The organism is Micromonospora sp. NBC_01638 (assembly GCF_045209745.1).
GTDB lineage: Bacteria > Actinomycetota > Actinomycetes > Mycobacteriales > Micromonosporaceae > Micromonospora.
This window is the reverse complement of the sequence record NZ_CP109273.1, coordinates 2571474-2628177: the sequence shown is the minus strand read 5'-3', so window position 1 is coordinate 2628177 and position 56704 is coordinate 2571474. Positions and strand designations below refer to the sequence as shown.

54 protein-coding genes and 1 riboswitch (2 of these 55 only partly in view) are annotated in these 56704 nt (G+C 71.4%); of the genes, 21 read left to right on the top strand and 33 right to left on the bottom strand.

Translation table 11 applies throughout. The features are described 5' to 3' along the window. A protein-coding gene (locus tag OG811_RS12460) for a DUF222 domain-containing protein (RefSeq protein WP_406074306.1) crosses the window boundary here: on the top strand, positions 1-366 show its 3' portion. It extends 885 nt beyond the left edge of the window; 366 of the gene's 1251 nt are visible here — the last part of the coding sequence; its start codon lies beyond the left edge, outside the window; it ends in the stop codon at positions 364-366. 646 nt (positions 367-1012) lie between these two features. Next, positions 1013-3400 carry a HelD family protein gene (locus OG811_RS12455; RefSeq protein WP_406074304.1) on the top strand — a complete coding sequence of 796 codons (2388 nt, stop codon included), beginning with the start codon at positions 1013-1015 and terminating at the stop codon, positions 3398-3400. 63 nt (positions 3401-3463) lie between these two features. Here OG811_RS12455 and OG811_RS12450 read toward each other — a convergent pair whose 3' ends face one another. Genes OG811_RS12450 through OG811_RS12435 form a run of 4 tightly spaced genes read right to left on the bottom strand, consistent with a single transcriptional unit; the run spans position 3464 to position 5787 of the window. Continuing rightward, positions 3464-4087, bottom strand: a complete 624-nt coding sequence (locus tag OG811_RS12450; protein WP_406074302.1) for a hypothetical protein — start codon at positions 4085-4087, stop codon at positions 3464-3466. Between the two features lie 4 nt (positions 4088-4091). Next, positions 4092-4457: a YbaB/EbfC family nucleoid-associated protein gene (locus OG811_RS12445; RefSeq protein WP_406074301.1), complete on the bottom strand. Its 366-nt coding sequence runs from the start codon at positions 4455-4457 to the stop codon at positions 4092-4094. 11 nt (positions 4458-4468) lie between these two features. Next, positions 4469-5395: a WXG100 family type VII secretion target gene (locus OG811_RS12440; RefSeq protein ID WP_406074299.1), complete on the bottom strand. Its 927-nt coding sequence runs from the start codon at positions 5393-5395 to the stop codon at positions 4469-4471. Next, positions 5392-5787, bottom strand: a complete 396-nt coding sequence (locus tag OG811_RS12435) for a type VII secretion target (RefSeq protein ID WP_406074297.1) — start codon at positions 5785-5787, stop codon at positions 5392-5394. The genes OG811_RS12440 and OG811_RS12435 overlap by 4 nt, the downstream gene beginning before the upstream one ends. 112 nt (positions 5788-5899) lie before the next feature. On the opposite strand from OG811_RS12435, the gene OG811_RS12430 reads away from it, so the two are divergent. The 5 genes from OG811_RS12430 (at position 5900) to OG811_RS12410 (ending at position 9392) form a co-directional block, all read left to right on the top strand. Further along, on the top strand, positions 5900-6538 hold the full coding sequence (locus OG811_RS12430) for a transporter (protein ID WP_406074296.1): 639 nt from the start codon (positions 5900-5902) through the stop codon (positions 6536-6538). Then, positions 6535-6846, top strand: coding sequence for a transcriptional regulator (locus OG811_RS12425; protein WP_406074294.1), 312 nt, complete (start codon positions 6535-6537; stop codon positions 6844-6846). The genes OG811_RS12430 and OG811_RS12425 overlap by 4 nt, the downstream gene beginning before the upstream one ends. Further along, on the top strand, positions 6843-7784 hold the full coding sequence (locus tag OG811_RS12420) for an ABC transporter ATP-binding protein (RefSeq protein WP_406074293.1): 942 nt from the start codon (positions 6843-6845) through the stop codon (positions 7782-7784). The genes OG811_RS12425 and OG811_RS12420 overlap by 4 nt, the downstream gene beginning before the upstream one ends. 10 nt (positions 7785-7794) lie before the next feature. After that, positions 7795-8532 (top strand): ABC transporter permease, encoded by a 738-nt coding sequence (locus OG811_RS12415; RefSeq protein ID WP_406074291.1) that lies wholly within the window; start codon positions 7795-7797, stop codon positions 8530-8532. A gap of 95 nt (positions 8533-8627) precedes the next feature. Continuing rightward, a complete protein-coding gene (locus tag OG811_RS12410; RefSeq protein WP_406074289.1) occupies positions 8628-9392 on the top strand; it encodes a VOC family protein in 765 nt (254 codons plus the stop codon). A 20-nt stretch (positions 9393-9412) separates the two neighbouring features. On the opposite strand, the gene OG811_RS12405 is transcribed toward OG811_RS12410, so the two are convergent. From OG811_RS12405 to OG811_RS12390, 4 genes are all read right to left on the bottom strand, one after another. Continuing rightward, a complete protein-coding gene (locus OG811_RS12405) occupies positions 9413-10195 on the bottom strand; it encodes an ABC transporter ATP-binding protein (protein ID WP_406075686.1) in 783 nt (260 codons plus the stop codon). A 53-nt stretch (positions 10196-10248) separates the two neighbouring features. Continuing rightward, positions 10249-11346, bottom strand: a complete 1098-nt coding sequence (locus OG811_RS12400) for a FecCD family ABC transporter permease (RefSeq protein WP_406074287.1) — start codon at positions 11344-11346, stop codon at positions 10249-10251. Between the two features lie 13 nt (positions 11347-11359). Then, entirely contained in the window at positions 11360-12289 is a 930-nt protein-coding gene (locus OG811_RS12395; protein ID WP_406074285.1) for an ABC transporter substrate-binding protein, read from the bottom strand. An 85-nt stretch (positions 12290-12374) separates the two neighbouring features. Further along, positions 12375-12510, bottom strand: a riboswitch (cobalamin riboswitch). Between the two features lie 141 nt (positions 12511-12651). Next, positions 12652-14529: a M14 family zinc carboxypeptidase gene (locus tag OG811_RS12390; protein ID WP_406074283.1), complete on the bottom strand. Its 1878-nt coding sequence runs from the start codon at positions 14527-14529 to the stop codon at positions 12652-12654. Positions 14530-14740: 211 nt separating this feature from the next. Here OG811_RS12390 and OG811_RS12385 point away from each other — a divergent pair, with 211 nt between their 5' ends. Then, positions 14741-16078, top strand: coding sequence for a C39 family peptidase (locus OG811_RS12385; protein WP_406074281.1), 1338 nt, complete (start codon positions 14741-14743; stop codon positions 16076-16078). A gap of 85 nt (positions 16079-16163) precedes the next feature. On the opposite strand, the gene OG811_RS12380 is transcribed toward OG811_RS12385, so the two are convergent. From OG811_RS12380 to mqnE, 3 genes are all read right to left on the bottom strand, one after another. Continuing rightward, positions 16164-16472, bottom strand: a complete 309-nt coding sequence (locus OG811_RS12380) for a DUF4229 domain-containing protein (protein ID WP_406075684.1) — start codon at positions 16470-16472, stop codon at positions 16164-16166. A 72-nt stretch (positions 16473-16544) separates the two neighbouring features. Then, positions 16545-16982 (bottom strand): hypothetical protein, encoded by a 438-nt coding sequence (locus tag OG811_RS12375; protein WP_406074279.1) that lies wholly within the window; start codon positions 16980-16982, stop codon positions 16545-16547. Between the two features lie 23 nt (positions 16983-17005). Continuing rightward, on the bottom strand, positions 17006-18175 hold the full coding sequence (mqnE, locus tag OG811_RS12370; RefSeq protein ID WP_406074278.1) for an aminofutalosine synthase MqnE: 1170 nt from the start codon (positions 18173-18175) through the stop codon (positions 17006-17008). A 236-nt stretch (positions 18176-18411) separates the two neighbouring features. On the opposite strand from mqnE, the gene OG811_RS12365 reads away from it, so the two are divergent. Continuing rightward, positions 18412-19992: a C40 family peptidase gene (locus OG811_RS12365; RefSeq protein WP_406074276.1), complete on the top strand. Its 1581-nt coding sequence runs from the start codon at positions 18412-18414 to the stop codon at positions 19990-19992. A 596-nt stretch (positions 19993-20588) separates the two neighbouring features. Here the strand turns inward: OG811_RS12365 and OG811_RS12360 are convergent. Both OG811_RS12360 and OG811_RS12355 read right to left on the bottom strand, forming a co-directional pair. Next, positions 20589-20714, bottom strand: a complete 126-nt coding sequence (locus tag OG811_RS12360; protein ID WP_406074274.1) for a hypothetical protein — start codon at positions 20712-20714, stop codon at positions 20589-20591. A 36-nt stretch (positions 20715-20750) separates the two neighbouring features. Then, positions 20751-21326 (bottom strand): hypothetical protein, encoded by a 576-nt coding sequence (locus tag OG811_RS12355; RefSeq protein WP_406074273.1) that lies wholly within the window; start codon positions 21324-21326, stop codon positions 20751-20753. Positions 21327-21333: 7 nt separating this feature from the next. On the opposite strand from OG811_RS12355, the gene OG811_RS12350 reads away from it, so the two are divergent. From OG811_RS12350 to OG811_RS12340, 3 genes are all read left to right on the top strand, one after another. Then, positions 21334-21687 (top strand): hypothetical protein, encoded by a 354-nt coding sequence (locus OG811_RS12350; RefSeq protein WP_406074272.1) that lies wholly within the window; start codon positions 21334-21336, stop codon positions 21685-21687. Positions 21688-21883: 196 nt separating this feature from the next. Next, complete coding sequence (locus OG811_RS12345) at positions 21884-23929, top strand: DEAD/DEAH box helicase (RefSeq protein WP_406074270.1); 2046 nt, start codon at positions 21884-21886, stop codon at positions 23927-23929. A gap of 113 nt (positions 23930-24042) precedes the next feature. Further along, positions 24043-24663, top strand: coding sequence for a putative glycolipid-binding domain-containing protein (locus tag OG811_RS12340; protein ID WP_406075682.1), 621 nt, complete (start codon positions 24043-24045; stop codon positions 24661-24663). A gap of 17 nt (positions 24664-24680) precedes the next feature. Here OG811_RS12340 and OG811_RS12335 read toward each other — a convergent pair whose 3' ends face one another. Genes OG811_RS12335 through OG811_RS12325 form a run of 3 tightly spaced genes read right to left on the bottom strand, consistent with a single transcriptional unit; the run spans position 24681 to position 27143 of the window. Continuing rightward, the gene (locus OG811_RS12335) at positions 24681-25772 is read right to left on the bottom strand and encodes a PLP-dependent cysteine synthase family protein (RefSeq protein WP_406074269.1); all 1092 of its coding nucleotides are present in this window, start codon (positions 25770-25772) and stop codon (positions 24681-24683) included. A gap of 31 nt (positions 25773-25803) precedes the next feature. Next, on the bottom strand, positions 25804-26634 hold the full coding sequence (locus tag OG811_RS12330; RefSeq protein WP_406074267.1) for an SDR family NAD(P)-dependent oxidoreductase: 831 nt from the start codon (positions 26632-26634) through the stop codon (positions 25804-25806). Between the two features lie 50 nt (positions 26635-26684). After that, positions 26685-27143 (bottom strand): Lrp/AsnC family transcriptional regulator, encoded by a 459-nt coding sequence (locus OG811_RS12325; RefSeq protein ID WP_406074265.1) that lies wholly within the window; start codon positions 27141-27143, stop codon positions 26685-26687. Between the two features lie 270 nt (positions 27144-27413). On the opposite strand from OG811_RS12325, the gene OG811_RS12320 reads away from it, so the two are divergent. Beyond that, positions 27414-27680 (top strand): BldC family transcriptional regulator, encoded by a 267-nt coding sequence (locus tag OG811_RS12320; protein WP_406075681.1) that lies wholly within the window; start codon positions 27414-27416, stop codon positions 27678-27680. 124 nt (positions 27681-27804) lie between these two features. On the opposite strand, the gene OG811_RS12315 is transcribed toward OG811_RS12320, so the two are convergent. After that, positions 27805-28434, bottom strand: a complete 630-nt coding sequence (locus OG811_RS12315; protein WP_272614809.1) for a UbiX family flavin prenyltransferase — start codon at positions 28432-28434, stop codon at positions 27805-27807. Between the two features lie 150 nt (positions 28435-28584). Here OG811_RS12315 and OG811_RS12310 point away from each other — a divergent pair, with 150 nt between their 5' ends. Then, on the top strand, positions 28585-29568 hold the full coding sequence (locus OG811_RS12310) for a terpene synthase (protein WP_406074262.1): 984 nt from the start codon (positions 28585-28587) through the stop codon (positions 29566-29568). Here the strand turns inward: OG811_RS12310 and mqnP are convergent. The 4 genes from mqnP to OG811_RS12290 form a co-directional block, all read right to left on the bottom strand. After that, on the bottom strand, positions 29557-30531 hold the full coding sequence (mqnP, locus tag OG811_RS12305) for a menaquinone biosynthesis prenyltransferase MqnP (RefSeq protein ID WP_406074260.1): 975 nt from the start codon (positions 30529-30531) through the stop codon (positions 29557-29559). The genes OG811_RS12310 and mqnP overlap by 12 nt on opposite strands. Next, on the bottom strand, positions 30531-31991 hold the full coding sequence (locus OG811_RS12300) for a menaquinone biosynthesis decarboxylase (RefSeq protein WP_406074258.1): 1461 nt from the start codon (positions 31989-31991) through the stop codon (positions 30531-30533). Before OG811_RS12300 ends, mqnP begins: the two co-directional genes overlap by 1 nt. A 156-nt stretch (positions 31992-32147) precedes the next feature. After that, positions 32148-32330 carry a DUF397 domain-containing protein gene (locus tag OG811_RS12295; protein WP_406074256.1) on the bottom strand — a complete coding sequence of 61 codons (183 nt, stop codon included), beginning with the start codon at positions 32328-32330 and terminating at the stop codon, positions 32148-32150. After that, positions 32321-33109, bottom strand: coding sequence for a helix-turn-helix transcriptional regulator (locus tag OG811_RS12290; protein WP_406074254.1), 789 nt, complete (start codon positions 33107-33109; stop codon positions 32321-32323). Before OG811_RS12290 ends, OG811_RS12295 begins: the two co-directional genes overlap by 10 nt. A 1204-nt stretch (positions 33110-34313) precedes the next feature. Between OG811_RS12290 and OG811_RS12285 the strand changes: the two genes are divergently transcribed. After that, on the top strand, positions 34314-35189 hold the full coding sequence (locus tag OG811_RS12285; protein WP_406074252.1) for an alpha/beta fold hydrolase: 876 nt from the start codon (positions 34314-34316) through the stop codon (positions 35187-35189). 18 nt (positions 35190-35207) lie between these two features. On the opposite strand, the gene OG811_RS12280 is transcribed toward OG811_RS12285, so the two are convergent. After that, complete coding sequence (locus OG811_RS12280) at positions 35208-35762, bottom strand: carboxymuconolactone decarboxylase family protein (RefSeq protein WP_406074250.1); 555 nt, start codon at positions 35760-35762, stop codon at positions 35208-35210. Positions 35763-35857: 95 nt separating this feature from the next. Here OG811_RS12280 and OG811_RS12275 point away from each other — a divergent pair, with 95 nt between their 5' ends. Both OG811_RS12275 and OG811_RS12270 read left to right on the top strand, forming a co-directional pair. Then, complete coding sequence (locus OG811_RS12275; RefSeq protein ID WP_406074249.1) at positions 35858-36334, top strand: MarR family winged helix-turn-helix transcriptional regulator; 477 nt, start codon at positions 35858-35860, stop codon at positions 36332-36334. A gap of 394 nt (positions 36335-36728) precedes the next feature. Continuing rightward, positions 36729-36929: a hypothetical protein gene (locus OG811_RS12270; protein WP_406074247.1), complete on the top strand. Its 201-nt coding sequence runs from the start codon at positions 36729-36731 to the stop codon at positions 36927-36929. A gap of 163 nt (positions 36930-37092) precedes the next feature. Here OG811_RS12270 and ccsB read toward each other — a convergent pair whose 3' ends face one another. From ccsB to hemL, 6 genes are read right to left on the bottom strand one after another with little or no spacing between them, the layout of a single operon-like run. Beyond that, a complete protein-coding gene (gene ccsB / locus OG811_RS12265; RefSeq protein WP_406074245.1) occupies positions 37093-38067 on the bottom strand; it encodes a c-type cytochrome biogenesis protein CcsB in 975 nt (324 codons plus the stop codon). After that, the gene (locus OG811_RS12260) at positions 38067-39710 is read right to left on the bottom strand and encodes a cytochrome c biogenesis protein ResB (protein ID WP_406074243.1); all 1644 of its coding nucleotides are present in this window, start codon (positions 39708-39710) and stop codon (positions 38067-38069) included. Before OG811_RS12260 ends, ccsB begins: the two co-directional genes overlap by 1 nt. Continuing rightward, positions 39710-40525 (bottom strand): cytochrome c biogenesis CcdA family protein, encoded by an 816-nt coding sequence (locus tag OG811_RS12255; RefSeq protein WP_406074241.1) that lies wholly within the window; start codon positions 40523-40525, stop codon positions 39710-39712. The genes OG811_RS12260 and OG811_RS12255 overlap by 1 nt, the downstream gene beginning before the upstream one ends. Further along, entirely contained in the window at positions 40525-41091 is a 567-nt protein-coding gene (locus OG811_RS12250) for a TlpA family protein disulfide reductase (protein WP_406074239.1), read from the bottom strand. The genes OG811_RS12255 and OG811_RS12250 overlap by 1 nt, the downstream gene beginning before the upstream one ends. Continuing rightward, the gene (locus tag OG811_RS12245; protein ID WP_406074237.1) at positions 41091-41738 is read right to left on the bottom strand and encodes a histidine phosphatase family protein; all 648 of its coding nucleotides are present in this window, start codon (positions 41736-41738) and stop codon (positions 41091-41093) included. The genes OG811_RS12250 and OG811_RS12245 overlap by 1 nt, the downstream gene beginning before the upstream one ends. A 5-nt stretch (positions 41739-41743) precedes the next feature. Further along, positions 41744-43081: a glutamate-1-semialdehyde 2,1-aminomutase gene (hemL, locus tag OG811_RS12240; RefSeq protein WP_406074235.1), complete on the bottom strand. Its 1338-nt coding sequence runs from the start codon at positions 43079-43081 to the stop codon at positions 41744-41746. A gap of 145 nt (positions 43082-43226) precedes the next feature. On the opposite strand from hemL, the gene OG811_RS12235 reads away from it, so the two are divergent. Next, positions 43227-43562 (top strand): STAS domain-containing protein, encoded by a 336-nt coding sequence (locus OG811_RS12235; RefSeq protein ID WP_272614785.1) that lies wholly within the window; start codon positions 43227-43229, stop codon positions 43560-43562. A gap of 248 nt (positions 43563-43810) precedes the next feature. Here the strand turns inward: OG811_RS12235 and OG811_RS12230 are convergent, their stop codons facing one another. Both OG811_RS12230 and OG811_RS12225 read right to left on the bottom strand, forming a co-directional pair. After that, positions 43811-45424, bottom strand: a complete 1614-nt coding sequence (locus OG811_RS12230) for an ABC transporter permease (protein WP_406074233.1) — start codon at positions 45422-45424, stop codon at positions 43811-43813. Then, positions 45421-46317, bottom strand: coding sequence for an ATP-binding cassette domain-containing protein (locus tag OG811_RS12225; protein ID WP_406074232.1), 897 nt, complete (start codon positions 46315-46317; stop codon positions 45421-45423). The genes OG811_RS12230 and OG811_RS12225 overlap by 4 nt, the downstream gene beginning before the upstream one ends. A gap of 93 nt (positions 46318-46410) precedes the next feature. Here OG811_RS12225 and OG811_RS12220 point away from each other — a divergent pair, with 93 nt between their 5' ends. Further along, positions 46411-46908, top strand: coding sequence for a GbsR/MarR family transcriptional regulator (locus OG811_RS12220; RefSeq protein WP_406074231.1), 498 nt, complete (start codon positions 46411-46413; stop codon positions 46906-46908). Between the two features lie 3 nt (positions 46909-46911). Here the strand turns inward: OG811_RS12220 and OG811_RS12215 are convergent, their stop codons facing one another. Then, positions 46912-47466 (bottom strand): two-component system response regulator, encoded by a 555-nt coding sequence (locus tag OG811_RS12215; protein ID WP_406074230.1) that lies wholly within the window; start codon positions 47464-47466, stop codon positions 46912-46914. Then, positions 47463-51830, bottom strand: a complete 4368-nt coding sequence (locus OG811_RS12210; RefSeq protein ID WP_406074228.1) for a HAMP domain-containing protein — start codon at positions 51828-51830, stop codon at positions 47463-47465. The genes OG811_RS12215 and OG811_RS12210 overlap by 4 nt, the downstream gene beginning before the upstream one ends. 293 nt (positions 51831-52123) lie before the next feature. Here OG811_RS12210 and OG811_RS12205 point away from each other — a divergent pair, with 293 nt between their 5' ends. Next, the gene (locus OG811_RS12205; RefSeq protein ID WP_406074227.1) at positions 52124-54202 is read left to right on the top strand and encodes a SpoIIE family protein phosphatase; all 2079 of its coding nucleotides are present in this window, start codon (positions 52124-52126) and stop codon (positions 54200-54202) included. A gap of 117 nt (positions 54203-54319) precedes the next feature. Here the strand turns inward: OG811_RS12205 and OG811_RS12200 are convergent, their stop codons facing one another. Beyond that, on the bottom strand, positions 54320-55678 hold the full coding sequence (locus OG811_RS12200; RefSeq protein WP_406074226.1) for an FAD-binding oxidoreductase: 1359 nt from the start codon (positions 55676-55678) through the stop codon (positions 54320-54322). A 96-nt stretch (positions 55679-55774) separates the two neighbouring features. Between OG811_RS12200 and OG811_RS12195 the strand changes: the two genes are divergently transcribed. Then, on the top strand, positions 55775-56704 hold the 5' portion of the coding sequence (locus OG811_RS12195; RefSeq protein WP_406074224.1) for a S9 family peptidase. 1167 nt of this gene lie beyond the right edge of the window; 930 of the gene's 2097 nt are visible here — the first part of the coding sequence; the start codon lies at positions 55775-55777; the stop codon falls past the right edge of the window.

Sequence of the window (56704 nt, the reverse complement as noted above, 5' to 3'; positions counted from 1 at the left end):
TGCGATGCGGGCGTGCTGCCTGCCGTGCTGGGCGGCAACAGTCAGGTCCTGGACGTCGGGCGTCAGCGCCGGCTCTTCACGGGCCCGCTGCGCCGCGCGCTGGTGCTGCGCGACGGTGGCTGCGCCTTTCCTGGCTGTGATCGGCCATCGCGGTGGTGCGACGGTCACCACGTCCGACACTGGGCCGAGGGTGGAGCCACGGCGCTGGGCAACGCCGTGCTGCTCTGCGGCTACCACCACCGGCTCATCCATCGCGGTGACTGGATGGTCCGCATTGCTCCGGATGGCCGGCCCGACTTCCTCCCGCCCCGCTGGCTCGACCCGCTGCGCACGCCGCAACGCAACCTCTACCACCGGCGCTGCTGATGCCGGCAAGCAGCCTCCGCCAACGAGACCGGGACCAGACACACGGGCCGCCCCCGGACGCCCACCAGCCCACTGGGGCCGCGCCCAGCGGCCGCCCAATCAGGCGGGCCGACCCACCGGCACCATGCCGTCTCGGCACCGCCCCACTCGGCACCGCCCCACTCGGTGCCGCCCCACTCGGTGCCGTCCCACCCGGCACCGCGCCGAACTCGGCACCGCGCCAACCTCGGCACCGCCCCACCTGACACCACGCCGAACTCGGCGCCGCCCCACCCGGCGCCACGCCCACCTCGACACGGCCCCACCCGGCGCCACACCCACCTCGGCACCGCCCCACCCTCGGCACCGCCCCACCCTCGGCACCGCCCCACCCTCGGCACCGCCCCACCCGGTGCCACGCCCACCTCGGCGCCGCCCTACCCGGCACAGGCGCCGCTCTCGGCGCCGTCCACACCCGGCAACACGCCATCTCGGACGGGTGGTTGCGTGGGTAATTCGGTGGAAAGGGTGGGCTTGAGAGCGTAGGGTTGCAGCCCGCTTGACGGCCGAGGTGAGCTGCACCGGAACGGACGTCTTCGCGCCGGCGGCCGGCCATCCGCCCTCGGACACGCGAGCGCGCAGCAGATGTGAACGATGGGACGTCAGCATGCCCGCACTTGACCTCGACACCCACCTCGAAACGGATCTGGCCGCCGAGCGCGCGCACCTGGCCACCTCCCGGGCGGCGCTACGGCGGATGCGGGAGCGGGCCGAAGCCCTCTTCGCTACTGGCGACCAGGTGGCTGGCGACGCTTACGCGGCGGAGACGCTCGGCCGCACCCTGGCCCGTCGGGTGGCTGAGCTGGCTGACGATCCGACCACGCCGCTCTTCTTCGGCCGCCTCGACTTCGCCGAGACCGCAAGCCACAACACCACAGACCGCAACAATCCAGACCGCACCACCACTGACCAAAACACCCCACCGCGCACCACCACGGACCGCAACACCACGGACCGCAACACCACGGACCGCAACGCCACGGACCACGCCACCCAGGACCGCGACACCCGAGCGCGCAACGCCACGGACCACGCCACCCAGGACCGCGACACCCCAGCGCGCAACACCACGGACCACGCCACCACGGTGGGCGCGACCAGCGGCGAGGGCCCGGGCGCGAGCAGCACGGATCATGACGGTCGGCGGTATCACGTGGGGCGGCGGCACGTCTCCGACGAGCGCGGCGAGCCGCTGGTGTTGGACTGGCGGGCACCGGTCTCCCGGTCGTTCTACCGGGCCAGCGCGCGGGATCCGCAGGGGGTGGCGGTCCGGCGGCGGTTCGGGTTCAGCAACGGGGTGCTGACCAGCTTCGAGGATGAGCGACTGGACCGGGGCGAGGAGCTGGGCACGACCAGTCGGATCCTCACCGCCGAGATCGAGCGGCCGCGCGTCGGGCCGATGCGGGACATCGTGGCCACCATCCAGCCGGAGCAGGACGAACTGGTTCGGGCTGACCTCGCCGACTCGATCTGCGTGCAGGGGGCTCCGGGTACCGGGAAGACGGCGGTCGGCCTGCACCGGGCCGCGTACCTGCTCTATCTGCACCGGGAGCGGTTGCGGCGGGCGGGCGTGCTGATCGTGGGGCCGAACAGGGCGTTCCTGTCGTACATCGCGGCGGTGCTGCCGGCGCTCGGCGAGGTTGAGGTCGAGCAGGCCACGGTGGAGGAGTTGATCTCCCGGGTGCTGGTCCGGGCGGTCGAGGCGCCGGCAATCGCCGCGCTCAAGCACGACGTACGGATGGCGAGCGTGCTGCGGCGCGCGGTGCAGGCACAGATCGGTACGCCGACCGACTCGATCACCGTGTCGGACGGGTCGTTCCGGTGGCGGATCGGCGTGGAGCCGTTGCACCGGATCGTCGAGGAGACCCGCCGGGAAGGGCTGCCGTACGGCACGGGCCGGGAACGGGTTCGGGCGCGGGTGGTGAGCCTGCTGCAACGGCAGGCCGAGGCGCGGCGGGCGGAGTCGCCCAGCGATGCCTGGCTCCGTCGGATGGGCCGCTGCCGGCCGGTGCTGGACTTCCTGGACGCGGTCTGGCCGGCGCTCACCCCCGAAGGGCTGGTACACGGCCTGCTCTCCGATCCGGGCCGGCTCGCCGCCGCGGCCGACGGGCTGCTCAGCGACACCGAGCAGGCGCTGCTGATCTGGACGAAGCCGGCTCGTACCCCGAAGGCGACCCGCTGGACCAGCGCCGACGCCGTGTTGATCGACGAGGCGACCGGGCTGCTGGAACGGCCCTCCGGGTTCGGGCACGTGGTGGTGGACGAGGCGCAGGATCTCTCCCCGATGCAGTGTCGGGCCATCGCCCGGCGCAGCGAGCACGGTTCGGTCACCCTCCTCGGTGACCTCGCCCAGGGCACCGCGCCGTGGGCGGCGACGGACTGGCGCGAGTCCCTTGCTCATCTGGGCAAGCCGGACGCGGTGGTGGTCCCGTTGACGATCGGTTTCCGGGTGCCCGCCGCGGTGGTCGCGTTCGCGAACCGGCTGCTGCCGGCGCTGGCGGTGGACGTACCCCCGGCCGAGTCGCTGCGTCACGACGGCGGCTTGGACGTGCGTACCGTGACCGACCTGACCTTGGCGACGGTCGCCGAGGTGCGCGCGGCGCTCGCGCACGACGGCTCGGTCGGTGTGATCGCCGCGGACGACGCGGTCGACGGGCTGCGCGCGGCGCTGGCCGCCGTCGGAGTCGCGACCGCGACCGCCGACGACGTGGCGACCGCGGAGCGGGTCACCGTGGTGCCCGCGACGCTGGTCAAGGGCCTGGAGTACGACCATGTGGTGGTGGTCGAGCCGGCCGCGATCGTCGCGGCCGAGCCGCGCGGGCTGCATCGGCTGTACGTGGTGCTCACTCGCGCGGTGTCCCGGCTGGCGGTGCTGCACCACGAGCCGCTGCCCGCCCCGCTGCTGACCGCGCCGCTGTTGACCGCCCCGCTGCTGACCGCGCCGCTGCTGACGAGGCCAGCCACCGCCGAGAACTCAGCCACCACCGCGGTCTAGCGGCTGGCGGGACTAGCGACCGCTGAGGGCTAGCGGCCCGTGAGGGCTAGCGGCCCGTGAGGGCTAGCGGCCTGTGAGGGCTGAGGCGATCTCGCGTAGCGGCTTGCCGGGCTCGGCGATCGGCACCGTGAACGACAACCAGGAGCCGTCGGTGAACTCGATCCGGAGCCGCTTCGGGTTGAGCCGGTGCCAGCCCACCCGGGCATCCGCCACGGCGGCCCGGGGCGCCGACCAGACCACCCTCGTTTCGGCTACCGCCCGTTCGTCGTCAGCCTTGCTCGACCAGAGCTTCACCGGCCCGGACGCGCAGACGAGCAACCGCCGGTCGGTGACGGCGAGGATGGTGTCGTCGAGCGTGGTCGCCGGGGGCACCGGGCGTCGGGAGTGTTGCAGGGTGGACGCCGCCGAGCCCGGAGCTCCCCGACCGGCGATCCCGTGGGTGACGCGGTCGACGATCCGGTCGCCCGCCGAAAAGGAGACCAGCGGTGAGAGCAGGTTGAGCAACGCTCCGGAGACACCGCCGCCACGACCACCGCCCCGACCGCTGCCGGACGGCTCCGGGCTCCCCGTGGCCGGGGGATCCGGCGGCAGGACGCCCTGGGCGATCTCCGTCTTCGCGACGGCGCGCACTCGTTCACCCTGCTCGACGAGTTGGGTGAGTCGTTCCAGGTAGCTGCTGTCCGTCATGGGCTCAGTACCAATCCGGGCGGTCGTCAGCCGTACGGCTGTCGCCGGTCGGTCGACTGCCGCCTGGTGCGTCGGCGATCACCTCGCCCACCAGCTCGCGGACCCGGGCGGCGGCTGCCTCCTGCGCACGCTTGGCCGCGGCGGTGAACTCCTCGGCCAGGGTGTACGAGTCGAAGCGCATCGCTCGTGCGTTGACGTCGGTCGAGACGATCGTGCCGTCCGCCGCGGCGGTGACTCGGACCAGGCCAGAGTCGCTAACGCCCTCGGCGCTGCTGTCTTCCAACTCGGCCATCTTGCCGGCCAGCTCGCGCTGCCAGCCGTCCAGGTTGCGGGCCAGCGCCTCGATGCGGTCCAGGCCGGGAAAGGTCATGTCGGCCCCTGTCAGGTCAGGATGGAGTCGAAGACATTCTGCACGCCCCTGGTGTAGGGGCCCAGATCCTCGCGGTACGTGCCGTCCACAAGGTAGTTGCGGTCCTTGGTGCCGTCGGAAATGTCGTTCAGCCCGACGCCGGTGTCGAGTAGAGCCCCACCGAGGCCGGGGATGTTCACCGGGGACGCCTGATTGATCAGGAACTTGCCCGGGAAGAGCGTCTTGAACTTCTCGATCTGGAACGCCCTGGCCTCGGCCGACCACCCGGACTTGTTCCACGCCCGGTAAGCCTTCTTGGCCTTGCGGATCTCCAGGACCGCCCGACGGTACTTCATCAGCAGCTCGGCGACCTTCTGCATCTTGGTGGCCAGCTTCGTCAGGATCTCGGCGAACCGCGCGACGATCTTGACCATCCGGCCGACGGTGGTGGCGAGCCGCGCCAACACCCGGACCACCGTCGCCGCGAGCGAGATGCCGGCACTGAGCGCCGCCGCCACTGCGGCGATGATCACCTCGGTAAGGAACCAGAGCAGGAACTCGAGGATCAGCTCGACCAGCAGGTTGAAGGCGTCGACCGCCGCGTTGGCCGCGTCGACCAGCACCTCCTTGGTGCCGTCCAACCCGCGGGCCAACTCCTCGATCGCCTCCTCCACCGACTCCATTGAGGCGTGGAAACTCTCGGCGGCGTCGCCCTTCCAGGCCCCCCGCAGGCGGGCCCGGTCCTGAAACTGCTCACCGGCGATCTCGCGGACGGCCGCACCGGTGGTCAGGCAGAGCTGGGCAGCCTGCATCAGGTCGTCCGGCTCGCCGGCGACGAGTTCAAGCAGCTGCTCGAAGGGCCAGAGCACCGCGTTGGACAGCGGCTTGAACGGGTCGGGAGTACCCGACACGATCTGCTCGAAGTAGGTCTTGTTGCGCTGCAACGCCTCGGTGCTCACGCCTGCACCTGCCCACTCGGGCCGGCTCCGCCCGACGACCAGGGGCCGGGAGCGATGACGTCGGGAGCGGACGGACGGCCGGGCACGAACATGTCGGTGTTGGCCACGTCGGTGCCGGTGTAGGTGCCGGCGGTGTCGTCGATCCCTTCGGCGATGTCCGCCATCACCTCAGCACCGTCGGCCAGCCCCTGCAGGCACGCCTCGAACTGCTCGGCGTACGCCGCCGCGAGGCTGAACGACGCCGGCATCACGCCGAACGCGTGCCGGGGCACGTGCCCGTCACCGAATGAACGGTGCAGCTCGCGAAAGCGGGCCGCCCGGTCGGTGGACGCCTTGGCGAACACCGTCAGGGCCTCCGGTTGGACCTCCAGCTCACCGCTCGGGCTCGACACGGACCCTCCCCTGTGTCCTGTGCGACGGATCAGCCGCCACGACTCCCCACCATAGGCACAGCCCGCCGCAACCGGTGACCCAGCATCGGCTTTGTGCCGTTAAGTAGTTTGCGTGGACCCCGACGACGATCTACCACCCACCGACGCCGCGGCGGCGCTCCGCCTGATCCAGGACCAGCGAGCGGCGACGGTCCGTCGATTCGATCCCGATGCCCGCCTGCTCTACTGGCCGTGGGGAGTCGCCTGGCTGGTCGGCTTCGGGCTGCTCTTCCTGCGGTTCTCCCCCGGCGAGCGGGAGCTGCTCCGGCTGCCCGGCTGGCTGCCGCTGACCGTTCTCTTCACGCTGCTGCTGGCCGCCGCGGCGGTCCAGGCGGTGGTCAGCGCGCGGGCCCACGGCCAGGTGACCGGTGACTCCGCCCGGCGGGGGCGCTGGTACGGGTGCGCCTGGGGCCTGGGTTCCGTGAGCATCTACGCGGGGCTCGGCCGGATCACCGAGCACCTGCCGCACGACCTGGCGGTGCTGCTCTGGTCGGCGACCGCCGTCGGGCTGACCGGCGCGCTACACATGGCCGGTGGAGCGATCTGGCTGGACCGGGACCTGTTCCGGCTCGGCGTCTGGATCAGCGTGATCAACCTGGCCGGCGCGTTCGCCGGGCCGGGCTGGCCCGCGCTGGTCGTGGCGGTGACCGGTGGCGGCGGTATCCTGGTCACTGGCGCACTCGCCGGACGGCGACAGCGACAACGGCCGTGACCGAGCTGGCCCCGGTCATCCACGCGCAGGCCCGGCTGCGGGTGGTCGCCAGCCTTTCCACGCTCGGCGACGGCGACAAGATCGCGTTCCCCCGGTTGCAGGAGCTGCTCGTGATGACCGCCGGCAACCTCACCGTGCACCTGCGCAAGCTCGAGGACGCCGGGTACGTGGAGATCAGAAAGACCCACCGTGGACGCGTCCCGGCAACCCTGGTCCGGCTCAGCCGGCGGGGCCGGCTGGCGTTCGAGGAGTACACCGAAACGATCCGCACCCTGCTCGATCCCACCTCGCCGAAGGAACAGCCATGACCCTCGCCCGCGCCGACCAGGCCAGCCGCCGGTACGGCGACGTTCTCGCCCTCGACCGCGTCGACCTCGAAGTCCGGGCCGGCGAGCTGGTCGGCCTGCTCGGGCCGAACGGCGCCGGCAAGAGCACCCTGATGAATCTGCTGGTCGGCCTGCGCCGCCCCAGCTCCGGGCGGGTCGAGCTGTTCGGCGGCGACCCCCGCGACCCGGCGACCCGGCGGCAGATCGGGGTCACCCCGCAGGAGACCGGCCTGCCGGGGACGCTGCGCGTCGGAGAGGTCGTGGACTTCGTCTCCGCGCACTACCCGGACCCGGTGCCCCGCGGTGAACTGCTCGACCAGTTCGGCCTGGGCGACCTCGCCCGACGGCAGACCGGAGGCCTCTCCGGTGGGCAGCGCCGACGGCTGGCGGTGGCGCTGGCGTTCGTCGGGCGACCCCGGTTGGTGCTGCTCGACGAGCCGACCACCGGCCTGGACGTGGCCGCCCGGCACACCCTGTGGGAGGCGATCCGCGCGTTCCACAACGACGGCGGCACCGTGCTGTTGAGCAGCCACTACCTGGAGGAGGTGGAGGCGCTGGCCCACCGGGTGGTGGTGATCGGGCAGGGCCGGGTGCTCGCCGACGACACGGTGGAGGCGGTGCGCGGCATCGTCGGCGTACGCCGGGTCAGCCTGGCCGCCGACCAGCTGCCCGACCTGCCCGGGGTCGTTCGCAGCGAACGAATCGACGGTCGCCTGCACCTGCTCACCACCGACGCCGACGAGCTGGTCCGGGCGCTGGTCACTGCCGGGACCGCCTTCACCGACCTGGAGGTCCGGCCGACCTCGCTGGAGGAGGCGTTCCTCGCCATCACCAGCGGGGACCACCCCGTCGGGGACCAGCCCGACGCCGGGGACCAGCCCGCCACCGCCGGTGCCGGCGGCCGACCCACCACCGTCTGAGGAGGCCACCGTGCAGCTCGCCCTGGTCCACGCCCGCTATCAACTCCTGGAGATCATCCGGATCCCGGTGGCCGTCTTCGGCAGCGCCTTCTTCCCGGCCGCCGCAATGATCTTCTTCGTGGTGCCGTTCGCCGGTGACGATCCGGCCGGTGCCACCTTCGCCACCGCGTCGATGGTCACCTTCTCGGTGATGAGCGCCAACATCTTCCAGTACGGCATCGGTGTCGCCGAGGACCGCGCCCAGCCGTGGAACCCGTACACCCGGACCTTGCCGGCCGGGCCGGCACCCCGGTTCGCGGGCCGCGTGCTGGCCGGCCTGGCGCTGACGTACCTCTCGCTGATCCCGGTCGTGGTGATCGGCGCGACCCTGACCGCGGCCCGGATCACCCCGGCGGCTTTCCTGCTGACCGTCGGCACCGTGGCCGTCATCTCGGTGCCGTTCACACTGATGGGGCTCGCCATCGGCTACTCCATGCCGAGCAAGGCGGCGATCGTGATCGCGCAGGTGGTCTTCCTGCCGCTCGCGTTCGGCGGCGGCCTGCTCTCCGCGCCTGGTGCGGCACCCGGGTTCATCGAGACGATCGCGCCGTTCCTGCCCACCCGGGGCGCGGCGGAGCTGATGTGGGCGGCAGTCGGCGACTACGCCGTCCAACCGCTGGCGCTGATCATGCTCGGCGTCTGGGTGGTGCTGCTCGCCGCGCTCGCCAGCTGGGCGTACCGACGGGACGAGGGTCGCCGGTTCAGCTGACGATTCGTTCGTTTCCACCCCGAGCCGCAGCGGGACGGTGCCAGGATTCCGGCAGGGGGGCCGCCGTGGCCACCCGGGCCGAGAGGGGTCTTGACGTGAGCACCGTCCCGCCGGGTACCCCCTGCTGGGCCGACCTGGCCACCCCGGACCTGACCGACGCGCGGCGCTTCTACCCGGAGCTGTTCGGTTGGACCGGCCGGGTGACACCCGAGCCCGAGGCGGGCGGTTACACCGTCTTTCTGCTCGGCGGCAAGCCAGTGGCCGGGGCCGGGCCGCCAGCAATCCCCGACCAGGTGCCGATCTGGTCGACCTACCTCGCCACCGACGACGCGCAACTTGTCGCCGGCCGGGTCGAACGGGCCGGCGGGCAGGTCGTCGTGCCGCCGTTCGAGGTGTTCGACCGGGGCTGGATGGCGGTCTTCGCCGACCCGGCCGGCGCCACGTTCAGCGTCTGGCAGCCGCTGGCGATGACCGGCGCCGAAGTGTTCAACGTGCCGGGCGCGATGAGCTGGAACGAGCTGGTCACCCCCGACCCCGAGGGCGCGAAGGTCTTCTACGAGCTGGTGTTCGGCTGGCAGCCGGACGACCAGCCGGTCGGCGGGATGACCTACACCGGGTGGCGGCTCGGGACGCAGATCGTCGCCGGCATGATGCCGCCGCTGGCCGACGACTTCCCGGCCGACCTGCCCGCGTACTGGACGGTGTACTTCGCGGTGGCCGACGCGGACGCCGCAGCGGCCCGCGCCGCCGAGTTGGGCGGGACGATCCTGGTCCCGCCCCGTGACATCCCGGCGGGCCGGTTCGCAGCCCTACGCGACCCCCAGGGCGCCCTCTTCTCCGTCATCGACCTTGGCCCCTGACCTGCCCGGCACCTCGGGCGTCAGCGGTGGGGGTTGGGGCGGACGGGGACCACCAGGGGGCCGTGGGCGCCGGGGACGACCCGGACGCTGGCCCGGTAGTGGGTGGCGAGCAGGTGTTCGGTCAGCACCTCGTGTGGAGTCCCGGCGGCCACCACCTGACCGTCGGCGAGCATCACCATCCGGTCGGCGTACTCGCCGGCCAGGGAGAGGTCGTGCATCGTGGCGAGGACGGTCAGGCGGTGCTCGCGGCGCAACTGGTCGACGAGCTCCAGCACCTCCTGCTGGTGGCCGATGTCAAGTGCGCTGGTGGGCTCGTCGAGCAGCAGCAGCGTCGCCCCCTGGGCGAGTGCCCGGGCGAGGAACACCCGCTGCCGTTCGCCGCCGGAGAGGGTGGCCAGCTCGCGGCGATGGAAGCCACTCAGGTCCAACAGGTCGAGCACCTCGTGCACGGCATCGACGTCGGCGGTCGACTCCCGGCCCAACGTCGAGATGTACGGGGTGCGGCCGAGCAGCACGTAGTCCAGCACCGACATGCCGGGCGGCACCACCGGGGACTGTGCCACCGTGGCCACCACCCGGGCGCGGTCCCGGCGGCGCAGCGCGGCGCTCGGCGTACCGAACAGGGTGATCGCCCCCGGCGCGGGCAGCAGGCCGCCGACGGCGCGCAACAGGGTCGACTTGCCGGCGCCGTTCGGGCCGATCACGGTGACCCACTCGCCGGCGGCGACAGTGAGGTCGACGCCGGTGAGGATCGGCGTGCCGTCCAGGCTGACGTGCAGCCCCCGCACCTCGACCGCCGGCACGCCGCCGTCGACAAACCGGCCGACAGCGGACGGACCAGCGGCAGTCTCGGGGCTCACGTGAGCACCCGCCGGGCGGTCCGCAGCACGAGGACGAAGAACGGGCCGCCCAGTAGGGCGGTCACCACTCCGATCGGCACCTCAGCCGGGGCGGCGGCCGTGCGGGCCACCACGTCGGTCAGCGCCAGGAACGCGCCGCCGAACAGCAGCGACAACGGCAGGATCACCCGGTAACTCGACCCCGCGAGCAGCCGGACGGTGTGCGGCACGATGATGCCGACAAAGCCGATCAGGCCGGTCGCGGAGACCGCCGCCGCGGTGCCCAGGGAAGCGGCGGCGATCAGCAGGTAGCGGGTGCGCTGCGGGTGCAGGCCCAGGCTCCTCGCCTCGTCGTCGCCGACCGCGAGGACGTCCAGCTCGCGGCGGTGCAGCAGCACCACCACGGTGGTCAACGCGGCGTACGGCAGCACCAGCAGCACGTCGTGCCAGCCGGCGGTGGCCAGCCGGCCGAGCAGCCAGGAGTAGACCGGCTGGATGCTGTCGGAGTGTCGTTGCAGCAGGTACGTCTGCCCGGCGGAGAGGAACGCGGAGACCGCCACCCCGGCCAGGATCAGCATCGCCGGTGAGCCGCTCCGCCCGCCGGCCGCGCCGAGCACATAGGTCATCGTCACGGCGAGCAGCGAACCGGCGAACGCGGCCAGCGGGATGGTCATCGGCAGCCCGGAGATCGCGCCCTGCCGGCCGGCGCCGCCGAGGGCGATCACCGCGGTCACCGCGAGGCCCGCGCCGGCGGCCACACCGAGCAGGTACGGGTCGGCCAGCGGGTTGCGGAACACGCCCTGGTAGCAGCCGCCGGCGAGGGCGAGCAGGCCGCCGACGAGCAGACCCAGCACCACCCGGGGCAGGCGCAGCTCGGTGACGATCGCGATCTCCCGCTCGGACAGCCCGCTGTCGAGGTGCAACCCCGGAATCAGGTTGAGCAGCTCGGCGGCGACGCTGCCCGGTGGCAGGCTCACCGGGCCGAGCGACACCCCGGCGACGAGCGCGACGAGCACCGCGAACACCCCGGCGACCAGCCAGCCCAGGCGTACCCCGGCAGGCCGGGCCACCGACTGTGGCCCGGCGGACCGGGCCACGGACAGTGACCCGGTCACCGAGGGAAGACGGTCACGCGGGCACCTTGGCTACCGCGTCGATGATGACCCGGAGCAGGTCCACGACCCGCGGACCCCAGCGGGAGGCGATGTCGTCGTCCAGCGTGACGACCTGGTTGTTCTTCACCGCGGTGAGCCCGGCCCAGCCGCTGCGCGCCTTGACCGAGTCGGCGTTCTGCTGGCAGCACTTGGAGTCGGCCAGGAAGACGAAGTCCGGGTCGGCGTTGACGATGAACTCCTGGGACAGCTGCGGGTAGCCAGCGTTCTTGCCGTCCGCGTCAGCGGGGTCGGCGATGTTGGTCAGACCGGCCTGGCTGTAGAGCGAGCCGATGAAGGTCTTGCTGGTGGCGCTGTACAGCTCCGGACCCAGCTCGTGGAAGTACGTGAGCTTCTCGGTGCGCTGCGGCAGGTCCTTGACCAGCTTGGCGATGTCGTCCTTCATCCGGGTGGCGACGTCGGTGGCCTGGTCGGCGTGCCCGGTCAGCGTGCCCAGCTCGGTGATCTGCCGATACGAGTCGTCCAGGGTGGTCGCCGCCGGGGTCAGGTAGACCGGGATCTTCAGCTTGCCGAGCTGCTCGACGATTTTGTTCCGATCGTCGGAGAGCACCACCAGGTCGGGGTTTTTGCCGGCGATCGCCTCGGCGTTCGGTTGGAAACCGGAGAGGTCGGTCTTGGGCGCGTCGGCCGGGTAGTTGGACTGGTCGTCGACGGCGCTCACCTGCGGGCCGGCACCGATCGCGAAGAGGATCTCGGTGGCGGTGGGCGCCAGCGAGACGATCTTCTCGGGGCGCTTGTCGAGGGTGAGCGCACCGACCGTCACCGGGTAGGCGGCGGCTGCGGTGCCCGCGCTCGGCTGGTCGTCGGCCTTCTCGGCGCAGGCGCCGAGGACGAGCGCGGCGACCGCGAGGGTTGCGGCGAAGAGCCGAGGTGTACGTCTGAACATGGGGGCCTCCTGTCGGTCGAGGAGTGTGGTGCTTCGCCGACAGGGACTTTCGTACGCCCGCCCACGAGGCGCCCTTCCTCGAGAGCGCGTTTCGCGACCGATCCGCAGGCGACCTGGCTCGTCCCCACCGTCGGTGGGGCATCACAGTTGCGGGACAGCGCCGGGTTTCGCACCGGCTTCGCTGCGGACTGGTCGCTAAGACGGTAGCGCATCGCTGAGACCAGCCTGTTGATCTAGGGCATATCGGCGTGAGTTGATCTCAGATCACGACAATATGCCCTAGATCAGCGCGGGGAGAGGGGGCGGGAGGGGGTGGGAGGGGGGTGGGGCCCTGTCGGGGGGTGGGACGGGGCCCCACCCGATCAGGAGGAGGTGATGGTGACGTTGTCCACAGCCGCCTCCACCAGGCTGGCTCCGGAGGCGTCCGCCGCCTCGACGAGGATGCGTACCGACTGGCCGGCGTACGGGGTGAGGTTGAGGTTCGCCACCGCCCAGCTGCCGTTGCGGTTGGTCGCCGCGCCGGCCTGGGTGAGCAGCGCTGTGGTGCCGCCGTTGTGCACCACGCTCACCCGCAGGTAGTCCGCCGACGAGGCGTTCGAGCCGTGCGCCAGGTACCAGGCCAGGGAGAGGGTCAGCGTGCCGGACGACGGCAGGGTCACCGCCGGGGACCGGGCGCTGGTCACGCCGCCATCGACGTCGTAGTCACCAGCCGCCGAACCGGCGAGCCCGCCGGTGACCAGGTCGTTGGCACCGGCGTACGGGGTGAGCTGCTTGGCGCCCGAGGAGGTGGTCGCCTGGGCGGCGCCCCGTTCCCACGCCCCGGCCGTGGCGGTGTCGGTGCCGGACGGGTTGATGGTCCAGCCGGTGGCGGTTTCGAAGGTGTCCGACCAGACCGTGGTGCCACCACCACCGCCGCAGTACTGCGCCTGCTTGCCGATGGCCCGGTACGGGCAGTCGGCGTACTCGCTGAGCAGCAGCACCGCCTCCCGGTTGCGCGAGGTCTGCGCGGGGATCACCTCGTCGGGCGGGTAGAAGCCGCCGCCGCCGGACGAACCGGGATACATCTCGAAGGTGTACGCCCAGATGTTGTGGGTGGCCCACATCCAGTCGAGGCTGTCCCCGTCGGTGATGTAGAGGTCGCTGGACTGCTCCGGTGTGTAGTTGTTGGTGGCCGCCATCTGCTGGCCGATGGTGGCGAAGGTGTTGTACTGGTCCGCGTTCATCCCCGTCGCGGTGTTCGCGGTGGTGTAGCCGTACGGCCAGAGCACCAACTGCGAGTACGTGTGGAAGTCGATGTTGGCCTTGATCTGCTGCACGCCACCGACCACCCGGCCGTTGACGAAGTTGCGCAGTGCCTGCGTCTCGGGTGCGGAGAACGCCGACGGGCCACGGTAGGTCTCCGACGAGGTGGTGCCCGACGAGCCGCCGCAGCAACCCCAGTTGTAGGACCAGTTGCGGTTCAGGTCGGTGCCGACATTGGACGAGCCGCTGTTGGGCTGACGGTTCTTGCGCCAGGACCGGTACGACCCGGTGGCGATGTCGTACTCGCTGCCGTCCGGGTTGACCGTCGGCACGATCCAGATCTCCCGGCTGTTGACGATGTTGGTGATCCGGGAGTCGCCGCCGTAGCTGTCGGTGAAGAGGTTGAGCAGGTAGATCGCCATCTCGACGGTCAGGTGCTCACGGGCGTGCTGTTGGGAGTTGAACAGGATCTCCGGTTCGTTCTCGTCGGTGCCGACGTTGTCGGAGATCTTCACCGCCATCAGGTCGCGGCCCTCGTACGACGAACCGATGCTGATCTTGCGGGCGATCGCCGGATGGTCGGCGACGACCTGGTTCACGACGGCGGTCAGTTCCGCGTAGTCGTGGTAGTTGGAGTCGGCGGGCGGGAAGGCCAGCGTGCCCATCTCGCCGGCGCCGCGCTCGGCGTTGGGCGGTGGGGCGAGCGGTTCGAGTCGGAAGCCGAGCTTGCCGATCGCGGCGGCCTCACCCGCGGTGGCCGAGATGTGCAGGACTCCGTGTTCGGAGTAGTCGATGGCGGCTCCGGTGCGGGCCACCGCGTTGCGATCGGCGAGGGTCCGGGGCCCGAGCACCCGGTAGCTGGCGGCGGCCGGCTCTGCGGTGCGGTCCGGTGCCGGTCGGGCGGCGACCGGACCGGCGGCGACGGTGACGATTCCCAGCCCGGTGACGACGGCGAGCACCAGGACGCGGCGGAGAGGGATGGGCGTGCGGAGGGCCATGGACTACCTCCTCGATGGGCGGGAGATCCCGCTCGGTGAAGGACACTTCACCACCTGCCACATGGTCATATCAATATTGATCGTTGCCTAATGCATCCCGAGCCGATCATCCCGGCGGCAAGTTTTTTCCACCCGGCCACCCCTGGCGAAACTTCCCGCCAAGCGGGAAACTGACCAGCGACGATGCCCCTCTCGACACCGCGGAGCACTCATGGTCAGATCCCGCCTGCGCGCGGCCGCCCTCGCCGGCGTCACCGCGCTCACCCTGCTCGCCACCACCGCACCCGCGACGGCGGCCCGCCCGCCCGCCGCCACTCACGACGAGCAGATCACCTTCCAGGACTGGTCCGGGCCCGCCGACTGGCACCGGGGCAGCCGCGCCGGCACCCGCGTCGTGCCCGGCGCCCGAGCGGGCCTCACCCTGGCCCGACCGGCCGGCACCACCGAGTACGCCGACCCGCACACCGGCGCCACCCGCACCTGGGAGTACGGCACCTGGACCTCACCGGTGACCCGGATCGGGTTCGACGCCACCGAGCTGATCGCCTCCTGGAACGCGGAGACCCCCGCCGGCACCTGGATCCAGGTGGAGATGCAGGGCAACTACACCAGCGGCGATCAGACCCCGTGGTACGTCATGGGCCGCTGGGCGTCCGGCGACAGCGACATCAAGCGGACCACCGTCAACCGGCAGGGCGATCCCTGGTCGACGATCTGGACCGACACCTTCAGCATCGACGACGCCACCGCCGGGGTGCTGCTGCGGTCGTACCAGCTGCGGCTGACCCTCTACCGGGCACCCGGGCAGGCCGCCGCGCCGGTGGTCCGGATGCTCGGCGCGATGAGCTCCACCGTGCCGGACCGGTTCACCGTCACGCCGAGCGCCGGACACATCGCCTGGGGCGTCGAGCTGCCGGTGCCGCGCTACTCGCAGAACGTGCACTCCGGTCACTACCCCGAGTACGACGGCGGTGGCGAGGCCTGGTGCTCACCCACCTCCACGGAGATGGTGGTCGAATACTGGGGTCGCAAGCCGTCCCCGGCCGACACCTCCTGGGTGGACCCGACCTACCCCGACCCGACCGTCAACCACGCGGCCCGGATGACCTTCGACTACGCGTACGACGGTGCCGGCAACTGGCCGTTCAACACCGCGTACGCGGCCAGCTTCCCCGGCCTGGACGCTCGGGTGACCCGACTGCACTCCCTGGACGAGCTGGAACGCTTCATCGCCGCCGGCATCCCCGTCGTGACCAGCCAGTCCTTCCTCGCCAGCGAGCTGGACGGGGCGAACTACGGCACCTCCGGGCACCTCTTCGTGGTGGTCGGCTTCACGGCCGACGGCGACGTGATCGTGAACGACCCCGCCTCGTCCAGCAACGACGTCGTGCGCAACGTCTACAAGCGCGCCCAGTTCGAGCAGATCTGGCAGCGCACCAAGCGGATCAACGCCAGCGGCCGCGTCTCCGGCGGCTCCGGCGGCGTCGCATACCTCATCAAGCCAACCAGTAAGCCCTGGCCCAAGGTCCCCGGCTCCACCAACTGGTAACCCCCACCCCCACCCCCACCCCCACCCCGGTTGATCATGAAGTTATTGCCCCGACCGCTCGGCGTGTCGGGCAATAACTTCATGATCAACGCTTGGGGTCGGGGCCTTCGGTGGGGGTGGACGGGTTGGTGGGGGTGGGCGGGGCCTCGGCGTCGTCGCCGGCCAGGGCGGAGCGGAGGCGCTCCTTCTCGGTGCGGCGGCGCTCGGCGGCGCTGGCCATCTCCTCGGCCATCTCGTCCCGCCAGCCACGCAGCAGGAAGAAGGAGAGCGCGGCAGAGAAGGCCAGCGCCAACATCAGCTTCAGGAACACGTTCATGTCGACAAGCCAGAGGGCCGCCAACACGGCGATGAACAGCCCGATCCGGCCCAGCGTGTACTTGAGCGCGGCGCTCACCTGCACCACTCCGTTCTCTCCGTCGCCCACCGTGCCGGCGGGAGGGTCGATCCGCCCGGCGGGCGGTCGCGGTCAGCCGGTCCGACGGGCCAGCCAGCGGACGCCCGGGAACCAGACCGTCGCGTACGCCACGGTGAACGCCCCCGCCGCCAACGTGCCGGACAGCAGCGGCGGCAACCCGGCAGCCAGACCGGCGATCAGCAGCCCGACGAACACCCCGACCGCGGCGGCGACCACCGCCGCCAGCACCCGGGCCGCACCGAACTCCCAGGCGCGGAAATCGTCCCAGAACAGCCAGGCCGGCAGGATCACCGCCAACCAGCCGTTGGTGTGCCCGAAATCGCCGGCGCCGATCGAGGCGAACGCCCAGTCGAACAACACCAACGCCAGCGCACCGATGACCAGGCCGGCCAGGCACACCCCGAGCAGATCGCCCAGGGTACGGATCCGCCCCTCGGCGTCCCGACGGGGAAACCCGCCCTGCTGCTCAGAATCGCGTTGCTCGCTCATCGACTGCGAGGGTACGTGGTGGTTCAGGCCCAGACCTGCTGCGGCTCGGCGCGCCGCTCGGCCAGCGACGGGGCCTTGTCGTACTCCCGGACCACGTTGTAGCGGGTGTCCCGCTCGACCGGCTGGAAGCCAGCGTCCCAGATCAGGTGCAGCAGGTCGTCGCGGTGCATGGTGTTCGGGGTGCCGTACGAGTCGGCGTCATGCGTGATCTTGTATTCGACGACCGAGCCGTCCAGGTCGTCCACGCCGAAGTTCAGCGAGAGCTGGGCCACCGACAGCCCGTGCATCACCCAGAAGTTCTTCACGTGCGGCACGTTGTCGAAGAGCAGCCGGGACACGGCGAACGTCTTCAGCGACTCGGCCGGCGAGGCCATCGTGGTGCGCGCCTGGATCCGGTTACGGATCTTGCCGTCCGCCGAGTCCACGAAGTCGTGCTGGTAGCGCAGCGGGATGAAGACCGCGAAGCCGTTGGTCTCGTCCTGCAACTCCCGCAGCCGCAGCACGTGGTCGACCCGGTGCCGGGGCTCCTCGATGTGGCCGTACAGCATGGTCGCCGGGGTCTTCATGCCCTTGGCGTGCGCCAGGGCGTGGATCCGCGACCAGTCCTCCCAGTGGCAGGCGTGGTCGACGATGTGCTGCCGGACCTCCCAGTCGAAGATCTCCGCGCCACCGCCGGTCAGCGACTCCAGGCCGGCATCCATCAGCTCGTCGAGGATCTCGTCGGCACTCAGACCGCTGATCTTCTCGAACCACTGCACCTCGGTCGCCGTGAAGCACTTGAGCTTGACGTTCGGCAGCGCCGCCTTCAGCTCGCGCAGCACCTTGGGGTAGTAACGCCAGGGCAGCGTGGGGTGCAGACCGTTGACGATGTGCAGCTCGGTGAGCTGCTCATCTTCCATCTCCTTGGCCTTGCGGACCGCCTCGTCGATGCGCATCGTGTACGCGTCCTTCTCGCCCGGCTTGCGCTGGAACGAGCAGTACGCACAGGACGCCGAGCAGACGTTCGTCAGGTTGAGGTGCCGGTTGACGTTGAACATCACCCGCTCGCCGTTCAGTTCGGTGCGCTTGTGATGAGCCAACCGCCCCAACCAGGTCAGGTCATCACTCTCGTAGAGCGCGACCCCGTCCTCCCGGGTCAGCCGCTCACCGGCATACACCTTCGCTTCGAGCTCACGCTTGAGTCCGGCGTCCATGGCACGTCCCTTCCACCTGCGGTCCCGATCGAGCGTACGTCGGAGGGCCGACGGCCCCGGCGGCACGGTCGCCGACAGCGCCCCACTTCACCAGACTCTCAGCCTTCCGTAACCCGGCGACGCATCGACATCGCTGGCGGGGTGCGGTAGTAACAAGGGCGGGGCGGAACACACACTGGTACCGTCCGACGGCCGCGCCCACCGAGCGCGGCGCCGAGCGGTGTGACGGGAGCAGCATGGTCGACAGCGGGGCGCGACGGCAGCGACGACGGCGCCCGGTGATCTCGCCGGTGCTGCGTCCGAAGCTCTGGGCCGCCCTGCTCGGCGCGATCGCCGCCGCCGTGCTGGCCACCCCCGTGTACGCCGAGCCCGGAGTGCCGACCACCGTGCCGGACACCGGTGCGCGCCCACCGGCCATCGGCACACTCCAGCTGCCCGGTGGCGCTCCCACCGCCGGCGTGCCCGTCCCGCCGGTCGTCAACGTCGGCATCGGCCCGCTGGCCGCCGCCATCTCCGCTGGCGAGATCCAGGTCGGGGCGCTCGGCGACGCGTTGCTGGTGAGCCGGCAGAAACGCACCGACGCACAGGCGCAGCTCGACGCGGCCGGCAAGATGCTCGCGACCACGCAGGACGCCCTGCTCCGGGCCCAGCAGGCGGCCGACGTCGCCGCCGCGGACGCCGTCAAGGCAGCCGCCGCGCTGCCGCCTGGTGACCTCGCCGAGGACATCCGTGGGCTGAGCCGCCTACAGCAGATCACCCGGGGCGAGAAGGTCGACGGCGGCACCACCGGAGTGGCCGGTGAGCTGTCCCGTGCCCGCGCCGGGGAGCAGGACGCCTACCAGAAGCACTCCCAGGCCAAGGATCTGCTCGCCGCCGCCGAGGCGGAGTTCACCGCGGGCGAGACGGCGCTCCGCACGGCCGAGGCGAGCCTGCTCAAACTGCGCCGGGACAACGCCGCCCTGCTGATCGAGATCGAACGGCAGCAGGAAGCCGCCGAGCAGCAGATCGGCGCCGGCTACGTCGCCGGTCAGAACATCAGCGGCATGGCCGCGCACCCGCGGGCACTGGCTGCGGTCCGGTACGCGCTCGCCCAGCTCGGCGATCCGTACAAGTGGTCCGAGGAGGGGCCGGACCAGTTCGACTGCTCCGGTCTGATGTGGGCCGCGTACCGGTCTCCGGGCGCCGACTACTTCGACCTGCCCCGGGTCTCCCGCGACCAGTACGCCGCCACCCGGAGCCGCACCGTCCCGCAGACCGCGCTGCTCCCCGGCGACCTGCTTTTCTTCGCCTCTGGCAGCAGTTGGACGACGATCCACCACGTCGGCATGTACATCGGCAACGGCAAGATGGTGCAGGCGCCCACCACCGGCGACGTCGTCAAGATCTCGGTGGTCCGCTGGTCCGGGCTGTACGCCGCCACCCGGGTGATCGGCGCGGTGCCGGCACCGATCGTGACCATCCCGACCCCGCCGGTTACGACGCCCAGCACGACGCCCAGCACGACGCCCACCCCGAAGCCGACGCCCACCACCAAGCCGACGCCCACCACGACGCCGACGCCGACCACCGAGCCCACGCACACGCCGACCACCAAACCCACGCTCACGCTCACGCCCACGCCCACGCCCACGCCGACGCCGACGCCGACTGGCAGCACCGCACCGAGTTCGTCGACCAGCCCGAGCAACACGCCGACGACCCTGCCCTCGGCACCGACCAGCGCGCCGGGCAGCACGTCCCCGTCGACCACGCCGGAGGCCAGCACGAGCGTGACGGGCAGCGGCATCCCGACGGTCAGCCCCGACACCACGGGCTGACCCGCCGCGATCCGCTCCGGCTGTCCGCTCGGGGAGATCTGTGGCACCGTGACAACCAGGCACATCCGACCCGATGTCACGGGTCCGGGTGCGAGCATGGCGCGGAGGGCGGAGATGGCCGAGCAGAGAGATCCGGCGGAGACGGTTGACCCCGGAGTCGACCGAGCCGCCCCGCCAGGGCCGGCCATCGCCGAGCCGGTGGTGCCCCCCTCCGAGGCCGTCCCGGGTGCCATCCCCGCTGACCCGGCTGCCTCTGACGCTGCCCCGGCCACCAGCGGCACAGCCACGGCCACCACTGACGCCACCCCGGCCACCAGCGACCCCTCCGCGGTCACCGGGGCCGACGACGTCTCCGCTAACGCCGAGAACGCCCCCGCCGGCGCCGAGGACGCCCCCGTCGGGGCCGACGACGTCTTCGCCAGCCCCGCTCCCGCCGGCACCGGCACCGCTTCGGACGGTCCCGAGACGGGCGCTGGGCAGCCCGCCGACGCTCGCCCGGATCAGGCCGCCGCGCCGGTACGGGCCCGGGCCAGCGTCGCAACCGCCGGGGCTCTTCGCAGTGACCTGCCGGCCAGCGCTCCGGTCACCGCGACCACCTACCGTGCGACCGGCTCAGCCAGCCCGGCCGATGTTTCGGTGCCCGGACAGCGGAACGACTCGACCGCGCCGGCCCGGGCCAGTGCCACGGTTCCCGGCAGCAGCCGGGTCACGTCCGGTGCCATGGGCACCCCGGAGCCTCGCGGGAGCACGCCCGCCGTCTACCGATCCGGGCCGGTGAGTCCCGATCCGGAGCCGGCCCAGCCGTCGACTCCGGAGCCGGAGCCCTCGCCACCCGGCCCCGGGCCGACCGAGCCGTCGCCACCCGAACCGGAGCCCGCGCCGGCCCCCGGTCCGTATCCTCCCGGCCCGATGCCGACGCCGGGGCCGCGACCCACGCCGCCCAGTCCGGTCCCACCCGTCCCGGGTCCACCCATACCGCCGCCTTCGCCGGTTCCGCCCATTCCGGGGCCGCCGACACCGCCCATCCCGAGCCCACCACTACCGCCACCCGGTCCACCGGTGCCCGCGCCGCCCGCGCCGCCTGGCCCGATGCCGGCACCGCCGTTTCCGCCACCGCCTGCGATGATCGACACGCCCGGCGTACGGGCCACCGCGTCGGTCTCCGCAGCGCCGGCCGACTGGCCGTCCACCGCCGGGGCGGCACGCCCGACGTCCAGCGGCGGATGGGCCGAGACACCCGTCTCCGCGCCGCCGGTGGTGCCCGCGGCAGCGCTGCCGAGTTGGCCGCCGTCTACCGTCAGCGCTCCCCGATCGGCCGGGAGTGGCACCGTCAACTCCCAAATGTCCGCGCCGACGGGCAGCCCTTCGGGCAGCTCCGCCGGGCGGGGCGCGGGCGCCCGCGCCGGGCGGCACGACGGCGGCTCCGACCTGGCCGGCACCGTCTACGGCAGCGGTGAGGGGCCGGGTTTCACCACGATCGCGATGCCGGCGAACGCGGTGGAGAATTCCGGCTCGCTGACCGGGCACATCCTGGCTCAGGGCTGGGCGGACACGCCGGCCGAGCGGTCCGGGAACACCCGGGTGATGATCGTTCTGGCCGCCGCTCTGGGGCTGCTGGTGGCGATCAGTGTCCTGGTCGTCGTGCTGGCCGGTGACGCCCTGGACGGTCTGGTGGGCAGCGTGCTGAACGGGTGAGCCGTCGAGCGGCAACGATGGTGAATCCGCCCACTACCGTCGGGCAACCGGCTGGCGACTTTGCCGGACCGCCGTACACTGGCTGAAATCACTGACCCGGCGCGCGTGGTGCGCGCCCCTGGGCGATCTTGCGGGCGATCCGGCGGCACAGCCGCGGCGGCCATCGCGAAGATGCGCCCCGCTCGAAAGGCTTTTGTTGACCACCTCTGCTGACCCCAGCACCGTTACGTCCGTTATCAACCCCGCCCCGGCGGCCGACACCGCCCGGGGACCGCTCGACACCTCTCCGCGCGAGGCCGGCACCGCGCCGGCCGGGACCGCCGCCCAGCCGGCCGAGCCCGCCTCGACGGAGACCGCCGATCCGATCAGCTTCGCCTCCCTCGGCCTGCCCGAGCCGCTGGTCCGCGCGCTGGCACAGCAGGGCATCACCAGCCCGTTCGAGATTCAGCGGGCCACCGTTCCGGACGCGCTCGCCGGCCGCGACGTGCTGGGCCGCGGGCAGACCGGTTCGGGCAAGACGCTCGCCTTCGGTCTGCCGATGATCGCCCGGCTGGCCAACCGCAACCGGGCCCGGCCGATGCGTCCGCGCGCCCTGGTCCTGGTTCCCACCCGCGAGCTGGCCATGCAGGTCAACGACGCCCTGTTGCCGCTGGGCAAGGCCGTCGGCATCTTCCTCAAGACCGCCGTCGGCGGTGTGCCGTACGACCGTCAGATCGATGCGCTCCGACGCGGCGTGGAGATCATCGTGGCCACCCCTGGCCGGCTCGGCGACCTGATCGAGCGGGGCATCTGCCAGCTCGACGACGTCGAGGTCACGGTGCTCGACGAGGCTGACCAGATGGCCGACATGGGCTTCCTGCCCGAGGTGACCGACCTGCTGGCGAAGACGCCGGCAGGCGGCCAGCGGCTGCTCTTCTCGGCCACCCTGGACGGTGACGTCGACGCGTTGGTCAGGCGGTTCATGACCGACCCGGTGACCCACTCCACTGCGCCGTCGACCGCCTCGGTGTCCACCATGGACCACCACATGCTGTTGATCCCACCGCACGAGAAGTTCCCGGTCACGGCGTCGATCGCCGCCCGTGACGGCCGGACCATGGTCTTCGCCCGTACCCAGCTCGGGGTGGACCGGCTGGTCGAGCAGCTCGCGGCGGTCGGCGTACGCGCCGGCGGACTGCACGGCGGCAAGACCCAGCGGATGCGGACCAAGACGTTGGCCGAGTTCCGCGAGGGCCGGATGAACGTGCTGGTCGCCACGGACGTGGCGGCTCGGGGCATCCACGTCGACGGGGTCACCCTGGTGCTGCACGTCGACCCGCCGAAGGACCCCAAGGACTACCTGCACCGCGCAGGGCGCACCGCCCGGGCGGGCGAGTCGGGCGCGGTCGCCACGCTGGTGCTGCCCAAGCAGCGCCGCACCACCCTGGCCATGATGGAGAAGGCCGGCGTCGCGCCGGCCGAGGCCCGGGTCCGGCTCGGAGACCCGGCGTTGGCCGAGCTGGTCGGCGCCCGGGAGCCCAGCGGCGTCGCGGTTCGCGTCGAGGCCGAGCCGCGGGGTTACGGCGACCGCGGCCCGCGTCGATTCGACGACCGCTCCGGCGGCCCGCGGCGCTTCGGCGACCGCCCCACTGGCGAGCGGCGCTTCGGCGACCGCCCGCAAGGTGACCGCCAGTACGGTGACCGCCAGTACCGTGACCGTCCGCAAGGTGACCGCCAGTACGGTGACCGCCAGTACCGTGACCGTCCGCAAGGTGACCGCCAGTACGGTGACCGTCAGTACGGCGACCGTCCGCAAGGTGATCGTCAGTACGGTGACCGCCCCACCGGTGAACGGGGCTACGGCGACCGGCCGGCCGGTGAGCGGCGTTACGCCGATCGGGACACCCGGGGTTACGGCGACCGGCCGCAGGGCGAGCGCCGGTTCGGCGACCGGCCGCAGTTCGGCGACCGGGACGGCCGGGCTGACCGACCGGCCGGCGAGCGGCGCTTCGGCGACCGGGACGGCCGGGCCGACCGACCGGCCGGCGAGCGGCGCTTCGGCGACCGGGACGGCCGGGCCGACCGACCGGCCGGCGAGCGGCGCTTCGGTGACCGCGACACTCGGGGTGGCTTCCGCCCGGACAGCCGTGTTCGGGACGACCGGCCGCGCGACGACCGGCCCCGTGACGACCGGCCCCGCGATGACCGGCCACGCGACGACCGGCGCGGTTTCGGCGGGCGACCGCCGGCGCGTACCCACTGATCTTTGATCCGTTGATCCACCGAACGCCGCCGCGAAGCCCAGGCTTCGCGGCGGCGTTCGCGCATGCCCTGCCGATGCCGGTCCGGTCGCGTAACGTCCGGCTCATGCCGACCATGCCGAAGTCCATCTTCTGGTCCCGGACGGACACCGCCGGCAGCGAGCAGGTTCTGCTCGACGACAGCCACGGGTTGGCGGCGCGGGGCACCCTGCTCGCCGTGGACCCGATCCCCTGGACCGCCCGCTACCAGCTGACCACCACGCCGGACTGGACCACCGCCCGCGTCGAGGTCGAGGCCGAAGGGCTGGGCTGGCTGCGCAGAGTGACGCTGGAGCGGGCCGCGAACCGGTGGCGGGTGACCACCGCCGAGCAGGGCGACCTGGACGCGGCGCTGGTCGCGGCCGGTCATCCCCGGGCCGGTCTGCCGGGCACCGATGACCCGGACCGGCTGGCCGACGCGCTCGACGTCGACCTGAGCGGTTCGCCGCTGTTCAACACCCTGCCGGTCCACCGGCTCGGGCTGGCGGCCGAGCCGGCCGACCTGGCACACCGGATCACCGTCGCCTGGGTGCTGCTGCCCGGCCTGGAGGTGGTGTCGGCCGAGCAGATCTACACCGGGCGCGGGCCGGGTCGGGTGCGGTTCGCCAGCGGCACCTTCACGGCCGACATCGATCTGGACGACAGCGGCTACGTGGTGCGCTACCCCGGGCTGGCCGAACGGATCGACCCGCGCTGAACGGCGCTGCCAGGGGCTCAGGCGGGCCAGGCGCCGCTGGTCAGGAAGCGTTCGATCGTGGCCAGGTGCGGCGTCAGGTCGAGGCCCTGGGCGGCCACCCAGTCGTCGGCGTAGTACGTGTCGGCGTACCGGTCGCCCGGGTCGCAGATCAGAGTGACCACCGAGCCGGTCCGGCCCTCGGCGAGCATCGCGGCGATCAGGCCGAACGCACCCCACAGGTTGGTGCCGGTGGAGCCGCCCACCCGGCGGCCGAGCAGCGCCGATCCGGCGCGCATGGCGGCCAGTGACGCCGCGTCCGGCACCTGGACCATCCGGTCCACCACGGAGGGCACGAACGATGCCTCCACGCTGGGACGACCGATCCCTTCGATCCGGGAGCCCTTCCCGGTACGCAGAGACCAGTCGGCGGCCAGCCAGGCCGGGTAGAACGCCGAGTTCTCCGGGTCGACCACGCAGAGCCTGGTGGCGAGCCGGCGATACCGGGCGTACCGGCCGATCGTCGCGCTGGTGCCCCCGGTGCCGGCACCCACCACGACCCAGGCCGGGATCGGATGCCGCTCCAGCTCCAGCTGCGCGTAGATCGACTCGGCGATATTGTTGTTGCCCCGCCAGTCGGTCGCCCGCTCGGCGTAGGTGAACTGGTCCATGAAGTGCCCGCCGGAGTCCTCGGCGAGCCAGCGGGCCTCGACCACCACGGTCGCGGGGTCGTCCACCAGGTGGCACCGGCCGCCCTGGAACTCGATCTGCGCGATCTTCTCGGGCGAGGTGGAGGAGGGCATCACCGCGATGAACGGCAGGCCGAGCATCCGGGCGAAGTACGCTTCGGAGACCGCCGTGGAGCCCGACGACGCTTCGACGATCGTGGTGCGCGGCCCGATCCAGCCGTTGCAGAGCCCGTAGAGGAACAGCGAACGGGCCAGCCGGTGCTTCAGCGAGCCGGTGGGGTGTGACGACTCGTCCTTGAGGTAGAGGTCGACCCCCCAGGCCCGGGGCAACGGGAACGGCAACAGGTGGGTGTCGGCCGAGCGGTTCGCGTCCGCCTCGACGGTGGCGATCGCCTCCGTCACCCAGGTGCGGCTGGCGTCATCGAACCGGTCGTGATGAGTCACGCCGGAAACGTAGCAAGCAGGTCGGAGGCGGTCAGCGCCGGTCCGACGGCGTGGTCCGGCGGCGCTGGCGACGCTGACCGGCCCGGCCGGCGGCCTGGACGAGCGGGGTCAGTGCGACGGCCAGCCCGGGCAGGGTGTCCAGCAGGCGCACCTGCGCTCCCCGCCAGCGGGGCAGGCTGACCACCGGGCGAGGCCGGCGGGCCAGCCGAACTGCCCAGGCCGCCACCCGCTGCGGGGTCAGCATCGAGCCGGTGAACGAGGCCAGTGCTCCCGGGTCGTCCAGCCGGTCGTGCAACATCGGGGTCCAGATTCCGTCCGGGCAGAGGCAGGAGACGTGCACCCGCCGGTACCCGGCCATCCGCAGGTCGGACAGCGTACCCAGGCTGAACGCCAGCAGGGCGTGCTTGCTGGCCGCGTACACCGTCTCGCCGGGCGCGGCGACCAGGCCGGCCAGCGAGACGACGTTGAGCACGTGGCCGTGGCCCTGCCCGCGCATCACGGCCAGCGCGGCGAGGGTGCCGTTCATGGCACCGAGGGCGTTCACGTCGAACACCCGGCGGCGGGTCGGACCGTCGTGCTCCCACGACGGCCCGGTGATCAGGATGCCGGCGTTGTTGACCCAGAGGGCGAGGTCGCCCCGGCTTGCCGCAGTCGCGGCGATGTCGGCGCAGGCTCGCTCGTCCCGGACGTCCAGGGCTGCCGACCAACCGCCGAGCGGTGCCGCGGCGGTGTGCACCGCCGCCGGGTCGAGGTCGGTGAGCAGCACCGACCAGCCGTCGGCGTGCAGCGCGGTGGCGATGGCGTGGCCCAGACCTCCGGCAGCGCCAGTCACCACGGCCACTCGACGTCCCGGCGGGGTCATCGGCGCACGCTACCGCCGGCCGAGCGGGTGACACCAGGGGTACGCGGCGGTCAGGTTGCGGGCGTGCCGATCGACTGGGGGCGGTTCTCCCATTTCGTGGAGAGTGCGATGGCGGTGCGGGTGGAGGCGACCCCGGGGGTCCGGTTCAGCCGCACGATCAGCTGCTCCAACTCGGCGATCGTGCCAACCCGCGCCGTGAGCAGGAACGACTCCACGCCGGCCATGAAGTAGCAGGACTCGATCTCGGGCAGCACCCGCAGTGACTCGAGCATGTCGTCGGTGTCGGCGCCGGAGTCCTCGACGATGCCGATCAGCGCGGTGACCCCCAGCCCGATCGCCTCCGGGGCCACGTCCGCCCGGTAGCCGCGGACCACGCCACTGCTCTCCAGTTTGCCGACCCGCTCGTGTACGGCCGGGGCCGAGAGGCCCACCTGTCGGGCCAGCTCGGCGTACGAGAGGCGGGCGTTGCCGCGAAGCAGGTCGACGAGGCTCAGGTCGATGGCGTCCACAGAGAGCGACCTTATCCGCTTACGCGTAACCCGACGTCTTCGACATACGTTGGGCTGAGTGGTGAATCACTGTTCACAAACCGCCGGTCATGGCAGAGGTAGCACCAGTACCATTACTAACTCCCCACTCAGTGCATTTTTCGCGTTTGGGCGGACAGGCCATGTCCCTGGTGCTGTAATTGCCATACGTCCCTCATGACGGCTCTGGGCTACGCACCAGCCGGGGGCAGTGTGTTCAGCCAGGGGCTTCGTCGACGCGAGGAGGGGGCTGTGGACACTGGAGATCGCCTGCTGACACCGGGTGAGGTCGCCGCGCTGTTTCGGGTGGACCCGAAAACTGTGACGAGATGGGCGGCGGCCGGCCGGATAGGAAGCATCCGGACTCCAGGCGGGCATCGCCGGTTTCGGGAATCCGAGGTGCGAGCCCTGCTTGAGGGGGAGGGCATGCTGGACGAGGTGGACGAGGTTGAAAAGCCACGCAATGTGGGTCCGGCCACATCCACGGGGCCGGGTCCGGCCAACGCCGGCATGTACTGAACTGGTGCGGACAACATCACCGCGGACCGGACACCAGTCCGGTCCGCGTCCCGCTTCTGCCGACCGCCAGACGGCAACACAAGGCGCGTTGAGCGGAAAGGCCGGTAATCGCTGAGCGGACGGCTCAACTCCGGGCCGCGCCGAGTTGGCCGGACCACCGCCGGAACAGCGTGTGGGGGACGCCGAGCGCGTCCAGCACCTTGCCGGCCACGAAGTCGACCAACTGCTGGGCGCTGGCCGCCGCGCCAGCCCCGTAGAAGCCAGGGCTGGCTGGCAGCACCACCGCGCCGGCGTCGTGCAGCGCGATGAGGTGCTCCAGGTGGCTGCGGGTCACCGGTGTCTCCCGGGGGACCACCACCACGGGCCGCCGTTCCTTGAGGTTGACCTCGGCGGCGCGCTGCAACAGATCCTTGGAGAGCCCGATCGCGATACCCGCGCAGGCTGCCGTGCTGGCCGGGACCACGGCCATCCCGCGTACCCGGTAGGAGCCACTGCTCGGCCCGGCGGCCAGGTCGCCAGCCGGCCAGTGCCGCAGATCCGCTCCGGTCAGGTCCCGGTCGAGCCAGGCGGCGAGATCCTCGGCCCAGTGCCCGTCGCGAAATGGTCGGCCGGTCTCGTCGAGCACGGTGAGTCGTGCCGCCCGGGACACGATCAGGTCCACCGCCTCGCCCGCGTCGAGCAGCCCTCCGATGACGGCCGCCGCGTACGGCGTGCCGGAGGCACCGGAGACCCCGACCACCCATGGTTCCCGCATGCCCCCAGCCTGCCTGGTCCGGCTGGTCCGTTGGTGAGCACCCCCGGGCGTGGTCCGTCCGACATGTCCGGCGGGTACGTGCACATCCCGTCGACCTGACATGCTGCCGGCGGCGATTCGCACCGGAACCATCTCGCACAGGAGGCATCGGTGACGACCGGCGAGATCCTCTGGGCGCTGCGTGCCGAATGTCCGATCCCGTCCCGGCTCTCACCGCACGCCGACCGCGCGCAGGAGTGGCTGCTCGGTCTGCTGCCCGAGCTTGGCCTCCCACTGGACGACGCCGCGCTGCAGCGGCTCTGCCGGGGAGCTTTCGCCCGGTACGCCGGGCGGCTCTACCCGGGGGCGACCGAAGCCGACCTGCGGGTGCTGACTGCGCTGTTCACCTGGTTCTTCCTGGTCGATGACGCCTGCGACGGGCCGGACCGGCTCACCCCGGAGCAGATCCGGGCACTGCGCAACGGCACGCTGGCGCTGCTGCACGACGGCCCGCGGCTGCGTCAGGCGGGGCTGTCCGGCCCGCTACGGCGGCTGCTGGTGCTGGCCTGGCGGGAGCCGCGCCGCCGGATGCCGGCCGGGTGGCGGCTGCGCTTCGCCGACGCGGTGGCCCGGCACCTTGACGGCACCTGGCAGGAGGCGGTCAACAAGGAGGCTGGCCGCCGACCCAGCGTCAACGAGTACGTCGAGCTGCGCCGGGCGACGTCGGCGGCGGAGGTGTCGTACCCGCTGGTGGAGTTCGCCAGCGGCCGACCGTTGCCCGGCCCGGTCTACCATCACCCGCTGCTGCGCCAGATCGCCCGTCTCGGCAACGACCTGCTCTCCTGGTACAACGACCTGGCCTCGCTGGAGCGGGACCGGGCCACCGCGGGCGGGCACAACCTGGTCCTGGCCATGGAGGCCGAGCTGGCCGTGCCGTCGGCGGAGGCTGTCGAGCGAGCGGCCGAGCGCTGGCGGGCGTCGATGCGGCGCTTCGTCGTGCTGCGGGCCGCGGTGCCGTCGTTCGGCCCGGTGTTGGACGAGGCGGTCACCGACCATCTCGACGGGCTCGCGCACGCCGTGCGCGGCACCATCGACTGGACGCTGGAGAGCGCCCGCTACCCCGCCGGCACCGCGCAGCCAGCCTCAGGGCCGTAGGTCGAGCCGGATCACCAGGTCGAGCAGGGCGAACACGAACAGCGCGATGCCGACGAACCCGTTGGCGGTGAAGAACGCCCGGTTGACCTTGCTCAGGTCGGTCGGGCTGACTACCAGGTGCTGGTAGGCGAACGCGACCGCGGTCAACGCCAGGCCGACCCACCAGAGCCAGCCGAACCCGATCAGCGCCCCGAACCAGACGAAGAGCCCGAAGGTCACCACGTGCGCGACCGTCGAGGCGTGCAGCGCGAAGCGCCGACCGTACCGGGCGGGCACGCTGTGCACGCCGATCTCCTGGTCGATCTCGGAGTCCTGGCAGGCGTAGATCAGGTCGAAGCCGCCGATCCACAGCCCGACCGCCGCGCCGAGGAGCCAGGCCGGCCCGGAGCCGTCCAGGGTGCCGGTGACGGCCAGCCAGGCACCGACCGGGCCGACCGCCTGGGCGACCCCGAGGATGGCGTGCGGCCAGTTGGTGAACCGCTTGGCGTAGGGGTAGACGACCAGCGGCACCACGGCGAGCGGCGCCAGCACCAGGCAGAGCGGGTTGAGCAGCGCAGCGGCGGCGAGGAAGACCACCAACGCGACGGCCGCGCCGGTCCAGGCCGTCCGCACGCTCACCGCACCGGTGACCAGTTCCCGGCCGGCGGTACGCGGGTTCCGCGCGTCGATCCGCCGGTCGAGGATCCGGTTGGCGGCCATTGCGAACGTCCGAGCCCCGACCATCGCCACGGTGATCAGCAGCAGGTCCCACCACCGCACCCGCCCGCCGTAGACCTGCATCGCGGTCAGCGCGGACAGAAACGCGAACGGCAGCGCGAACACGGAGTGCTCGATCGCGACGAGGTCCAGGAATGCCCGCACCCTCCCCCGCGATCTTGCACTTCCGGTCGGGGCAGAAGTGGACGAAGGGGAGGAATCGGGGACCGAAAGTGCAAGATCGCGGTGGTTGTCGGTGGCCGCCATCAGATCCCGTACTCCTTCCAACGCTTGTCGACCAGGGAGGTGACCTCCGGGCTCATCTTCATCTCTTCCGGCCAGCCCCGGGTGTACCCCTCGGTGGGCAGCTTGCGGGTCGCGTCGACACCCGCCTTGCCGCCCCAGAACTGCTGGTACGACGAGTGGTCGAGGTGGTCCACCGGGCCCTCGGTGAGCAGCAGGTCGCGGGCGTAGTCGACGTTGCCGAAGGCGCGGAAGGCGACCTCGTTGTAGTCGTGCACGTCGCAGTCCTCGTCGACGATCACGATGAGCTTGGTGAGCGACATCAGGTGCGCGCCCCAGATCGCGTTCATCACCTTCTGGGCGTGCTTCGGGTAGCGCTTGCGGATCGACACGATCGCGCAGTTGTGGAACACGCCGGCGGCCGGCAGGTCGTAGTCGACGATGTCCGGGATCATGAGCTTGAGCAGCGGCTGGAAGATCCGCTCGGTGGCCTTGCCGAGGCCGTGATCCTCCTGCGGTGGCTGGGAGGTGACGATCGAGTGGTAGACCGGCTTGCGCTGCATGGTCATCGCCTCGATGTGCAGCACGGGGAACGGCTCGACCGGGGTGTAGAAGCCGGTGTGGTCGCCGAACGGCCCCTCGGGCAGCCGCTCACCGGGCTCCAGGTAACCCTCCAGCACGATCTGCGCGTGCGCTGGCACCTGCAACGGCACGGTCAGGCAGTCGACCATCTCCACCCGCTCGCCGCGCAGGAACCCGGCGAACAGGTACTCGTCGATGTCACCGGGCAGCGGCGCGCTGGCCGCGTACGAGACGACCGGGTCGCAGCCGATCGCGATCGCGACCGGCAGGCGCTGCCCGAGCCGCTCGGCGACCGCGTGGTGCGCCGTCGAGTCCTTGTGGATCTGCCAGTGCATGCCCAGGGTGTTGCGGCCGTGCTGCTGGAGCCGGTACAGGCCCAGGTTGCGCTTGCCGGTCTCCGGGTGCTTGGTGTGGGTCAACCCGTAGTTGTGGAAGATCCCACCGTCGCCGGGCCAGACCTGCAGCCCCGGCAGCCGGTCCAGGTCGACGTCGTCACCCCGGTAGACCACCTCCTGGCAGGGCGCCGTCTTCACCTTGCGCGGCGGCACCGACTTGAGCTGCATGACCTTGCCGAGGCCCTCCCGGATGCCCGACCAGCCGACCGGCAGCTCCGGCTTGATCAGCGCGCCGATCCGGGCACCGATCTCGTCCAGCGAGTCGACGCCGAGGGCCATCGCCATCCGCTTCTCGGTGCCGAACAGGTTGATCGCCACCGGCATCTCGCCCCGGGTCGGGTGCTCGAAGATCAGCGCCGGGCCGCCGGCCCGCACCGTGCGGGTGACCACCTCGCTGATCTCCAGGGTGGGGTCGACCGGGACGTCGACCCGGCGCAGCTCCCCCGCGCGCTCCAGCGCCGCGAGGAAGTCCTTGAGATCGGTGTACGGGAAGCCACGAGCCGCCATACCGCCCAGTCTCCCGCACCGGTCACTGTCCCAGCTCGGCCGGGTCCGGGTGGCCTTGCTCACGGCCAGCCGGTTTCCCGATCCGAGGACATCAGTGCCGGGTTGGCACCCCTTGGCGAGCGTGATCGAGCGGAGCGGGAGTTTCAGCCGGGCGGGTCAACGTGTGCGGGCCACGAAGGCTCGCCAGGCGGCCGGGCTGAAGGTCAGCACGGCACCGTCGCGGTCTTTGCTGTCGCGTACGGCGACCACGTCGGGGAGATTGTCGGCCACCTCGACGCAGTCACCACCGTTGGTGCTGCTCCGGGTGCTGGTGCGCCACTGGGCACCGGTCAACTCCATGACTTTGCCACCTCCGTCAGCAACTCGATCGACTGCCGGGGCGGCAGCGCCTCGCCCTGGATCGACTCCCAGGACGACCGGACCGCCAGCACGTCCTCGGCGTGGTCGATCACCTGCCCCTTGAGCTGGTCGTCCAGATAGGCGACGTCCTCCCCGGTGGGCAGCGTAGCCAGCACGAAGGCCCCGGCGAAACCCGGATACGCGCCGACCGAGGCGGGCACGATGTGCAGCCGCACCCGGGGGCGCTCGTTGACCAGCTTCACCAGACGCAGCAACTGCTCGCGCATCACCACCGGGCCGCCGACCGGCCTGCGCAGCACGTGCTCGTCCAGCACCGCGACGAGCTGTGGCGGGTTCTCGTCGGCAAGCACCGCCTGCCGGCCCAGCCGCGCCTCCGCCCGCCGCTCCACCTCCTGCTCGTCGAAGAGACCGACGCTGCGGAACAGCGCGCGGGCGTAGGCCGCCGTCTGCAGCAGCCCCGGCACCACCATGTTCTGGTACGACCGGAGTACGGTGGCCTGCCGCTCGTTGGCCTCCCACTCCCGCAGCCACTGCGGCGACCCGAACCGGGCCAGCATCCGAGCGAACGCACCACCGGTGTCGAGTGCCACGTCCACCCGGTCCCAGAAGTCCGGCGGCGGCTTACGCGCACCGGTCTCGACCATCGCCACCGTCGACGGCGAATAGTTGACCGCCTTCGCCAGATCCTCCTGGGTCATCTTCCGGGCCGCTCGCATGTACCGCAGTTCCTCGATCAGCACCTGTAAGCGCTCGTCCATGCGCACGCCTCCCTCACCACCGCATCCCGCGTGTCTCACCGACCTCACCGACGTCCCCACCTGGCACACAGGGCGACCGAATACCTTCTGACAGTAGTCCTGTCGTCACCAGACTGTGCACAACGGAATCGCCCGGATCCGACCTGAAAGGACGGGCGAAACTGTGGAGGGGCCGTCCGGAACGTCGGCGGCGGACGGCCCCTCCTCCAGGTCGAACCGAGGAGGGGAAAGCTCGATGGCCATCTCATCGCGGCCCACGCGGCGCCATGACCCTCACCGCCCGCTGTGGCTCTGCCGAGCCTGCGGCTGTCCGTGGCCGTGCGCCACTGCGCGGCTGACCCTCCTGGCCGAATACCGGAACAGCCGTGTCGCCCTGTCCATCTACCTCGCTGGCATGCTGTACGACGCTGTCGGGGATCTCTACCGGCTCAACCCCTGCGACGCACCGAAGCCTGGAGCGCTGCACGAGCGCTTCCTCGGCTGGGCAGCCCCACGCAGGCCCCGGATGCCGTAGTCCCCATACCCCTGACGGCCGGTTTAGCCGATCCCGCGACCGGGCTGAGGAGCGCTGCGACCCATGACAGTTGCGGGACGGGTGTCCGCACCCAGCGCCTCATCGCCCTGCTGCCTCCAGCGCCACGTGCACCCGAACTCTGCTGTCGGACTCAGTTCCACAGCGGCGGCGCGCAGGCGGCGTGGCGTTGTCAGGCTTCGACCGAGCGCATCAGTGCCGGCCCTGAGCAGCCATGAAGCAGCCGTGCTGACGGGCGGCGAGGCGACCCCGTCCGGGGCGCGGGAGGAAGTTGGCAGGGCAGATCTTGGACAGTTTCCGTTCCCAGCTAACGGAAACTGTCCAAGATTGCCAGCGCGATCGCGGGTGAAGCAGCCCGGGGGGTCCGGAGGTCAACTCGCCGCGACAAGACCCCGACCGACGGGCGTTCGGCGGTCAGACCCCTTGGGATAGATCATCTGGAGCACCAGCCAGGGCAGCAAACTACAAAAGATCTTAGTTTTCGGTCGCCTTTCGACAGCAACCGCCGCTAACGCGCCAAGATCCACCCGGCTTCCATGAAAGCGCGGTATCCCCGGCCGCAGGACACCCTGACTTCAGGGAAGCCGAGTGGATCAACGGGCAGAGCCCACACCTCGCGGGCATGGCGGGCGGTTGAGCGGGTAGCCGGGCAGCCTGCGGACGGAGGCGATGATGGGCGGAAAACGGGTTCCGGCGGGGTTCACCGAGCAACGGGCGCGGGTCGGCCAGATCACCATGAACTACGTCCGTGGCGGCAGTGGCCCGCCACTGGTGCTGCTGCACGGGTATCCGCAGTGCTGGCACATGTGGCGGCACCTGCTGCCCGACCTGGGGCGCTCCTTCGACGTGGTCGCGCCCGACCTGCGCGGCTTCGGGGACAGCGACGCCCCGGCCGGCGGGTACGACAAGAAAACTGTCGCCGCCGACCTGCACGGACTACTCGACCAGCTCGGCCTGACCAGTGACCTCCGGCTGGTCGGGCACGACCTGGGGACCATGGTGGCGTACGCGTACGCCGCCGCCCATCCGCAGCGGGTGAGTCGGCTGGTGCTCAGCGAGGCGCCGATCCCCGACGAGAGCATCTACACGTTCCCCGCGCTCACCGCGGCCGGGCCGGGGGTGTGGAACTTCGGCTACTTCTCGATCGGCAACGGTCTTCCGGAGGAGTTGGTCAGCGGGCGGGAGTCGCTCTGGGTGGACCGGTTCACCGATGCCCTGATGGTGCGCAAGGGCAGCATCGCCGCGCCCGATATCGAGGAGTTCGCCAGCCATCTGCGCGATCCGGCGCATCTGCGGGCCAGCTTCGCCTACTTCCGGGCGTTCGATCAGGACATCGCCGACAACGCGGCGTACCGGGCCACCAAGCTGGAGATGCCGGTGCTGGCGGTCGGCGCAACGGCCAGCCTCGGTGGGCAGGTCGCCGAGCAGGTTCGCCGGTACGCCGACACGGTGCGCGGCGAGGTGATCGAGGACTGCGGGCACTGGCTGTACGAGGAGCGCCCGGACGAGATGCTCGCCCTGCTGCGCGACTTCCTCGGTGCGGCCTGAGCCGTCGACCATGGTCGGTCAGGCCCGCGGCTCCCAGGCGTGCGGAGTCAGCGGCGGGTCGAGCGGCGCGCGGGTGAGCCGGTTGGCGAAGGTGGAGATGGTGTACGCGCCGACGCCGAGCACCACGTCCAGCGCGTGCCGGGTCTGGTAGCCGGCGGCCAGGAAGTCGTCCAGCTCGTCGTCGGGCACGGCGCCCCGATGTTCGAGCACGGCCAGCGTGAACCGGCGCAGGGCCTCCAGTCGCGGCTCCGGCAGCACCGTGCCGGCGCGCAGCGCGGTGATCAGGTCGGCGGCCGCACCGAGTCGGGTGAGCGTGCCGGTGTGCAGGGCGACGCAGACGTGGCATTCGTTGGTGGTGGCGACGGCGAAAACGACCACCTCCCGTTCCAGCGGCGAGAGATCGGTCTGTTCGAAGCCCGCGTTGGCGGTGAGGAAGCCGGCGAGCAGTTGGGGCGACTCGGCCATCAGCGCCACCGGCGCGGGCAGCCAACCGAACCGGCGGCGCACCCCCTCGATTGTCGATCGGGCGGCGGCGGGCGCGGTGTCGGCGGTGTGTGCGACGAAGACGGACACGGTTACCTGCTTTCGCAGCGTCGGTCGGGGCGCCAGCGATGCGTCCCGTACGATAGTCAACGTGGTTGACGAAATAGTAAACGTGGTTGACGAAGATGGCAACCGCTGACCCCGCGCGCCCCGGCTTCCAGCTGCCGCTCCTGCTGCTGGCCGGCTTCCGGACGCTGATCGACGATCTGCACACCGAGCTGGCCCGGCAGGGGCATCCGGAGCTGCGGCCGCTGCACGGTTTCGTGCTCCAGGCCGTGGGGGTGGACGGCACCACCGCCACCGAGCTGGGTCAGCGGCTGGGCATCTCCAAACAGGCGGCCGGCAAGACGGTCGACCGACTGGTCGCCGTCGGCTACCTGGAGCGGGTCGACGACCCCTCCGACGCCCGCCGCCGGCTGGTCCGGGTCACACCACGCGGCGCCGACGGGCTACGCCGCTCGGCGGAAATCTTCGATCGGCTGCGCGCGCGTTGGGCCGAGACCCTCGGCCCGGAACGGGTCGACGCCCTGGAGGACGACCTGCGCACGATGGCCTCGGCCAACTGGTTCCGCCTCGACATGCCGGGCTGGTTCGGCGGCTGACCGCGACCGCCGGTCGGTGCGGTGCCGTCGGCGACCCCCCGACGGCGTCGGCCACGTGGCGCGCGAGCAGCCCCGCCGCAGCGGCCACGGGGCTCGGCGGACGGCCAGCGGGTGCAGGCCAGTTCGACGAAGGCCCTGCCCGGGTCAGGTACGCCTCCGCCCGGGGCGCGAGGGCCGGGCACCGCATGATCCACTCGCATTTCAGGAAAGTGCGCTATCCCGGCCGCAGGACACCCCGACTTCATGGAAGCCGAGTGGATCAACGAAGCCGAGTGGATCAACGGCCCACCGGGCGCGGGACACCGCCACATCACCGACCGGGGCTGGGTCAAGCCCGGCGGACACACCTCACCGTGCCTGGCCGAACGGCGGGACGCGGGAGCAGAGTGGACCCATGTCGGACGCTTACGTCGTCGGCGACCCGGACGGGTTGTCGCCCCTACAGGTCGAGCTTCGCGACGCCATCGCCCGGGAGCTGCACGCCCAACTGGCGTTGCGCGGCGAACGGATCGAGCTGGCCGATCTGCCGGAGGTGTCCTACCAGGTCACGATCCAGGTCGAGCGGGCCATCCGGGCCTGGCTGCCCGCGCGGTAGACGCTGGCCCCGGCGAGGTCCAGCCGTCCCAGCGCTGTCCTCGGGTGGACGACGACCCGAGCAACGACCTGGCCCCGGTGACCGTGAGCTGACCGAGGCCGGTGGAACGACGCGGGCCGGTCACTGACGGAATCCGTGACCGGCCCGCGCACCGCAGACCAGGTCAGTCCAGCCCGCCGTACGAGTGCAGGCCGGTGAAGAAGATGTTCACGCCGAACAGGTTCATCAGCACGGTGAGGAAGCCGAGCACGGCGATCCAGGTGGCCACGTTGCGCTTGACGCTGGGCGTGGCGCGGGCGTGCAGGTAGCCGGCGTACACGACCCAGGAGATAAACGCCCAGGTCTCCTTCGGGTCCCAGCCCCACGGCCGGCCCCAGGCCGCCTCGGCCCAGATCGCACCGGCGATCACCGCGAACGTGAAGATCGGGAACGCGAAGGCGTGCAGCGCGAACGTCAGCCGCTCCAGGCCGACCGCGCCGGGCAGCCGCTTGGCCAGGATGTACGGGAAGCTCCGCTTGCCCTGCTCGTACCCGTTGCGCATCAGGAAACCCACGGCCGGCACCACACCGAGCAGGAAGATGCCGGACGCGAAGACGATGGTCGAGACGTGGATGATGAACCAGTACGAGTTCAGAGCTGGCACCAGCGGCACGATCGGCACGTACAGCACCAGTTCGGCGGTGGCCACCAGCAGCACCATCACCAGGGTGAGGAACAGCCCCAGCTTGCGCAGCGACGGTCGCTTCCAGAGCACCACCAGCCAGGCCGCGACCCCGATGAACGTCACCGTGAGCACGAACTCGTACATGTTGCCCCACGGCATCCGGTCGGCGGCGAGCCCGCGGGTGACCAGCGCCGCCAGGTGGAGCAGTGCGGCGACCGCAGTGGCACCCACCCCGATCAGGCCCGCGAGTCGGGCACGCCCCGCCGACCGGTCGGCCGCCGTCGACGGCACCGGCGCGGGCGCGGGCGGCATCGGAACAACGCCGCCACCGGCGCCCACCAGCTCGCGAACCGGAGCAGCCACTGCGATCCGGGTACGCGCGTTGCCCAGCGCGTACTCCACGGCATGGCCGATCATCGCGACCAGGTACGCCAGGATCGCGAAGGTCACCAGATTGTCGGAGAGTGCGGACATCACTCGGCTCCTTCTCGCACACTGGCCCGGTCGCTGGAGTCAGCGTCAGCACCAGCCCGTTCGGCACCGCTGACGGCGGCAACGAGCTGGGCGAACTCTTCGGCGAACCCTGGATAGTCGGTACGCGGCAACCCACCGGCCTCCATCAAGCTACTACCGCTCGTCGGAGATCCTTCTCCGGGGTCGGCCGGTACCACCCGGAAGAACACCCGGCGGCGCCGCCCGAACAGTGAGCCCATCAGCCCGACCAGCAGGACCCCGCAACTGATCAGCAGTGGCGTCGCGCCGGGATCGTGCCGGATGGAGAGGGTGACGTACCGCTCGGTGCCCAGGAACTCGACCTTCGAGCCGTCGTCGAGCGTCCACGTCTCGCCCTTGCGGAGCAGCTTGGTGCCGACCTCCTTGACCTTGCCGGTCCGCACCTGCCGCTGGTCCAGCTGGTAGACCGAGCCGGGGATGCCGGCGTCCAGGCCGAGGTTGCCCTGGTAGGCGACCAGGTTCAGCACCGGGTTGCGCTCGGTCGGATACTGCGAGCGGACGAACGGTGCCTGCTCGGGTGCCGTGGGCAGGTAGATGCCGGTGAACGCCATCTGCTGGTCCGGCGCGCGCTTGCCGGTGGCCGGGTCGACGTTCGCGTCCGGGAAGGCGGCCAGGCCCTCGCTGGTCAGGCCCATGTCGCCGGTGGTCAGGAACGGGTCGTCGCTGATCTGACCACGGCCGAAGCGGTCGGTGTAGCGGATCACCGGGGCGTACCCGTGACCGAGCAGGTAGACGCTCGCGTCGTTCAACCGCAGCGGAGAGTTCACCGAGAAGTCCGCGCTGCGGGTCGGCTCGTCCGGGCCGTCGACGGTGACCGTGGCGTTGAAGAACTCCGGCTGACCGGTGTCGAGGAACCGGGCCTGGAAGTCGTCCAGCCGCAGGCAGAAGCGGGGCAGGTCGGCGCTGTCGACCCGAGGGCCGAGCTTGGCCTCGGCGAACTGCTGCCGGGTGTTGCAGAAGGCGTTGTCCGCGCCGGCCACGAGCAGCCGGTTGCCGCTCCAGCCGTACCAGGATCCGAGCGCGACGCCGATCAGCACCGCGATCAGCGAAGTGTGGAACAGCAGGTTGCCGGTCTCCTTGAGGTAGCCCTTCTCGGCCGACACCTCGTCGCCGCGTACCTCGACGCGCCAGCGCCGCTTGCGCAGCACCTCGGCGACGGCCGCCGCACCACCGGCCGGGGCGGGCAGCACGGTGTGCTGCGGCAACCGTGCCATCCGTTTCGGCGCGACCGGCGGCCGGGACCGCAACGCCCGGACGTGATCGCGCAGTCGGGGCGTGATGCAGCCGATCAGGGAGGTGAACAGCAGCAGGTAGATCGCGGAGAACCAGACCGAGCCGAAGACCTCGAACGCGCCGATCCGGTCCAGCCGGGGGGCCAGGTCCGGGTGGTCGGTGAAGTACTGGTTGACCTTCTCCGGGCTGATCCCACGCTGCGGCAGCACCGAGCCGGGAATGGCGGCGACCGCGAGCAGGAAGAGCAGGATCAGCGCGGTACGCATGCTGGTGAGCTGCCGCCACGAGTTGCGCAGCAACGCCAGCACCCGGGTCGGCCGGCGCCGGGGCGCCGGGGCCACGGTCTCGGGCCGGTCGTCGACGACCGTCATCAGATGCTCACCTCGCCCACCCCGACGGTGGTCTGCAACCAGATCACGAAGCTCTGCCATCCGCCGGTGACCAGCGCCAGGCCGATCAGGATGAGCAGGGCGCCGCCGACCCGGGTGACCCAGCGGCTGTTGCGCCGGACGGCGCGGAAGACCCCGAGCAGGCGCTGGAAGCCCAGCCCGAAGACGACGAACGGTATCCCCAGCCCGAGGCAGTACGCCACGGCGAGCACCACGGCACGGTCGCTCTGGCCGGACGCGGTGGCCATCCCCATCACCGCACCGAGGGTGGGGCCGGTGCAGGGCACCCAGCTGAGTGCGAAGACCGCGCCGAAGACCGGTGCGCCGAGCAGCCCGGCCGACGGCAGTCGGGAGATCCGGAACTCGCGTTGCAACGCCGGGATCATCCCGAGGTAGCCCAACCCGAGCACGATGATCAGCGCGCCGACGACGATTTCCAGCTGCCGCTCGTACTCGAAGAAGACCCGGCCGATGCCGGCGAACAGGATCGCGGTGGCGACGAAGACGACGGTGAAGCCGGCGATGAAGAGCAGCGTCCCCGCGAGCACCCGGCCCTTGACCGCCACCGTCGCGGCCCGCTCCTTCACTGCGACACCGCCGGTGGCCGGTGCGGGATCGGCCGGCGGCCGACGCCCCTCCAGGTCGGCGCCGGCGAGGCCGGTGACGTACGAGAGGTAGCCGGGGACAAGTGGGAGCACGCACGGGGAGAGGAAGCTGACCAGGCCGGCGAGCGCCGCCGCGCCGATAGCGAGCAGCAGCGGCCCGCTCAGAGCCAGCTCCTTGAAGGTCTCACCCATCAGTTCGGCGCCGGCTTCTCGACCGCGATCCGTTCGACGATCGGTTGCAGGCCCTCCTGCTTGACGGCGGCCCGGATCACCGCCGCGATCCGGCCCTCCCGATCGAGCACCACCGTCGCCGGGACGGTGTTCGGCGGGATGTCCAGATTGAGCGCCAGCTTGCTCGGCGGATCGAACAGGCTCGGATAGGTGACCCGGCCCTCCTCGAACGCCTTGGCCTTGTCCCGCTGGTCCTGGACGTTGATGCCGAGGAAGGTCACCCCAGAGCCCTTGGTCGCCTGGTAGGTGGCTTCCAGGTCGTCCGCCTCGGCGCGGCACGGCGCGCACCAGGAGCCCCAGAAGTTGACCACCACTACCTGCCCACGTGCCTGGCTGACGTCGTAGTCGCCGCCAAGGAGCAGCTCACCGGCGAGCTTCGGGGGTGCCGAGCGCTGGTCCGGCGCGCACTCGAAGATCCCGTCGGTGGTGGTCGTGCAGGTCTTCTCCTGCCCCTTCGACGTGCAACCGGCCAGCGCCACCGCGGCGACGGTGGCGAGCAGACCGGCGGTCCACCTCCGGGCGTTCATCAGGCCCCCTTGGCCGTCCGAGCGGTCGCAGAGAGAGCGATCAGGTGCGCGGCGGGCTCACTGTAACCAATGCCCGTCACCTTCGACCCGTCGAAGTGAAACGAGGTGAGGCTCGCCAGCCCGCACTGCCGCTTGCGCGGGTCGTGCCAGAGCCGCTTGCGTTCGACGAAGCGGCGCAGCGTCCAGATCGGGAGCTGGTGCGACACCAGCACCGCCTCGCGCCCCTCGGCGGCGACCCGGGCGGCCTGCACAGCGGCGAACATCCGCTCGGCGATCACCCGGTACGCCTCACCCCAGGACGGGGTCATCGGGTCGCGCAGCACCCACCAGTTACGCGGGTCGCGGAACGAGCCGTCACCCGGGGACACCTTCTTGCCCTCGAACCAGTTGGCGCTCTCGATCAGCCGCTCGTCCACCCCGACCGGCAGCCCGAACTGGGCGGCGATCGGCTCGGCGGTCTGCTGGGCGCGTTCCAGGGGACTGGCCACCACGTGCACGATCTCCCGCTCGGCCAGGCTCTGCGCGGCGGCCTTGGCCATCTGCACGCCCAGCTCGGAGAGGCGGAAACCGGGCAGCCGACCGTAGAGAATCTGGTCGGGGTTGTGCACCTCACCGTGCCGAAGCACGTGGACCACCGTCTTACTCACTGTTACTACCCCCCGTGACCGGCCGCTGCCGCCGCGTTCGCCGCCGTGGGCAGCGCGGCCGCGATGTGCTCCAGCGCGGCGTCGTCGATCGCCGCCGACACGAACCACGACTCGAACGCGCTCGGCGGCAGGTAGACCCCGGCGGCGAGCATCGCGTGGAAGAACGCCTTGAACGCCGGCACCTGCTGGGTGCGCGCGCTGTCGTAGTCGACCACGTCGGCGTCCGTGAAGAAGATCGAGAACATGCTGCCCGCGTACGACAGTCGGTGCGGGACCCCGGCGGCGGCCAGCGCGTCGGAGGCCAGCTTGCCCACGACGGCGGCCGTCTCGTCGAGGCGGTGGTACAGCGCGTCGTCGGCGAGCCGCAGCGTGGCCAGGCCAGCGGCGCAGGCGAGCGGGTTACCGGAGAGCGTGCCGGCCTGATAGACCGGGCCGGCCGGGGCGAGTCGCGCCATGATGTCCGCGCGCCCGCCGAACGCGGCGGCGGGCAGGCCACCACCCATGACCTTGCCGTACGTCCACAGGTCGGCGTCGGAGGCGTCGAGGCCGTGCCAACCGGCGCGGGAGACCCGGAAACCGGTCATCACCTCGTCCACCACGAACAGGGCGCCGTGCGCGTGCGCGATCCGGGCGAGTTGCTGGTTGAAGCCGTCGCGGGGCGCGACCACGCCCATGTTGCCGGCGGCCGCCTCGGTGATCACCGCGGCGATGTGCGGGCCCTCGGCGGCGAAGACCTCCTCGACGGCCCTGATGTCGTTGTACGGCAGCACGATCGTCTCGCTGGCCGCCGCGCCGGTCACGCCGGGCGAGTCGGGTAGGCCCAGGGTGGCCACGCCGGACCCGGCGGCGGCGAGCAGCGCGTCGACGTGGCCGTGGTAGCAGCCGGCAAACTTGACGATCTTGGAGCGGCCGGTGAAGCCGCGGGCCAGCCGGATCGCCGACATGGTCGCCTCGGTGCCCGAGTTGACCAGGCGGACCTGCTCCATCGGGGTCCGGGCGACGAGCTCGGCGGCCAACTCCACCTCACCCGGGGTGGGAGTGCCGAAGCTGGTGCCCAGTGCGGCGGCGGCCTGAACGGCGTCCACCACCTCCGGGTGCGCGTGCCCGAGGATCAGCGGACCCCAGGAGCAGACCAGGTCGACGTAGCGGCGGCCGTCGGCGTCGTACAGCCACGGGCCCTCGCCACGGACCATGAAACGCGGGGTGCCGCCGACCGCCTGGAAGGCGCGCACGGGGGAGTTCACCCCGCCCGGCACGATGGCGCGGGCGCGGGCGAACAGGGCCTCGGAGGCCGGCGCTTGGGCCGGGTAACGGCCGGTACCGGCTGAAAAGATGTCGGTCACGATGCCGCCATTGTGTCAGCGTCGGACGGTCAACCAGCAGTGGGGTTACCGGGCTCACCCATGGCCGGTGCCCGTCAGCAGCGGCGACACGGCTGGCTCGCGGCCTCGACAGGCCGGGCCGGTCGGATCGCGCTAGGCTGATCGGGTGGATCGTGCCGAACTGTCCATCACGCTGCACCGGACGGGCGACGAAGCAGTGCTGCGCCTGGCCGGTGAGATCGACATGCTCACGGCGGCTCAACTCTCCACCGTCGTCAACGAGGTGCTGGCCGACCCACCCCCGCGGATCGTGCTCGACCTCGGCGGCGTCACCTTCTGCGACTCGCAGGGCCTGGGCACCCTGGTCGTGCTCAGCCGCAAGGCCAGCCACGCGCAGAGCCTGCTGATGCTGACCCACGTGGGCGAGTTCCTGATCCGCGTCCTCGACATCACGGGCCTCCGCAGCGCCCTGATGATCCGCAACGACCAACCCACCGGCTGACCCCCCCACCCCTCCCGGCCCCCACCCCCACCCCCTCCCCCGCCCTCCCCCCTCCCCCGCCCCCTCGGTCGCGTCGATCTAGGGGAAACCGTCGTGAGTTGATCTCTTCGGGCAGCAACTTGCCCTAGATCGACGAGGGGTGGGGCGGGGAGCGGGGGCGGCGGGGGGCGGGGGGCAGTGGGGGTTAGTCCTTGCTGCTTCGCTCCGCGAAGCGGCCCTAATCGGGAGGAAGTAGGTCTACTTCCGAGTTAGGGGGTGGGGATGTCTCGGGTGTGGAAGGCGCGGAGGGCTATCGCGATCAGGGCCGCTGTCAGCGCCGTCAGGCTTGCTAGCGGGGCGACGGACCAGTCCTGGCCGAGGACCTGTGGGGTGTGGGTGAACGGGGAGAGATCCAGCGCCCACTGGTCCAGCTCCAGCACCGCGCCGAGCTGACCGAGCAGCAGGCAGCCGGCGAGCACCGCCCAGGCACCCCCGGAGAAACGGGGCAGCCAGCCGACCAGCAGCGCCGCCAGCCCGGCCAGCACCCAGGCCGCCGGCACCTGGGCCAGCCCGGCACCGAGCAGCCGCGGCAGCTCGCCGCCGACATCCCCGACGGTGAGACCATAGGCCAGCCCGGTGGCAAGCCCGGCGACCGCCAGCACCACCGCCGGGCCGAGCAGCGCGAAGATCAGATGCGCCGCCAGCCAGCGGGTCCGGCTCACCGCCGTCGCGAGCAGCGGTTCGGCCCGCCCGGCGGTCTCCTCCGCTCGCGCCCGCAGGGCAGCCTGGATGCCGTACCCGGCGGCGGCCAGTCCGGTCAGGCTCAACGTCCCACCGAGGTACGCCTCGGCGAGCGCGGAGCTGCCACCGAGGCGGGACAGGATCTCGGCGAGCTGCTGGTTGCCCCCAACGGCGTCGCCAGCGGCGTCCGCCGCACCGCCGAGCACCAGGCCGAGCAGCCCGAAGCCGACGGTCCAACCGAGCAGTTGGCCCCGGTGCAGCCGCCAGGCCAGGCCGAACGGGCCGGCCAGCCCCGCACCGGCGGTGGCCGGACCGAGCCGGGACGGGAACACCCCCGCGCCGAGGTCACGGCGGACCGAGACGGGGTACGCGACGAGCGCGACCACCACGCTGAACAGCACCGGCAGCAGCAGCACCCACCAGCGCTCGTCGGCGTAGGCCCGGCCACGGGCCGCCCACCCCAGCGGCGAGAGCCAGCTCAGCCACTCCGCGCTCCCACCGGTGCCACCGGAGGCCCCGGCGTCGCCGCCCAGCCGCAGCACGAAGGCCAGCCCGAGCACACCCAGGCCGATCCCACGTGCCCCGGCCGCGCTCTCGGTGAGCTGCGCGGTCAGCCCGCCGACCGTGGCGAAGACGATGCCGGTGAGCGCCACGCCGGCACCGAAGAGCACCGAACCAGCGCCGGGCAGGCCGGCGGCGACCAGGCCGGCGGCGCTGAGCAGGCCGAGCAGCACATTCGCGGCGTACGTCACCAGCAGCGCCGCGGTCAGCCCGGCGTATCGGCCCAGCACGGTGGCGCCGAGCAGCTCCCGGCGACCGGCTTCCTCCTCGGTGCGGGTGTGCCGGACCACGGTGAGCACGCTGGCCAGCCCGGCGATCAGGGCCAGCAGACCGGCTCGCTGGACGGTCAACGCACCGATGCTGTCGCCGTACACCGGGCCGAGCAGGGCGACGATCGACGGGTTGCTCGCCGTGCCGGCCAGGTACGCGGCCCGTTCGGCGGCGGTCGGGTAAAGCTCGGCGTACGTGCTGGCGTAACCGGCGGGCAGCACCGCCAGGAGAAGAACCCAGATCGGCAACACGACCCGGTCCCGGCGCAGGATCAGCCGCACCAGATGCCCGGTGCCGGTGAACGCGGTCATGACCGCACCTGCTCGGCCTGGTAGTGCCGCAGGAACAGTTCCTCCAGCGTCGGGGGCTGGCTGACCAGACTCCGTACGCCGATGTCGGTGAGCCTGCGCAGCGCGGCGTCCAGCGCGGCGTTCTCCACGTCGAAGCGCACCCGGTGGCCGTCCACCCGCAGGTCGTGCACCCCGGCGAGCTGGCCCAGACCGTCCACCGGGCCGGTCAGCTCCGCCTCGATCGAGGTCCGACGCAGGTGGCGCAGCTCGGTCAGGGTGCCGGTCTCCACGTCCCGCCCGTTGCGGATGATCGTCACTCGGTCGCAGAGCGCCTCCACCTCGGCCAGGATGTGGCTGGAGAGCAGCACGGTGCGGCCGTCGGCCTTGGCCCGGCGGACCCAGTTCTGGAAGACCTCCTCCATCAGCGGGTCCAGGCCGGAGGTCGGCTCGTCCAGGATGAGCAGTTCGACGTCGGAGGCGAGGGCGGCCACCAGGCCGACCTTCTGCCGGTTGCCCTTGGAGTAGGCCCGGCCCTTCTTGCGCGGGTCCAACTCGAAGGAGTCGAGCAGCTCGGCTCGGCGGGCTGGGTCGAGGCCACCGCGCATCCGGCCGAGCAGATCGATGACCTCTCCGCCGGAGAGGTTGGGCCAGAGCGTCATGTCGCCCGGCACGTACGCCAGCCGACGGTGCAGGGCCACCGCGTCGCGCCACGGGTCACCACCGAGCAGGCGGACGACCCCCGCGTCCGTCCGCAGCAGGCCGAGCAGTGCCCGGATGGCAGTCGACTTGCCGGCGCCGTTCGGGCCGAGGAAGCCGTGCACCTCGCCGGTGCGGACGGTCAGGTCCAGTCCGTCGAGTGCCCGTGTCCGGCCGAAGGTCTTGACCAGGCCGGACACCTCAATGGGAGTTTCCATGTATCGGAAGTTACACTCGTTTCACAAAGTTGTGAAGACAGCGAGAGCCGGGGCACCATCGGGGCCCACGTGAGCACGTCAGGAAGGACCGCCATGCCCGCCGCTGACGGCCACGACCCGGTGCACCTCTTCGTCGAACGGATGGCGTTGGCCTTCGCCGAGGTCGGCTTCCCGCGAATGGCCGCCCGGGTGCTGTTCACCGTGATGAGCGCGGACGACCCACTGACCGCTGGCGAGATCGGCGAGCGGCTCGGGGTGAGCGCGGCGGCGGTAAGCGGCGCCGTCCGCTACCTCACCCAGTTCGGGATGCTCATCCGGGAGCCGGTCCCCCGGTCCCGCCGGGATCGCTACCGAATGCCGGACAACCCCTGGTACGAGGCCACCATCACCAAGACCGCGCTCTACAAGACGTTCATCGACGTGGCCGAAGGCGGCGTGATCGCCCTCGACGGCCCCGCCACACCGGCCGGCGAGCGGGTGGCCGAGATGCGCGACTTCTTCATCTTCGTGCAAGAGGAAATCGACTCGCTGGGTCAGCGCTGGCGGGAGCGGCGGGCCGCCACCGGCCACGTCAGGCCCAGCGAGGTCTGAGCCTCAGGCGGTGTTGCCCCAGCGGGCCTGTTCGAGCATGCGTACCGCCCGGTCACGGGCCTCCGGATCGTCCGAACGGAGCAGGGTGGTCGCCTCGTCGACCGCGTCGGTGAGCCTCCGCCACTGCGTGTCGCGCTCCCGGACCAGGTCCGACTGGGCGGCCAACTGCCGGGTCTTCACCCACAGCTCGACGAAGACCGACACCTTCGCCCGCAGCACCCACGGGTCGAACGGCTTGGTCAGGTAATCCACCGCGCCCACCTGATATCCCCGAAGGGCGAGCTGGGCATCCCGGTCAGCGGCCGTGAGGAAGATGATCGGCACGTGCCGGGTCCGCTCGCGGCGCTTGATGTGGCTAGCCGTCTCGAAGCCGTCCATGTCCGGCATCTGCGCGTCCAGCAGGATCACCGCGAAGTCGTCCACCAGGAGCTGCTTGAGCGCCGCCTCGCCGCTCTCCACCGCCACGGACTGGACCGGCAGGCCCTGGAGAATTGCCTCCAGGGCCGTCAGATTCTGCCGCCGGTCATCCACGAGCAGCGCCTTGGCCATCTGGGTCACGAAGTCTCCTCGGTCCGACTGCCGTTGATCCAGGACGACATCAACTCGATCAGGTCGTCCAGGTCGACCGGCTTGGTGATGTAGTCGCTGCCCCCGGCAGCGAGCGCCGACTCGCGGTCGCCCGGCATCGCCTTCGCGGTCAGGAACACCACCGGCAGGTCGGCGAACCGGTGGTTGCGGCGAATCTGCCGGGTGGTCTCATAACCGTCCTGGTCGGGCATCATGGCGTCCATCAGCACGATGTCCACCTCCGGATGCTCGGCCAACAGGCGGACACCGTCCGCCCCGTTGTCCGAGTACAGCACGGTCATGCCGTGCAGCTCCAACGCGCTGGTCAGGGCGAAGACGTTACGGACGTCGTCATCCACAATCAGCACGGTGGCGCCGTCCAGTTGGCGGGTGACCGGTGCCTCCGGTCGTTCCGACAGCAGCTCCAGCGGCGGCATCAGCAGCGACGACGGCAGGCCGGCGCGCTGCGGAGACGGAAGCTGGGGCGCGACCACGGCGTCCGGGGCCAGCACCTGCGGCACGAACAGGGTGAAGGTCGACCCCTGACCGGGCGCGGACGACACGGTGATGGTGCCACCGATCAGCCGGGCCAGATCGCGGCTGATCGACAGGCCCAGGCCGGTGCCGCCGTAGCGGCGACTGGTCGTGCCGTCCGCCTGCTGGAACGCCTCGAAGATGATCGACAACTTGTCGTCGGAGATGCCGATCCCGGTGTCGATCACGGTGAACGCGATGACCTGCTGGGCGTTGGTCAGCGCCGGCACGTCGAAGACCGCGTTCTCCGCCGCCGGGGCGATCCGCAGTGTCACCGCACCGTTGTCGGTGAACTTCACGGCGTTGGAGAGCAGGTTACGCAGGATCTGCTGCAACCGCTGCGCGTCGGTCACCAGCGCCGGCGGCAGATCCCTGCTCACCCGTACCTGGAAGTCCAGGTTCTTCTCCTCGGCCTGCGGCGCGAACGCCTGCTCGACGTAGCCGCGCAGCTCGGCGAAGCGGATCTCGGTCGGCTCGACGTCCATCCGGCCCGCCTCGATCTTGGACAGGTCGAGGATGTCGTCGATCAGGCGCAGCAGGTCGGAGCCGGACCCGTGGATGGTCCGGGCGAACTCGATCTGCTTCGGGCTGAGGTTCTGCTCCGAGTTCTCCGCCAGCAGGCGGGCCAGCAGCAGCAGCGAGTTCAGCGGCGTACGCAGCTCGTGACTCATGTTGGCCAGGAACTCCGACTTGTAGGCCGAGGCCCGGGTCAGCTGCTGCGCCTTCTCCTCCAGGCCCAGCCGAGCCAGCTCGATCTCCCGGTTCTTCGTCTCGATGTTGCCCTTCTGCTCGGAGAGCAGAGTGGCCTTCTCCTCCAGCTCGGCGTTGGTGCGCTGCAACTCCGCCGACTGCTCCTGCATCTCGTGCGCCAGCCGCTGCGACTGGGCCAGCAGTTGCTCCGTACGCCGGTTGGCCTGGATGGTGTTGACCGCGATGCCGATGGTGAGCACCAGCCGCTCCAGGAACGACAGGTGCAGCTCGGAGAAGGCCGACACGCTGGCGAACTCGATCACCCCGAGCAGCTCACCCTCGAACAGCACGGGAAGCACCACCAGGTCGGACGGGGGTGTCTCGGCCAGACCCGAACGCAGGGTGAGCTGGCTGTTCGGGGAGGCGCTGACCCGGATCGTGCGGCGGGAGAGCGCGGTCTGCCCGACCAGCCCCTCTCCCGGGCCGAAGGTGACGTCGGTCCCCCGCGCCACGTACCCGTATGAGGAGGTCAGCCGCAGCCGCATGCTGCCGTCGGTGTCGTCGGCCAGGAAGAAGGCGCCGAGCTGGGCGTCGACCAGCGGGGTCACCTCCGTCATGATCATGCGGCAGACCTCGCCGAGGTCGCGCTGGCCCTGCAAAAGGCCACCGATCCGGGCCAGGTTGGAGTCCAGCCAGCCCTGCTCGGCGTTCTTCTTGGTCGTCTCCCGGAGGGTGACGATCATCTGGTTGATGTTGTCCTTCAGCTCGGCGACCTCGCCCTGCGCCTTGACCGCGATCCGCTGGGTCAGGTCGCCCCGGGTCACCGAGGTGGACACCTGGGCGATGGCACGCAGCTGCGTGGTCAGCGTCGAGGCGAGCTGGTTGACGTTCTCGGTGAGGTCACGCCAGGTGCCGGAGACGCCCTTGACCTGCGCCTGACCGCCCAGCTTGCCCTCGATACCGACCTCACGGGCGACCCGGGTCACCTCGTCGGCGAACGACGAGAGCTGGTCGACCATCGTGTTGACCGTGGACTTCAGCTCCAGGATCTCGCCCTGGGCGTCGACCGTGATCTTCTGCGACAGGTCACCCTTTGCCACGGCGGTGGTCACCGAGGCGATGTTGCGGACCTGACTGGTCAGGTTCGACGCCATCGAGTTCACGTTGTCGGTCAGGTCACGCCACGTGCCACTGACGCCCTTGACCTGCGCCTGACCGCCGAGCTTGCCCTCGGTGCCCACCTCACGGGCCACCCGGGTCACCTCGTCGGCGAACGACGACAGCTGGTCAACCATCGTGTTGACCGTCGACTTCAGCTCCAGAATCTCGCCCCGCGCATCCACCGTGATCTTCTGCGACAGGTCACCCTTCGCCACCGCCGTGGAGACCTGGGCGATGTTTCGCACCTGGGCGGTCAGGTTGGAGGCCATCGAGTTCACGTTGTCGGTCAGGTCACGCCAGGTGCCGGCGACCCCGCGCACCTGCGCCTGACCGCCCAGCTTGCCCTCGGTGCCCACCTCACGGGCCACCCGGGTCACCTCGTCGGCGAACGACGAGAGCTGGTCCACCATCGTGTTGACCGTCGACTTCAGCTCCAGGATCTCGCCCCGCGCATCCACCGTGATCTTCTGCGACAGGTCACCCTTTGCCACAGCGGTGGTCACCGAGGCGATGTTGCGGACCTGACTGGTCAGGTTCGACGCCATCGAGTTCACGTTGTCGGTCAGGTCACGCCACGTGCCACTGACGCCCTTGACCTGCGCCTGACCGCCCAGGTTGCCCTCGGTGCCCACCTCACGGGCCACCCGGGTCACCTCGTCGGCGAACGACGACAGCTGGTCCACCATCGTGTTGACGGTGTTCTTCAGCTCCAGGATCTCGCCCTGGGCGTCCACCGTGATCTTCTGCGACAGGTCGCCCTTCGCCACCGCGGTGGAGACCTGGGAAATGTTGCGGACCTGGCTGGTCAGGTTGCCGGCCAACTGGTTGACGTTCTCGGTGAGGTCACGCCAGGTGCCGGAGACGCCGCGTACCTGCGCCTGACCGCCCAGCTTGCCCTCGATGCCCACCTCACGGGCCACCCGGGTCACCTCGTCGGCGAACGACGACAGCTGGTCCACCATCGTGTTGACGGTGTCCTTCAGCTCCAGGATCTCGCCCTGCGCCGCCACCGTGATCTTCTGCGACAGGTCACCACGCGCCACCGCCGTGGAGACCTGGGCGATGTTTCGCACCTGGGCGGTCAGGTTCGACGCCATCGAGTTGACGCTGTCGGTCAGGTCCTTCCAGGTGCCTGCCACGTTCGGAACCTCGGCCTGGCCACCCAGCTTCCCCTCGGTGCCCACCTCGCGCGCCACCCGGGTCACCTGCTCGGCGAAGAGGCGCAGCGTGTCGGTGAGGTAGTTCATCGTGGCTGCCAGCTCGGCGACCTCACCGCGCGCGCCGACGGTGATCTTCTGCGACAGGTCGCCCTTGGCCACCGCCGTCGCCACCTGCGAAATCGACCGCACCTGGCCGGTCAGGTTCGACGCCATGGTGTTCACCGAATCGGTGAGGTCCTTCCAGGTGCCGGCGACGCCCCGGACGTCGGCCTGGCCGCCCAGCTTGCCCTCGGTGCCCACCTCACGGGCCACCCGGGTCACCTCGTCGGCGAACGACGACAGCTGGTCCACCATCGTGTTCACGGTGCGCCCGATGCGCAGGTACTCACCACGCAGCGGCCGGCCGTCGATCTCCAACGCCATGTGCTGGGACAGGTCGCCGTCGGCGACCGCCACGATCACCCGGGCGATCTCGGTGGTCGGTCGGCCCAGGTCGTCGATCAGCGAGTTGATCGCCCGCTGCCCCTCCGCCCAGGAGCCGTCCAGCCCCTCGTCGTCGAGCCGCTCGGTGAGCCGGCCGTCCCGACCGACGATCCGGCTGATCCGCCTCAGGTCCAGGTACTGCCGCTCCTGGAGCGTAACCACCTCGTTGAAGGCGTCCGCCACCTCACCGGCCGCGCCGGCGCGGCGGGGAAGCCGGACCTTCAGGTCGCCGCGACCGATCCGTCGCAGTGCCTCGGTCAACTCGCCGAGGAGCGCCTCGTGGTCGGGCGCGGACGGATCCGCCACCGACTGCTTCGCCGTGGTCATCATTCCTCGCTCAACTCGGGGGCGCCGGTCCGTGCGGACACACCGGCACCCCATATTGTGCCCGCGCGCGCCGTGGTGCCAGGGTGCGCGACCCGCCAGGCGGCCCTGATCGCCGTCCGATCCGCCCGATCGGCACCGAGCTGGCACGGCCGGTCGCGAACCTCGCGTGGACTTCGGCACCCGTCATTGCGACGCACCAGGCCCAATCTGCCACCGGTGCCCGTGACCGATACGCCAACCGGCTATTCGTGATCGGCTTGGCACCCGGTAGGGCGACGGTGGAGGATACGGGGGTGTCAGCCGAGGCGGGGCCCGCGACGGCGGCCGGGGCCCGGGACGGGGCGATCCGGCGTGTCCGCCTGCCCGCAGACCGCCGTACGCCGGCCGCCGCCCGCGCCGTGGTCCGCTCGGCGCTGACCGAGGCACACCTGGACGAGCTGGCCAACGAAGCCCTGCTGCTCACCACCGAGCTGACCACCAACGCCGTCGAACACGCCCGCACCGAGTTGGACATCGAGGTCGTCGCCGACGAGATCGGGCTGACGGTCACCGTCTCCGACTTCGCGCCCGGCTCGGGCGACGAGCTGGCCGTCGGCAACCGCAACGACTCCACCGAGATCAACGAGGTGTCCGAGCGGGGCCGAGGCCTGCTGCTCGTCGACCACTTCGCCAGCCGTTGGGGCACCACGTACCTGCCCACCGGGAAGGGCGTCTGGTTCCGGCTGGACCGCCCCGGTGCCGATCTGCCGGCCGAGGGCACCGCCGGTGGCGGGTCGACGCCGGCCAGCGCCGACCCGCGGGCGAGCACCGACAGGTCCGCGCCGAGCGCCAGCGCGATGAGCGAACTCATGCAAACCGCCCCCGACCTGTACGCGGACGACCCGCTGCCCGACTTCGCCACCAGCCTGCTCAGCCGGGTCGCCGAAATGGTGGGCGCGGCCGGCGGCACGATTCGTCTGGACCGGGGCGACGGGCAGGGCCACCGGGTGTTGGCCCGCTTCGGTCGGCCGCCCCGCCCCGGCAGTGAGCTGCTGCGGGTGCCGCTGACGGTGCACCGCCCGTACGCCGGGGAGCTGGAGTTGGACGCCGCGCCGTCGGCGTACGCCCGGCCGTTGGCGGTGCTCACCGCCGAGCGGCTGTCGCTGCACCTGGAGAACGACCGGCTGCGCAGGGCCGACCTCCGCCGGCAGGTGTGGCTGACGTTCCTGGCCGAGGCGAGCGAACTGCTGGCCCAGTCGTTGGACGTCGACCTGACCATGGCGCTGGTGCCGCAGTTGGTGGTGCCGCGGCTCGGTCAGTGGTGCGCGGTGCACACCACCGACGAGTGGGGCCGGCTCCGCCTCGCGGCTGCCAGCCACGCCGACGAGTCGATGCTTCCGCAACTGCACAAGGTGCTGGCGGAGACCGGGCAGGATTCGATTCAGGCCCGGCTACGCGAGGCGTCCCGCAGCGCGGCGCAGATCCCCCTGGGCGGGCCGATGGAGGGTTTCGCGGTCCCGCTGATCGCGCGTGGGCAGCGGCTCGGCACCCTGGCGGTGGGGCGGCACCAGCGGCACCGGCACGACCCGGACGAGGTGGCCGTGTTGGAGGACGTGGCCCGGCGGGCCGCGCTGGCGATCGAGAACGCCCGGATCCACGCCGAGCGTCGCCGCGTGGCGCAGACGCTTCAGCAGTCCCTGCTCCCGCCGGTGCTGCCGCTGGTGGACGGGATCGGCTTCGCCGCCGAGTACGTCCCGACCGGTGACGACGCGGAGGTGGGGGGCGACTTCTACGACGTGGTGCCGCTGCCCGACGGGCGTTGGCTGGTGGTGATCGGTGACGTCTCGGGCAAGGGTGTGCAGGCCGCCGCGGTGACCGGGCTGGTCCGGGACGTGATCCGGGTGCTGGTCGGCGACGGCAAACCGTTGCCGGAGGTGTTGGCGCGGCTCAACGAGACGCTGGTCGAGCGGGGTGGCGGGCGCTACTGCACGTTGGCACTGGCGGCGGTCGGGCCGGGCGAGGGCGACCAACTGGACGTGTCGCTGCATCTGGCCGGGCACGACCGGCCGGTGCTGCTGGCCGGTGCGGGTGGCGCCGGGTTCGTTGGCACCGGCGGCACCGCGCTCGGCCTGCTCGACACGATCACCTCGCCGACGGCGACGATCGCGCTCGCACCGGGCGATTCGCTGATCTTCTACACCGATGGCGTCACCGAGCGGAGGCGCGGCCGGGAGTTGTTCGGCACCGACCGACTGCGCGACGCGGCCGCGCCCCTGGCCGGGTATTCGGCCGACGTGGTCGCCGCCAGGCTGCGCTCCGCCGCGATCAACTTCTCGGTCGAGCCGCCCCGGGACGACATCGCCATCCTGGTGCTCCGCAACGACGCGACCTGACCGCTGCACGCTCCCCCCGAATTTCGGGCCTGCTCGGTAGGTTGCCGGTCATGCCGAGTGCACGGGGCTCTACCCGGTGGTGGCTGGACTGACCGACCCGGGCCATCCGCGGTCTTGTCAGAGGCCGCCGGGTAGGCGCCCGGGGGCGAGCCGGTGCTCCGGATCGAGGTGCTCCTTGGCCGCCCGTAGCTGGGCCAGGCCGGCCAGCTCGCCCCAGAGGTCGACGGCCTGCCGGACCGCCGCAGGAGCGGAAACCACCACGCAGCGGCCCTGCCGAGCCAGCAGCACCCCTCGGACGGCGGCCAGGATGGATGCCACCCGGTCGGGTGCCAGGGCGCCGGGCAGTGCCGCGTGCACCACGCCCAGCCCGGCGGACCCCCGCACCGGCACCGGGGTGCCGGCCGCGTCGCGTAGCGCGTAGACGGCGGCGTGCAGGTCGCCGATCGGCACCTCCAGGCGCAGCGCCGTGTCGCCGGGCGCGAACGGGTAGCGGCGCCACCACGTCGGCGCGGAGTGGGCGACCATCGCCTCCCCGTGCAGCAGGCCGACCAGGCGCTCGGCGCGTTCGGTCACGTCGGCGGGGCCGCCCTCCAACAGCACGACGAGGCTGCCCGCCCGGGTCGGGGCGCTGGATCGGCCGGACATCGACGGGTGGCGTTCCCGGGCGGTGGCCGCCGGGTGGCCTGGCGGGTACGGCGTACGTGGCCGGGGGGTTCCTCCGGGCAGGTCCAACTCGATGGCTGCCGGGTCCAGGCGGGCGGCGAGGATCATCCGGACCAGGTCGTGCACCTCCAGCGGTGTCCACACCGGTCGGGACACCCAGAGCCGGCTCGCCGGCACCGGTTGCACCCGCAGGCTCGCCGAGACCAGCACGCCGAGCGCGCCCTGGGAGCCACAGAGCAGCCGGGCCAGGTCGAGGCCGGGCGCTCCGCCCCCGGCGCTGACCAGCTCACCATCGGCATCGAGATAGCGGACACCGAGCAGTTGGTCGCAGGGGCTGCCGTAGCGGTGTTGCAGCGGGCCGGCCTCGCCGGCGGCGAGCACACCACCCAGGGTCGCGCCAGGTGACGGGGCGTCCATCGCGAGCCGCTGCCCGGTGCGCTCCAGCGTGGCCTGCACCGCCCGCAGCGGGGTGCCGGCGCCCACCTCGGTCACCAGCGCGCCGACCGGCTCGTGGCCGATGCCGGCCAACCGGCCGGTGTCGAGCATGATGTCGACCTGCACCGGCGTGGCACCCCAGTCGATCTTCGTGCCGGCACCCCGAGGCACCACCGCCAGGTCGTGCGCGACGGCCAGCCGCAGCACCTCGGCCGCTGCGTGCGGGCCGCCCGGCACCGCCACCCAGCGCGCCGGCCGTCCCGCCACCTCGTCGGCCGGACCGCCCATCCGGGAAAACGGCGGACCGCAGATCGCCGCCAACCGCCGGGTGATCTCGAGGGCTCCGGACCGGCCGAGGGAACTCGCTGCTGCCGCCATGGCGCTCATCGTACATGTGTTCGAATAGCGTGGTGGCGACTATCGGGATGCCGCTGGTCCGGCGGATCACGGGTGCCGGCCGGTAACGTGGCCGCCGTGACCACCGAGACTGCCCCGCCCGCGGCGAAACGGGTGCCCAGCGAGCGCACCCACCACGGCGACACCGTCATCGACGAGTACGCCTGGCTCGCCGCCAAGGACGACCCGGAGACGATCGCCTACCTGACCGCCGAGAACGAGTACACCGACGCGCGCACCGCGCACCTGGCCGGGCTGCGCGGCGAACTGTTCGAGGAGACCCGCCGGCGCACCCGGGAAACCGACCTGTCCGTGCCGACCCGCAAGGGCGGGCACTGGTATTACACCCGGACGGTCGAGGGGCAGCAGTACGGGGTGCAGTGCCGGCGCGCGGTCCGCGACGGTGAGCTCGATCCGCCGCTCAGCGCGGACGGCGCCCCGCTCGACGGTGAGGAGGTGCTGCTCGACGGCAACCTGCTGGCCGAGGGGCACGATTTCTTCTCGCTGGGCGCGTTCGACGTCAGCCCGGATGGTCGCTGGTTGGCCTACTCCACCGACTTCTCCGGCGACGAGCGGTTCACCCTGCGCGTGAAGGACCTGACCACCGGCGAGTTGCTGCCGGACGAGGTACCGGACACGTTCTACGGCACCGCCTGGTCGACCGACGCCTCGGTGCTGTTCTACGTGACGGTGGACGACGCCTGGCGGCCGAACCGGGTCTGGCGGCACACCGTCGGCTCGGCCGCCGCCGACGATGTGGTGGTCCACCAGGAGGACGACGAGCGGTTCTGGGTGGGCGTGGAGCTGACCCGGTCGGAAAAGTTCATCCTGATCGACGTCCACAGCAAGGTGACCAGCGAGGTGCTGGTCATCCCCGCCGGCAACCCGACCGGCGCGCCGGCCGTGATCGCTCCCCGCCGGCAGGGCATCGAATACGCGGTGGAGCACCACGGCCACCGTTTCCTGATCCTGCACAACGACGGCGCGGAGGACTTCGCGCTGGCCTTC

Excerpts from the sequence above, each read along its gene's own strand:
- OG811_RS12210 (WP_406074228.1), bottom strand. The coding sequence starts at position 51,830 with ATGACCACGGCGAAGCAGTCGGTGGCGGATCCGTCCGCGCCCGACCAC.
- OG811_RS12360 (WP_406074274.1), bottom strand. The coding sequence starts at position 20,714 with ATGGCACCGGACGTGACCCGGCTGCTGCCGGGAACCGTGGCACTGGCC.
- mqnE (WP_406074278.1), bottom strand. The coding sequence starts at position 18,175 with ATGGACGCCGGACTCAAGCGTGAGCTCGAAGCGAAGGTGTATGCCGGT.
- OG811_RS12200 (WP_406074226.1), bottom strand. The coding sequence starts at position 55,678 with ATGGCGGCAGCAGCGAGTTCCCTCGGCCGGTCCGGAGCCCTCGAGATC.
- OG811_RS12375 (WP_406074279.1), bottom strand. The coding sequence starts at position 16,982 with ATGAGCGAGCAACGCGATTCTGAGCAGCAGGGCGGGTTTCCCCGTCGG.
- ccsB (WP_406074245.1), bottom strand. The coding sequence starts at position 38,067 with ATGTCCGCACTCTCCGACAATCTGGTGACCTTCGCGATCCTGGCGTAC.
- OG811_RS12420 (WP_406074293.1), top strand. The coding sequence starts at position 6,843 with ATGACCCTCGCCCGCGCCGACCAGGCCAGCCGCCGGTACGGCGACGTT.
- OG811_RS12350 (WP_406074272.1), top strand. The coding sequence starts at position 21,334 with ATGTCCGCGCCGACGGGCAGCCCTTCGGGCAGCTCCGCCGGGCGGGGC.
- OG811_RS12260 (WP_406074243.1), bottom strand. The coding sequence starts at position 39,710 with ATGACGGTCGTCGACGACCGGCCCGAGACCGTGGCCCCGGCGCCCCGG.
- OG811_RS12230 (WP_406074233.1), bottom strand. The coding sequence starts at position 45,424 with ATGACCGCGTTCACCGGCACCGGGCATCTGGTGCGGCTGATCCTGCGC.
- OG811_RS12340 (WP_406075682.1), top strand. The coding sequence starts at position 24,043 with ATGCCGAAGTCCATCTTCTGGTCCCGGACGGACACCGCCGGCAGCGAG.
- OG811_RS12395 (WP_406074285.1), bottom strand. The coding sequence starts at position 12,289 with ATGTTCAGACGTACACCTCGGCTCTTCGCCGCAACCCTCGCGGTCGCC.
- OG811_RS12365 (WP_406074276.1), top strand. The coding sequence starts at position 18,412 with ATGGTCGACAGCGGGGCGCGACGGCAGCGACGACGGCGCCCGGTGATC.
- OG811_RS12290 (WP_406074254.1), bottom strand. The coding sequence starts at position 33,109 with ATGGACGAGCGCTTACAGGTGCTGATCGAGGAACTGCGGTACATGCGA.
- OG811_RS12250 (WP_406074239.1), bottom strand. The coding sequence starts at position 41,091 with ATGAACGCCCGGAGGTGGACCGCCGGTCTGCTCGCCACCGTCGCCGCG.
- OG811_RS12330 (WP_406074267.1), bottom strand. The coding sequence starts at position 26,634 with ATGACCCCGCCGGGACGTCGAGTGGCCGTGGTGACTGGCGCTGCCGGA.
- OG811_RS12270 (WP_406074247.1), top strand. The coding sequence starts at position 36,729 with ATGTCGGACGCTTACGTCGTCGGCGACCCGGACGGGTTGTCGCCCCTA.
- OG811_RS12255 (WP_406074241.1), bottom strand. The coding sequence starts at position 40,525 with ATGGGTGAGACCTTCAAGGAGCTGGCTCTGAGCGGGCCGCTGCTGCTC.
- OG811_RS12220 (WP_406074231.1), top strand. The coding sequence starts at position 46,411 with ATGCCCGCCGCTGACGGCCACGACCCGGTGCACCTCTTCGTCGAACGG.
- OG811_RS12285 (WP_406074252.1), top strand. The coding sequence starts at position 34,314 with ATGGGCGGAAAACGGGTTCCGGCGGGGTTCACCGAGCAACGGGCGCGG.
- OG811_RS12315 (WP_272614809.1), bottom strand. The coding sequence starts at position 28,434 with ATGCGGGAACCATGGGTGGTCGGGGTCTCCGGTGCCTCCGGCACGCCG.
- OG811_RS12450 (WP_406074302.1), bottom strand. The coding sequence starts at position 4,087 with ATGACGGACAGCAGCTACCTGGAACGACTCACCCAACTCGTCGAGCAG.
- OG811_RS12455 (WP_406074304.1), top strand. The coding sequence starts at position 1,013 with ATGCCCGCACTTGACCTCGACACCCACCTCGAAACGGATCTGGCCGCC.
- OG811_RS12295 (WP_406074256.1), bottom strand. The coding sequence starts at position 32,330 with ATGGAGTTGACCGGTGCCCAGTGGCGCACCAGCACCCGGAGCAGCACC.
- OG811_RS12275 (WP_406074249.1), top strand. The coding sequence starts at position 35,858 with ATGGCAACCGCTGACCCCGCGCGCCCCGGCTTCCAGCTGCCGCTCCTG.
- OG811_RS12300 (WP_406074258.1), bottom strand. The coding sequence starts at position 31,991 with ATGGCGGCTCGTGGCTTCCCGTACACCGATCTCAAGGACTTCCTCGCG.
- OG811_RS12390 (WP_406074283.1), bottom strand. The coding sequence starts at position 14,529 with ATGGCCCTCCGCACGCCCATCCCTCTCCGCCGCGTCCTGGTGCTCGCC.
- OG811_RS12385 (WP_406074281.1), top strand. The coding sequence starts at position 14,741 with ATGGTCAGATCCCGCCTGCGCGCGGCCGCCCTCGCCGGCGTCACCGCG.
- mqnP (WP_406074260.1), bottom strand. The coding sequence starts at position 30,531 with ATGGCGGCCACCGACAACCACCGCGATCTTGCACTTTCGGTCCCCGAT.
- OG811_RS12225 (WP_406074232.1), bottom strand. The coding sequence starts at position 46,317 with ATGGAAACTCCCATTGAGGTGTCCGGCCTGGTCAAGACCTTCGGCCGG.
- OG811_RS12445 (WP_406074301.1), bottom strand. The coding sequence starts at position 4,457 with ATGACCTTTCCCGGCCTGGACCGCATCGAGGCGCTGGCCCGCAACCTG.